Source organism: Streptococcus caledonicus, from assembly GCF_042656225.1.
GTDB classification, from domain to species: domain Bacteria; phylum Bacillota; class Bacilli; order Lactobacillales; family Streptococcaceae; genus Streptococcus; species Streptococcus caledonicus.
The window spans coordinates 724,129-766,275 of the sequence record NZ_JBHSOJ010000016.1 but is presented as its reverse complement, the minus strand read 5'-3'; the positions used below and the strand labels follow the sequence as shown (position 1 = coordinate 766,275).

48 protein-coding genes, 3 pseudogenes and 1 other annotated feature are annotated in these 42,147 nt (G+C 40.1%); of the genes and pseudogenes, 43 read left to right on the top strand and 8 right to left on the bottom strand.

Translation table 11 applies throughout. The features are described from left to right. Window positions 1-197, bottom strand: a 197-nt coding sequence (locus ACFPQ3_RS07675; RefSeq protein ID WP_380433833.1) for a helix-turn-helix domain-containing protein, incomplete at its 3' end; no start/stop codon positions are given. Between the two features lie 180 nt (window positions 198-377). Here ACFPQ3_RS07675 and ACFPQ3_RS07670 point away from each other — a divergent pair. From ACFPQ3_RS07670 to ACFPQ3_RS07610, 15 genes and pseudogenes are all read left to right on the top strand, one after another. Next, window positions 378-1,520 carry a cysteine desulfurase family protein gene (locus ACFPQ3_RS07670; protein ID WP_156806666.1) on the top strand — a complete coding sequence of 381 codons (1,143 nt, stop codon included), beginning with the start codon at window positions 378-380 and terminating at the stop codon, window positions 1,518-1,520. Between the two features lie 3 nt (window positions 1,521-1,523). Next, window positions 1,524-2,744 carry a tRNA uracil 4-sulfurtransferase ThiI gene (gene thiI, locus ACFPQ3_RS07665; RefSeq protein WP_156806665.1) on the top strand — a complete coding sequence of 407 codons (1,221 nt, stop codon included), beginning with the start codon at window positions 1,524-1,526 and terminating at the stop codon, window positions 2,742-2,744. 33 nt (window positions 2,745-2,777) lie between these two features. Then, a complete protein-coding gene (locus tag ACFPQ3_RS11840) occupies window positions 2,778-2,894 on the top strand; it encodes a DUF7679 family protein (RefSeq protein WP_465269571.1) in 117 nt (38 codons plus the stop codon). 12 nt (window positions 2,895-2,906) lie between these two features. Next, window positions 2,907-3,191: pseudogene (locus tag ACFPQ3_RS11835) on the top strand (DUF7679 family protein); the annotation flags it as partial. Window positions 3,192-3,373: 182 nt separating this feature from the next. Further along, window positions 3,374-3,445 (top strand) — a sequence feature (ribosomal protein L21 leader region). A 35-nt stretch (window positions 3,446-3,480) separates the two neighbouring features. Beyond that, window positions 3,481-3,795, top strand: coding sequence for a 50S ribosomal protein L21 (rplU, locus tag ACFPQ3_RS07660; RefSeq protein WP_027972894.1), 315 nt, complete (start codon window positions 3,481-3,483; stop codon window positions 3,793-3,795). 34 nt (window positions 3,796-3,829) lie between these two features. Beyond that, entirely contained in the window at window positions 3,830-4,120 is a 291-nt protein-coding gene (rpmA, locus tag ACFPQ3_RS07655) for a 50S ribosomal protein L27 (RefSeq protein WP_027972895.1), read from the top strand. A 281-nt stretch (window positions 4,121-4,401) separates the two neighbouring features. Further along, complete coding sequence (locus ACFPQ3_RS07650) at window positions 4,402-5,256, top strand: GNAT family N-acetyltransferase (protein WP_156806664.1); 855 nt, start codon at window positions 4,402-4,404, stop codon at window positions 5,254-5,256. Window positions 5,257-5,310: 54 nt separating this feature from the next. Next, window positions 5,311-6,225 (top strand): LysR family transcriptional regulator, encoded by a 915-nt coding sequence (locus tag ACFPQ3_RS07645; protein ID WP_156806663.1) that lies wholly within the window; start codon window positions 5,311-5,313, stop codon window positions 6,223-6,225. Then, window positions 6,222-6,680 (top strand): signal peptidase II, encoded by a 459-nt coding sequence (gene lspA, locus ACFPQ3_RS07640; protein ID WP_156806662.1) that lies wholly within the window; start codon window positions 6,222-6,224, stop codon window positions 6,678-6,680. The genes ACFPQ3_RS07645 and lspA overlap by 4 nt, the downstream gene beginning before the upstream one ends. After that, complete coding sequence (locus tag ACFPQ3_RS07635) at window positions 6,671-7,561, top strand: RluA family pseudouridine synthase (RefSeq protein WP_156806661.1); 891 nt, start codon at window positions 6,671-6,673, stop codon at window positions 7,559-7,561. Before lspA ends, ACFPQ3_RS07635 begins: the two co-directional genes overlap by 10 nt. 325 nt (window positions 7,562-7,886) lie before the next feature. Beyond that, window positions 7,887-8,408 carry a bifunctional pyr operon transcriptional regulator/uracil phosphoribosyltransferase PyrR gene (pyrR, locus tag ACFPQ3_RS07630; protein WP_156806660.1) on the top strand — a complete coding sequence of 174 codons (522 nt, stop codon included), beginning with the start codon at window positions 7,887-7,889 and terminating at the stop codon, window positions 8,406-8,408. A gap of 2 nt (window positions 8,409-8,410) precedes the next feature. Then, on the top strand, window positions 8,411-9,343 hold the full coding sequence (locus ACFPQ3_RS07625; protein WP_156806659.1) for an aspartate carbamoyltransferase catalytic subunit: 933 nt from the start codon (window positions 8,411-8,413) through the stop codon (window positions 9,341-9,343). Window positions 9,344-9,557: 214 nt separating this feature from the next. Beyond that, window positions 9,558-10,643 (top strand): carbamoyl phosphate synthase small subunit, encoded by a 1,086-nt coding sequence (locus ACFPQ3_RS07620; protein ID WP_156806658.1) that lies wholly within the window; start codon window positions 9,558-9,560, stop codon window positions 10,641-10,643. A gap of 366 nt (window positions 10,644-11,009) precedes the next feature. Next, complete coding sequence (gene carB / locus ACFPQ3_RS07615; protein ID WP_156806657.1) at window positions 11,010-14,186, top strand: carbamoyl-phosphate synthase large subunit; 3,177 nt, start codon at window positions 11,010-11,012, stop codon at window positions 14,184-14,186. A gap of 562 nt (window positions 14,187-14,748) precedes the next feature. After that, the gene (locus ACFPQ3_RS07610; RefSeq protein ID WP_156806656.1) at window positions 14,749-15,381 is read left to right on the top strand and encodes a deoxynucleoside kinase; all 633 of its coding nucleotides are present in this window, start codon (window positions 14,749-14,751) and stop codon (window positions 15,379-15,381) included. Window positions 15,382-15,487: 106 nt separating this feature from the next. Here the strand turns inward: ACFPQ3_RS07610 and ACFPQ3_RS07605 are convergent, their stop codons facing one another. The 4 genes from ACFPQ3_RS07605 to ACFPQ3_RS07590 form a co-directional block, all read right to left on the bottom strand. Further along, window positions 15,488-17,206, bottom strand: coding sequence for a phospho-sugar mutase (locus ACFPQ3_RS07605; RefSeq protein ID WP_156806655.1), 1,719 nt, complete (start codon window positions 17,204-17,206; stop codon window positions 15,488-15,490). An 80-nt stretch (window positions 17,207-17,286) separates the two neighbouring features. Continuing rightward, window positions 17,287-17,856, bottom strand: a complete 570-nt coding sequence (locus ACFPQ3_RS07600; RefSeq protein WP_156806654.1) for an ECF transporter S component — start codon at window positions 17,854-17,856, stop codon at window positions 17,287-17,289. A 19-nt stretch (window positions 17,857-17,875) separates the two neighbouring features. Continuing rightward, entirely contained in the window at window positions 17,876-18,415 is a 540-nt protein-coding gene (gene coaC / locus ACFPQ3_RS07595) for a phosphopantothenoylcysteine decarboxylase (protein WP_156806653.1), read from the bottom strand. Then, the gene (locus tag ACFPQ3_RS07590; RefSeq protein ID WP_156806652.1) at window positions 18,408-19,094 is read right to left on the bottom strand and encodes a phosphopantothenate--cysteine ligase; all 687 of its coding nucleotides are present in this window, start codon (window positions 19,092-19,094) and stop codon (window positions 18,408-18,410) included. Before ACFPQ3_RS07590 ends, coaC begins: the two co-directional genes overlap by 8 nt. Before the next feature lie 79 nt (window positions 19,095-19,173). Between ACFPQ3_RS07590 and ACFPQ3_RS07585 the strand changes: the two genes are divergently transcribed. The 10 genes from ACFPQ3_RS07585 to ACFPQ3_RS07540 all read left to right on the top strand — a co-directional run bounded on the left by ACFPQ3_RS07585 (window position 19,174) and on the right by ACFPQ3_RS07540 (window position 25,829). Beyond that, on the top strand, window positions 19,174-19,671 hold the full coding sequence (locus ACFPQ3_RS07585; RefSeq protein WP_156806651.1) for a YkgJ family cysteine cluster protein: 498 nt from the start codon (window positions 19,174-19,176) through the stop codon (window positions 19,669-19,671). 112 nt (window positions 19,672-19,783) lie between these two features. Then, on the top strand, window positions 19,784-20,107 hold the full coding sequence (locus ACFPQ3_RS07580) for a putative heavy metal-binding protein (protein ID WP_156806650.1): 324 nt from the start codon (window positions 19,784-19,786) through the stop codon (window positions 20,105-20,107). A 324-nt stretch (window positions 20,108-20,431) separates the two neighbouring features. Beyond that, window positions 20,432-21,343, top strand: coding sequence for a CPBP family intramembrane glutamic endopeptidase (locus tag ACFPQ3_RS07575; RefSeq protein WP_156806649.1), 912 nt, complete (start codon window positions 20,432-20,434; stop codon window positions 21,341-21,343). 87 nt (window positions 21,344-21,430) lie between these two features. After that, window positions 21,431-23,422 (top strand): excinuclease ABC subunit UvrB, encoded by a 1,992-nt coding sequence (uvrB, locus tag ACFPQ3_RS07570; RefSeq protein WP_156806648.1) that lies wholly within the window; start codon window positions 21,431-21,433, stop codon window positions 23,420-23,422. Between the two features lie 92 nt (window positions 23,423-23,514). After that, window positions 23,515-23,730, top strand: a complete 216-nt coding sequence (locus ACFPQ3_RS07565; protein WP_156806647.1) for a hypothetical protein — start codon at window positions 23,515-23,517, stop codon at window positions 23,728-23,730. Between the two features lie 132 nt (window positions 23,731-23,862). Then, a complete protein-coding gene (locus ACFPQ3_RS07560; protein WP_156806646.1) occupies window positions 23,863-24,021 on the top strand; it encodes a hypothetical protein in 159 nt (52 codons plus the stop codon). Between the two features lie 75 nt (window positions 24,022-24,096). Continuing rightward, complete coding sequence (locus tag ACFPQ3_RS07555) at window positions 24,097-24,243, top strand: hypothetical protein (protein WP_156806645.1); 147 nt, start codon at window positions 24,097-24,099, stop codon at window positions 24,241-24,243. 161 nt (window positions 24,244-24,404) lie between these two features. Beyond that, window positions 24,405-24,878 (top strand): NUDIX domain-containing protein, encoded by a 474-nt coding sequence (locus ACFPQ3_RS07550; protein ID WP_156806644.1) that lies wholly within the window; start codon window positions 24,405-24,407, stop codon window positions 24,876-24,878. A gap of 12 nt (window positions 24,879-24,890) precedes the next feature. Next, window positions 24,891-25,271: a hypothetical protein gene (locus ACFPQ3_RS07545; RefSeq protein ID WP_156806643.1), complete on the top strand. Its 381-nt coding sequence runs from the start codon at window positions 24,891-24,893 to the stop codon at window positions 25,269-25,271. A gap of 30 nt (window positions 25,272-25,301) precedes the next feature. Then, on the top strand, window positions 25,302-25,829 hold the full coding sequence (locus tag ACFPQ3_RS07540; protein WP_198039918.1) for a 2'-5' RNA ligase family protein: 528 nt from the start codon (window positions 25,302-25,304) through the stop codon (window positions 25,827-25,829). A gap of 182 nt (window positions 25,830-26,011) precedes the next feature. On the opposite strand, the gene ACFPQ3_RS07535 is transcribed toward ACFPQ3_RS07540, so the two are convergent. Beyond that, entirely contained in the window at window positions 26,012-26,098 is an 87-nt protein-coding gene (locus ACFPQ3_RS07535) for a putative holin-like toxin (RefSeq protein ID WP_269747753.1), read from the bottom strand. Window positions 26,099-26,217: 119 nt separating this feature from the next. On the opposite strand from ACFPQ3_RS07535, the gene ACFPQ3_RS07530 reads away from it, so the two are divergent. The 18 genes and pseudogenes from ACFPQ3_RS07530 to ACFPQ3_RS07445 all read left to right on the top strand — a co-directional run bounded on the left by ACFPQ3_RS07530 (window position 26,218) and on the right by ACFPQ3_RS07445 (window position 40,800). Next, window positions 26,218-26,760 carry a DUF1697 domain-containing protein gene (locus ACFPQ3_RS07530; protein WP_198039917.1) on the top strand — a complete coding sequence of 181 codons (543 nt, stop codon included), beginning with the start codon at window positions 26,218-26,220 and terminating at the stop codon, window positions 26,758-26,760. Next, window positions 26,757-27,074 carry an SH3 domain-containing protein gene (locus ACFPQ3_RS07525; RefSeq protein WP_156806640.1) on the top strand — a complete coding sequence of 106 codons (318 nt, stop codon included), beginning with the start codon at window positions 26,757-26,759 and terminating at the stop codon, window positions 27,072-27,074. The genes ACFPQ3_RS07530 and ACFPQ3_RS07525 overlap by 4 nt, the downstream gene beginning before the upstream one ends. A gap of 380 nt (window positions 27,075-27,454) precedes the next feature. Next, window positions 27,455-28,030 (top strand): thymidine kinase, encoded by a 576-nt coding sequence (locus ACFPQ3_RS07520; protein ID WP_156806639.1) that lies wholly within the window; start codon window positions 27,455-27,457, stop codon window positions 28,028-28,030. 17 nt (window positions 28,031-28,047) lie between these two features. Beyond that, window positions 28,048-28,521, top strand: coding sequence for a GNAT family N-acetyltransferase (locus ACFPQ3_RS07515; RefSeq protein ID WP_156806638.1), 474 nt, complete (start codon window positions 28,048-28,050; stop codon window positions 28,519-28,521). A 245-nt stretch (window positions 28,522-28,766) separates the two neighbouring features. Next, complete coding sequence (gene prfA / locus ACFPQ3_RS07510; protein WP_121834633.1) at window positions 28,767-29,846, top strand: peptide chain release factor 1; 1,080 nt, start codon at window positions 28,767-28,769, stop codon at window positions 29,844-29,846. Then, window positions 29,846-30,676 (top strand): peptide chain release factor N(5)-glutamine methyltransferase, encoded by an 831-nt coding sequence (gene prmC / locus ACFPQ3_RS07505; RefSeq protein ID WP_156806637.1) that lies wholly within the window; start codon window positions 29,846-29,848, stop codon window positions 30,674-30,676. Before prfA ends, prmC begins: the two co-directional genes overlap by 1 nt. Next, complete coding sequence (locus ACFPQ3_RS07500; protein ID WP_156806636.1) at window positions 30,666-31,274, top strand: L-threonylcarbamoyladenylate synthase; 609 nt, start codon at window positions 30,666-30,668, stop codon at window positions 31,272-31,274. Before prmC ends, ACFPQ3_RS07500 begins: the two co-directional genes overlap by 11 nt. Next, window positions 31,271-31,786, top strand: a complete 516-nt coding sequence (locus ACFPQ3_RS07495; RefSeq protein ID WP_156806635.1) for a GNAT family N-acetyltransferase — start codon at window positions 31,271-31,273, stop codon at window positions 31,784-31,786. The genes ACFPQ3_RS07500 and ACFPQ3_RS07495 overlap by 4 nt, the downstream gene beginning before the upstream one ends. Next, window positions 31,787-32,179 (top strand): NUDIX domain-containing protein, encoded by a 393-nt coding sequence (locus ACFPQ3_RS07490; protein ID WP_156806634.1) that lies wholly within the window; start codon window positions 31,787-31,789, stop codon window positions 32,177-32,179. A gap of 11 nt (window positions 32,180-32,190) precedes the next feature. Then, complete coding sequence (locus ACFPQ3_RS07485; protein ID WP_156806633.1) at window positions 32,191-32,424, top strand: hypothetical protein; 234 nt, start codon at window positions 32,191-32,193, stop codon at window positions 32,422-32,424. 110 nt (window positions 32,425-32,534) lie between these two features. Next, window positions 32,535-32,795, top strand: a pseudogene (locus ACFPQ3_RS07480) (GNAT family N-acetyltransferase); the annotation flags it as partial. A gap of 22 nt (window positions 32,796-32,817) precedes the next feature. Beyond that, a complete protein-coding gene (locus tag ACFPQ3_RS07475; RefSeq protein WP_156806668.1) occupies window positions 32,818-33,558 on the top strand; it encodes a PHP domain-containing protein in 741 nt (246 codons plus the stop codon). Window positions 33,559-33,587: 29 nt separating this feature from the next. After that, on the top strand, window positions 33,588-34,427 hold the full coding sequence (locus ACFPQ3_RS07470; RefSeq protein WP_156806631.1) for a metallophosphoesterase family protein: 840 nt from the start codon (window positions 33,588-33,590) through the stop codon (window positions 34,425-34,427). 85 nt (window positions 34,428-34,512) lie between these two features. Further along, window positions 34,513-35,763, top strand: coding sequence for a serine hydroxymethyltransferase (gene glyA, locus ACFPQ3_RS07465; RefSeq protein WP_156806630.1), 1,251 nt, complete (start codon window positions 34,513-34,515; stop codon window positions 35,761-35,763). An 8-nt stretch (window positions 35,764-35,771) separates the two neighbouring features. Next, window positions 35,772-36,746: a nucleoid-associated protein gene (locus ACFPQ3_RS07460; protein WP_156806629.1), complete on the top strand. Its 975-nt coding sequence runs from the start codon at window positions 35,772-35,774 to the stop codon at window positions 36,744-36,746. Further along, window positions 36,746-37,354, top strand: coding sequence for a lysozyme family protein (locus tag ACFPQ3_RS07455; protein WP_156806628.1), 609 nt, complete (start codon window positions 36,746-36,748; stop codon window positions 37,352-37,354). The genes ACFPQ3_RS07460 and ACFPQ3_RS07455 overlap by 1 nt, the downstream gene beginning before the upstream one ends. A gap of 13 nt (window positions 37,355-37,367) precedes the next feature. Beyond that, window positions 37,368-39,092, top strand: coding sequence for an ABC transporter ATP-binding protein (locus tag ACFPQ3_RS07450; RefSeq protein WP_156806627.1), 1,725 nt, complete (start codon window positions 37,368-37,370; stop codon window positions 39,090-39,092). Continuing rightward, window positions 39,085-40,800 (top strand): ABC transporter ATP-binding protein, encoded by a 1,716-nt coding sequence (locus ACFPQ3_RS07445; RefSeq protein WP_156806626.1) that lies wholly within the window; start codon window positions 39,085-39,087, stop codon window positions 40,798-40,800. The genes ACFPQ3_RS07450 and ACFPQ3_RS07445 overlap by 8 nt, the downstream gene beginning before the upstream one ends. 39 nt (window positions 40,801-40,839) lie before the next feature. Here the strand turns inward: ACFPQ3_RS07445 and ACFPQ3_RS07440 are convergent. Continuing rightward, window positions 40,840-41,701: pseudogene (locus tag ACFPQ3_RS07440) on the bottom strand (helix-turn-helix domain-containing protein). A 73-nt stretch (window positions 41,702-41,774) separates the two neighbouring features. Further along, window positions 41,775-42,147: IS30 family transposase (locus ACFPQ3_RS07435; protein WP_380433819.1), on the bottom strand; the 373-nt coding region annotated here is incomplete at its 5' end.

Below are 42,147 nucleotides of genomic sequence, written 5' to 3'. Positions count from 1 at the left end.
CGTTTGCCATTCTTATCCTGAACTTGCGTTACTGTGCCACGCTTAATCTCACGAGTAATGGTAGAACGGTGACGATTGAGTAAACGTGCAATCTCAGCGGACTTTTTCCCCATTTGCAAATAAGCACTAATTTCGCCTCGCTCAGAAGCTGATAAGTGAGAATAACGAGATTTTTTGGTAGAATGGTTAGTGGACATGTTCATCTGCTTTCTATACTGAGTTGGGGAATTCTAGTATATCAGAAGAACATGTCTTTTCTGTTGCACTTCATTTTACAACGCGGGTAAATATTTTCTCGATTATTTTGATATTTTAATAGCAAATAGATTGTAGGACATGTGGTATAATGGTAAGGATTGATTATATGGAGAAAAAAGATGATTTATTTTGATAATGCGGCAACAACGCAACCTTATGCAGAGGTGCTTCACACCTATCAGGAGGTGGCGACTAAAATTTTTGGAAATCCTTCTAGCCTACATAATCTTGGCAGCAAATCAACTCGAATTTTAGAAGCTTCTCGTAAACAAATTGCAGAACTTTTAGGAAAGACTGCGGATGAGATTTTTTTTACTTCAGGTGGTACAGAAAGTGATAACTGGGCCATAAAGGGAGTAGCCTTCGAAAAAGCTCGCTATGGTAAGCACATTATTGTGTCTGATATTGAGCATCCTGCGGTTAAGGAGTCGGCAAAATGGCTGAGCACCCAAGGATTTGAGGTGTCTTTTGCACCAGTTGACGAAAAAGGCTTTGTGGACCTTGAAAAATTAGCAGAGCTTCTCAGATCAGATACCACTTTAGTGTCTGTAATGGCTGTTAATAATGAGATTGGTTCTATTCAGCCAATTCAAAAAATTTCTGAGCTATTAGCAGATAAACCAACGATATCCTTTCATGTCGATGCTGTGCAGGCAATTGGTAAAATACCAGTCTCAGATTTTTTGACAGAACGAGTTGATTTAGCATCTTTTTCAGGACATAAGTTTCACGCAGTCCGTGGTGTCGGTTTTCTATATAAAAAGGCAGGTAAAAAATTAGCTCCGCTTTTAACCGGTGGTGGGCAAGAAAAGGATTTACGCTCAACCACTGAAAATGTAGCTGGTATTGCTTCTATGGCAAAAGCTCTGCGATTGACCCTAGACAAAGAAGAAGTCGCTAATATTAAAATTGCTAAGATGCGACAGATTATTCGAGAAGAGTTGCTAAAACATGGGGATATTACCGTTTTTTCAGGAAACGAGAACTTCGCTCCAAATATCTTGGCCTTTGGTATTAAAGGGGTGCGAGGAGAAGTAGTGGTTCATGCATTTGAGGAGCACGAGATTTATATTTCGACGACCTCTGCTTGCTCTTCTAAATCTGGAAAAGCAGCAGGGACTCTAATTTCAATGGGAGTCCCAACCCCATCTGCTCAAACAGCTGTTCGTATTAGTCTTGATGATGACAATGACATGAGTCAAGTTGAGCAATTTTTGACTGTTTTTAGACAAATTTATGAAAAGACAAAGAAAGTGAGATAAGAAATGACGTTAGTTTATTCAGAAATTATGGTTCGCTATGGCGAGCTATCGACTAAAGGAAAGAATCGCATGCGCTTTATTAATAAGCTCAAGCGTAATATTCAAGATGTGTTATCCATTTACCCAGCTGTTCAAGTGACTGCTGATCGTGATCGTTGCCATGTGATTTTAAATGGTCAAGATTATGCTCCTGTCGCAGAAAGTCTCAAACAAATTTTTGGGATTCAAGCCTTTAATCCTGTTTACCGTTTACCTAAGGATGTTACGGTTTTGGAAAATGCGGTGCAGGAAATTATGACTGGTTTGTATCGTGAGGGATTAACGTTTAAGGTGGCAGCAAAACGTGCTGATCATAGTTTTGAGTTAGATAGTCGTGAACTTAATCATACGTTGGGAGATGCTGTTTTCCGTGCTCTGCCATCCATCCAAGCACAAATGAAAAAACCAGACGTTACACTCAAGGTTGAAATACGTGATGAGGCAGCCTACATTTCTCATGAAGAAATCAAAGGTGTTGGTGGCCTACCAGTTGGAACTTCTGGTAAGGGAATGTTGATGCTATCTGGTGGAATTGATTCACCTGTTGCTGGTTATTTGGCTCTTAAGCGTGGTGTGGATATTGAGGCAGTGCACTTTGCGAGCCCACCCTACACAAGCCCAGGGGCCCTTAAAAAAGCCCACGATTTAACACGCAAATTAACCAAATTTGGTGGCAATATTCAATTTATCGAGGTGCCATTTACCGAAATTCAAGAAGAAATCAAAGAAAAGGCACCAGAAGCCTATTTAATGACCTTGACACGTCGCTTTATGATGCGCATTACAGACCGTATTCGTGAGGAAAGAGATGGGTTAGTAATTGTCAATGGTGAAAGTCTTGGACAAGTTGCTAGTCAAACACTTGAAAGCATGCAGGCTATTAATGCTGTGACAAACACCCCGATCATCCGTCCAGTTGTGACTATGGATAAATTGGAAATCATTGACATTGCAGAAAAAATTGATACCTTCAATATCTCCATCCAACCGTTTGAAGATTGCTGTACTATTTTTGCGCCCGACCGTCCTAAAACAAATCCTAAAATCAAAAATGCCGAACAATATGAACGCCGTATGGATGTTGAAGCTTTAGTTGAAAGAGCTGTAGCTGGTATTATGATTACAGAAATAACACCTCAGGCAGAAAATGATGACGTAGAAGAGATGATTGAGGATTTGTTGTAACTAAGATTCGTTGCATCAATAAAAGGAGCTAGAATGGTATCTAAGAATTACTATTTTGTTGAAATACAGTTTTTGAACGGTGATTCACAGACCTTTCAACTTCCGAAAGATTTACAGGGAGCCATGCGGGCTTACCGCTATGCGAATTAGCAACATTGGGAGAGTCTATTAACCGGTGCATTGATTAATTATCCAAGTGCAGATTATACTAGAAAAAATAACTATAGACCAACGATAAGACTAGGTAAGATCATTCGAGTATTTGCGCAGAAATCTCAACAGAAAAAGCGTAGTAGAGGACAATTTTTAACTTCAGAAAATTGGGAGCAAGAAGGGATTGCACATTTTTGGAGAAGTGTTAGATTTATTCAACATGATTATTCTTTCTGGAATAAGGTTATTTTGGCAATTGATTACTATCGTTGGAAGCGCTGGAAAGAGCGGTAAATGATAATTAATTGATGCCATTAATAAAATGAGAAAAAAGTTGTGGAAGGAGAGTTGTTAAGGTCACCATCAATAAAAATAAATTGAATTGGTCAAATTAAGAAAATAAATTTAATAAATCGCAACAAATTTCTTGAAAAAGCTAGACAAGAGTGTTAGAATAGTAATGTTGACTAAATGCACATCCTGTGCAACCGCGCGAGTCCCGTTTTAAGCGGTTTGTCCCACGGTACAAGGCGAGTCTTCACAGAGGGAAACCTCACATTAAAAATTTTATAGGAGGTGCATCATGAGCACATACGCAATCATCAAAACTGGTGGTAAACAAGTTAAAGTTGAAGTAGGTCAAGCTATCTACGTTGAAAAAATCGACGCTGAAGCTGGCGCAGAAGTAACTTTTAACGAAGTTGTTCTTGTAGGTGGAGAAACTACTAAAGTTGGTACTCCAGTCGTTGAAGGTGCAACAGTTGTTGGTACTATCGAAAAACAAGGTAAACAAAAGAAAGTTGTTACTTTCAAATACAAACCTAAAAAAGGTAGCCACCGTAAACAAGGTCACCGTCAACCTTACACAAAAGTTGTTATCAACGCTATCAACGCGTAATCTAGCAACTGATTTATAGGAAAGGACAAATATTATGTTGAAAAATCTTGAAAACTTGCAACTTTTCGCCCACAAAAAAGGTGGAGGTTCTACATCAAATGGTCGTGACTCACAAGCAAAACGTCTTGGTGCTAAAGCAGCTGATGGACAAACTGTAACTGGTGGTTCAATCCTTTATCGTCAACGCGGAACTCACATCTACCCAGGTGTGAACGTAGGACGTGGTGGAGATGATACACTTTTTGCAAAAGTTGAAGGTGTTGTACGCTTCGAACGTAAAGGTCGCGATAAAAAACAAGTTTCTGTTTACCCAATCGCAAAATAATTTAGTTTGACTAATAGAAAAAGTAGGATTTTCCAGATGGAGGTCCTATTTTTCTTGAAAAAAATTTGATATACTACGTACATCAAGTATTGACCAAATGCTCAATACTCATGCTGAAAGAAATAAACAAGAGCAGATAATGCGACTGTAGAGGTTAGAGGATTTTGTAAAAATATCGGTTTTGAACTTAGTGATCTCTTTATTGTTTGTGATTCTAGTATGATAGACTGACTAATCTCTTGTTTTATAGAGTATTAGAAAATTATTGGAGGAGAAATGATATGACAATTATTGCTACAAATCAATTATCAGAACAGCAGGAGCAAGAAGTGCGCCAATTAATTGCTGAAATTAGGGCTTATGATAACTTTACACGCGAGCCATATCTTTCAAATATGCTCAATTTTGATCAAGACATGCCAGCCTTCTTTTTAGCTTATGAGAAAAATGAGCTTCGTGGTTTTTTGACCGTGTATGCAGATGGTCCTAATGAAGTGGACTTATTTATTTGGGTAGCACCAGCCTATCGTCGTCAAGGAATTGCGCGCCAACTTTTTGAAAGGTACCAAAAAGAAACGGCCATCTATGGTTTGGGTAACCCATCTTTTAATATCGAACGTCATTTTTTGGAAAATAATCCCTGGTTACTTTCTGCTTGGCAGGTCATTGAATCTGATGAAAGTGAATTTTGGATGAGTCGTAGTCGTGATAAGGTAGATATTGAAGAGAGAAGAGATATCATCGTTTGTCAGGCGGAAATCCAGCATCTAGAGGCTATTGCTATCTTCCAATCTGAAACGTTTGAAGAAGACTTAGAGGTGTGCCGTCAGTATGCACGTGAGGCAATTGAGGATGAATCGAGTCTTCTTTACGTTGTTTTGCGAGCTGACGAGGTCATCGCCTCTTGTACGGTTGATTTATCATCAGGCGATCAACTTTTATATGGATTGGCTGTTAAAAATGCTGAGCAAGGCAAAGGCATTGGGACTTATATGACAAAATTTATCCTTAATGACCGTATTGAGAGTGATAATCGTCCTTTTCAAATTGCAGTAGAAGCTGATAATGCTGTTGCAAAACATTTGTATGAAAAACTTGGTTTTGTGACTAGTTCTGAAATTACTTATTTGAAATAGTTAAAACCTGCATCATGCAGGTTTTTTTTTGTAAAATTTGCTATAATAGTTCCCATGAATATTCAACAATTACGATATGTCGTGGCAATTGCAAGTACGGGAACTTTCCGTGAGGCAGCGACCACACTTTATGTCAGCCAACCTAGTCTTTCAGTTGCTGTGAAGGATTTGGAAGAGGAACTTGGTTTTAAAATTTTTAAGAGAACAACGTCTGGTGCTGTTTTGACAACACGAGGGACTATTTTTTTTGAAAAAGCGCAGCGCTTAGTGGCGAATTTTGATTCTTTTGAAAATCAATACACTCACAACAAATCTGGCCAAAAAGAGTTTTCTATTTCCAGTCAGCACTATGATTTTTTACCACCTTTAATCACTAAGTTTTCAGAAGCTTACCCAGAGTATGCCCGTTTCAGGATTTTTGAATCGACAACGGTTCAGATTTTAGATGAAGTGGTAGAAGGGCATAGCGAGCTTGGGATTATTTATCTTAGCGAGCAGAACCGCGATGGTATTTTACGTAAAATGGAAAAGCAGGGCTTAGAATATGTAGAGCTCAGCCATTTTCAAACTCATATTTATCTAAGAAAAGATCATCCTTTGGCGAGTAAAACTACCCTGACAATGGAAGATTTAGCGGGTTTTCCATCAGTTCTTTTTACGCAAGAAAAGGATGAGTATCTCTATTATTCTGAAAATTTGGTTGATCGAAGTGATTCAACCACTGTTTTTAAAGTGACTGACCGTGCTACGTTGAATGGTATTTTAGAACGTACAGATGCTTATGCAACGGGATCAGGTTTCTTAGACCGTGCTAGTGTGAATGGCATTATGGTCATTCCGCTTGAGAATGCCGTTAACAATCAGATGGTTTATGTTAAACGTGCAGAAATGGATTTGTCTCCTTGTGCAGAAAAATTTGTTGCTGTTATGAAGGGGTATTTTTCTGACTTAGAAGAGGAGAAGCAATGAGAAAAATTATGATTCCAATAGCTATTATTGGATTGATTATTCTTGATCAGTTGAGTAAATTTTGGATTATTGAACATATTGATTTAGGACAGGTTCAATCATTTTTGTCCCCTATTTTTAGCTTAACTTACGTTAGGAATTATGGCGCAGCTTTTTCCATGTTACAAAATCAGCAATGGTTCTTCGCTCTCGTCACAGTTGTTGTTATCGGAGCAGCTATTTATTATTTAATTAAAAATATCAAGGGAAGCTGGTTGTTGTTACTAGGTTTGATACTTGTTATTTCAGGAGGATTAGGCAATTTTATTGACCGTGTGCGCCTAGGTTACGTGGTTGATATGGTACATTTGGATTTTGTGGATTTCGCTATTTTCAATGTGGCAGACTCTTACCTCACCGTTGGAGTAGCTGTGTTGGCATTAGCATTGTGGAAAGATGAGGAAGCATGGAAATAGTTGTAAAAGAAAGTGGTCACCGTCTGGATAAGGCAGTGGCAGAGTTGACAGAATTGTCACGCGCTCAGGCGAATGAAGGGATTAAGGCTGGGGCTATTTTGGTCAATGGCAAGGCTGTCAAGGCAAAATATGCTGTTAAAGAGGGTGATGTCATCACTTATCAAGTGCCAGAAGAAGAGGTCTTAGAGTATGTAGCAGAGGATATTCCTTTGGATATCGTTTACGAAGATGAGGATGTTGCTATTGTGAACAAGCCTCAAGGTATGGTTGTTCACCCATCTGCTGGTCATACAAAAGGAACCTTAGTCAATGCGTTGATGTATCATGTCAAAGATTTGTCCTCTATCAATGGGGTAGTCCGTCCAGGCATTGTACACCGTATTGATAAAGATACCTCTGGTTTGTTGATGATTGCTAAAAATGATGTCGCTCATAATACTCTAGCAGAAGAATTAAAGGCCCAAAAGTCCTTGCGTAAATACCTTGCTATCGTGCATGGTAATCTACCAAATGACCGAGGAATTATTGAAGCCCCGATTGGACGTTCTGAAAAAGACCGTAAAAAACAAGCAGTTACAGCCAAAGGAAAACCTGCTGTTACACGCTTCCAAGTTTTAGAACGTTTTGGGGATTATACGCTTGTTGAACTCACATTGGAGACAGGACGTACTCACCAGATTCGTGTTCACATGGCCTATATTGGACATCCTGTTGCTGGTGATGAAGCCTACGGACCTCGTAAAACTTTAAAAGGAAATGGACAATTTTTACATGCACAAACCCTTGGATTTACCCATCCAAGAACAGGAGAATTGGTTCAATTCACAGCACCTGCACCTGCTATTTTCCAAGAAACGTTAGAGCAGTTAAGAAAAGGGTAGATAAGGCTTATCGGCAATGCCGATGAGTTTTTTTTATGGTTAAACTGATTGATTTATTTATCGCAAATGAGACTCAGAGTCAGTTATTGATTAAAATTGTCGTTCAAAATTCAGAATGAACTTACTTTTTTACTTGCTATTGTTCAGATTTTTGTCTATAATAATGATAATTAAATTCCTTTAATATCGTCCCGTGAGGTGATTAAGGAGAACTTAAAAAACAGGCAGTGACTAGTGGGTCAATTGTCCCTATTTTTCAGTATCTCCTTGGAAACAGGGGGATTTTTTGTATCATTAGTGCTTCATTTATCAGGAGGAATTGTATATGAAAAGTAAAGAAATCATTGATGATGTGACGATGAAACGTGCCATCACTCGTATTACTTACGAAATTATTGAGCGGAACAAAAAACTCGATAATATTGTATTAGCAGGGATTAAGACACGTGGCGTTTTTATTGCGAAACGCATTCAAGAGCGTCTATCTCAACTAGAAAATCTTGATGTCCCGCTTGGAGAATTGGATATCAAACCATTTCGTGATGACATCAAGGTTGAAGAGGACACAACAGTTATGCCGGTTGATATTACAGATAAGGATGTTATCTTGGTTGACGATGTGCTTTATACTGGGCGTACCATCCGCGCAGCGATTGATAATTTGGTGAGTCTCGGACGTCCTTCAAGAGTTAGCCTTGCTATTTTGGTTGACCGTGGTCACCGTGAGTTACCAATTCGTGCAGACTATGTCGGGAAAAATATTCCAACAAGTAGCAACGAGGAAGTGATTGTTGAGGTCGTGGAAGTTGACGGTAAAGATCGGGTCACATTAGTTGAGGAGGCATAAGTATGCCTGTTGTGGATGATAAGGTAGTGCTAAGACACTTAGTGTCGATGGAATACCTAAGCGAAGAAGAGGTTGTAGGCTTAATTTCTCGAGGGATTTCTTTAAAAAATGGCAGAGCTTCTCAGTCGTTAGATAAACAAACCTTTATCGCAAATCTCTTTTTTGAAAATTCAACGCGCACTCATAAATCATTTGAAGTCGCAGAGAAAAAACTAGGACTTGATGTGATTGATTTCCATGTTGAAACGAGTTCTGTTAACAAAGGTGAAACCCTCTACGATACAGTGTTGACATTAGATGCTCTAGGTGTTGAGATTTGTGTTATTAGGCACTCAGAAGTCGATTATTACAAACAACTTATTGAGAGTTCTACCATTTCGGCTTCCATTGTTAATGGTGGTGATGGTTCTGGTCAACATCCCAGTCAGAGTTTGCTTGATTTGATGACCATTTATGAAGAATTTGGCCGTTTTGAAGGAGTGAAAGTTTGCATTGCAGGTGATTTAACGCATTCGCGCGTGGCAAAATCTAACATGCAAATCTTAAAACGTTTGGGAGCGCAGCTTTATTTTTCAGGACCAGAGCAATGGTACTCAAAAGAATTTGATAGCTACGGTCAGCATGTAGCTATTGATGATGTTATTGAAGAGCTTGATGTGCTCATGTTACTGCGTGTGCAACATGAGCGTCATGATGGTAACGGAACGTTTTCAAAAGAAACGTATTACCGTCAATTTGGATTAACCAAGGAACGCTATGAATGTTTAAAAAGCTCTGCTATAATCATGCACCCAGCCCCAGTAAACCGCGATGTAGAGATTGCTGATAGTCTGGTGGAGGCGGATAAATCACGAATTGTGAAGCAAATGACTAATGGTGTTTTTGTGAGAATGGCAATCTTAGAAGCGATTATTGCGGGGCGTCAAGAAAGATAATTTATAATGACTTGGCTATGTCAGGCACTAGCTCGAAAACAACTGCAATCGTTCAGTTGTTTTCTCACGTCTGAGTGCCCCATTCACGCTATTGAGTCAGAAGTATTTATTTAATGCTGTTCAGAGAGACAGCAAATAGAAAGGAGAAGCTTGTTAGTGATGCTAACGGGCGGGGATTAAACTGAGTAACATTAGCGTCCCTTAAAGTAAAACAATGACAAAACGATTGTTGATTTTAGAAGACGGTACTGTTTTTGAAGGGAAAGCCTTCGGAGCAGATGTAGAAGTGACAGGAGAAATTGTTTTTAGCACAGGGATGACTGGCTATCAAGAATCCATCACAGACCAATCTTATAATGGACAGATACTGACTTTTACGTATCCATTAGTAGGAAATTATGGCATCAACCGTGATGATTATGAATCGATTACACCGACTTGTAAAGGTGTCGTGGTAGCTGAGGTAGCTCGTCGTGCAAGTAATTGGCGCAATCAGATGACTTTAAATGAATTTTTAAAAGCTAAAAATATCCCTGGTATTGCTGGTATTGATACAAGAGCATTAACTAAAATTATTCGCCAACATGGTACCATGAAAGCTACCCTAGCAAATGGTGGTGAGTTGAAACATTTACAAGAGCAGCTTAAAGCTACTGTTTTACCAACAAATAATATCGAACAAGTGTCGACTAAAACAGCTTATCCTGCACCGGGGATTGGAAAAAACATTGTACTAGTTGATTTTGGCTTGAAGCACTCAATTCTTCGTGAGTTTTCAAAACGAAATTGTAATGTGACGGTTGTTCCTCATACAACGACGGCAGAGGCCGTTTTACACCTCAATCCTGATGGAGTGATGTTGTCAAATGGCCCTGGAGACCCAACAGATGTCCCAGAAGCGTTAGAAATGATTCGTGGTGTGCAGGGGAAAATTCCACTTTTTGGAATCTGTATGGGCCACCAACTATTCAGTCTGGCTAATGGTGCAAGAACCTATAAGATGACTTTTGGTCACCGGGGGTTTAACCATGCGGTGCGTGAAATTGCTACTGGACGTGTGGACTTTACCAGTCAAAATCATGGCTTTGCGGTAGATAGAGAAACCTTACCGGAGTGTTTAATGGTGACTCATGAAGAAATCAATGACAAGACTGTCGAAGGGGTTCGTCATCGTGATTTTCCAGCCTTCTCTGTTCAGTTTCACCCAGATGCTGCACCTGGTCCACACGATGCCAGCTATCTCTTTGATGCATTTTTAGAAATGATTGATGCTTGGAAAGCTGATCAAGCGACCAAGTAATGACATCGGAATCGTTATTGCCTCTATCAATTGAGAGAGGGAGAAAGTGTCGTAGCTGTTTGAACTTTCTTCGAAAGTTCTAGTTATCCTGACGGGGTCGTCAATGAGATCGAAGATTTCTGACTTACCGCCATTATTTAATGTTATCCAGAGAGGTAACAAATGAGAGAAAGGAGAAAACAAGGGGATCGTGTTTGCGAAAATGAACACGAACTAAAATCCTAGTGAAAAAATAGATTTCCTAGTGTGTAAGCACACGTCGTCAGTGTCCTATTTTCGCTTTTGAGTTTTTTGGCTCAAACCTTTAACAGTCTACTGGACTATTAAAATCATACGGATTTTTAGATCCCCTTTGTATCATAAATTATGCCAAAACGTACTGATATTAAAAAAATTATGGTGATTGGTTCTGGTCCGATTATTATTGGTCAGGCTGCTGAATTTGACTATGCTGGAACACAGGCTTGTCTTGCTTTAAAAGAGGAAGGCTATAGCGTTATTTTGGTTAACTCCAACCCTGCAACCATTATGACGGATAAAGAAATTGCGGATAAGGTTTATATTGAACCCATTACCTTAGAATTTGTGACACGCATTCTCCGCAAGGAGCGACCTGATGCTCTCTTACCAACCCTTGGTGGTCAAACTGGTTTGAACATGGCAATGCAACTGTCTAAAGCAGGTATCCTTGATGAACTTGGTGTTGAGCTTCTGGGAACAAAATTGTCTGCTATTGACCAAGCTGAGGACCGTGATTTGTTCAAGCAATTGATGGAAGAATTGGACCAACCTATTCCTGAATCTGAGATTGTTGAGACTGTTGACGAAGCGGTTGCCTTTGCTAATAGCATTGGTTACCCTGTGATTGTCCGCCCTGCCTTTACTCTAGGTGGTACTGGTGGTGGAATGTGTGCCAATGAAGCAGAACTTCGTGACATCGCTAAAAATGGTTTGAAATTATCGCCAGTAACCCAATGTTTGATTGAACGCTCAATTGCTGGCTTTAAAGAAATTGAATACGAAGTCATGCGTGATGCATCCGATAATGCTCTAGTCGTATGTAACATGGAAAATTTTGACCCTGTTGGCATTCATACGGGTGACTCCATCGTGTTTGCACCGACACAAACGCTGTCTGATATCGAGAATCAAATGCTTCGCGATGCTAGTCTAAAAATCATCCGTGCTCTTAAAATAGAGGGTGGCTGTAACGTCCAGTTGGCACTTGACCCACATAGTTTCAAGTATTATGTTATTGAGGTGAACCCGCGCGTGTCTCGTTCGTCAGCCCTTGCCTCAAAAGCAACTGGCTATCCAATCGCGAAATTGGCTGCGAAAATTGCAGTTGGTTTGACTCTTGACGAGATGATTAACCCTGTCACAGGAACAACCTACGCCATGTTTGAACCTGCTCTTGACTATGTGGTTGCCAAAATTCCTCGCTTCCCATTTGACAAGTTCGAGCACGGTGAGCGCCGTCTTGGGACACAGATGAAAGCGACAGGAGAGGTTATGGCAATCGGTCGTAACATTGAAGAAAGTCTCTTAAAAGCCTGCCGTTCGCTTGAAATCGGTGTTTATCACAATGAGATGCCAGAACTAGCAGATGTGACAGACGATGCCTTAGTTGATAAAATTGTCAAAGCACAGGATGACCGTCTCTTCTACCTTTCAGAAGCCATCCGTCGTGGTTATCCGATTGAAGAATTGGCAGAGCTGGCGAAGATTGATATTTTCTTCCTAGATAAGCTCCTTCATATCTTTGAAATCGAACAAGAACTGGCAACACATGCTGGTGATGTAGCGTTGCTTAAAGAAGCCAAACGCAATGGTTTTGCAGATCGTAAAATTGCAGAGCTTTGGAATATGACGACAGCAGAGGTGCGTGCTCTTCGCCTAGAGAATAAGATTGTCCCTGTTTACAAGATGGTAGATACCTGCGCGGCTGAGTTTGAAAGCTCCACGCCATATTTCTACTCAACCTATGAGTGGGAAAATGAGTCTGTCAAATCAGATAAAGAGTCTGTTATCGTTCTTGGTTCAGGTCCAATCCGTATTGGACAAGGGGTTGAGTTTGACTATGCAACAGTGCATTCTGTCAAAGCCATTCAAGCAGCTGGCTACGAAGCCATTATTATGAACTCAAATCCTGAGACGGTATCAACTGACTTCTCAGTATCTGATAAACTCTATTTTGAACCGCTAACTTTTGAAGATGTAATGAATGTGATCGAGTTGGAACAGCCAAAAGGTGTCGTGGTGCAATTTGGTGGTCAGACAGCCATTAACTTGGCAGAAGCCTTGTCTAAGGCGGGGGTTACTATTCTTGGGACACAAGTTGAGGATTTGGACCGTGCTGAAGACCGCAAACTCTTTGAAAAAGCATTAAAAGAGTTGGGGATTCCGCAACCGCCTGGCCAAACCGCAACCAATGAAGAAGAAGCTGTGGAAGCAGCTCGTCATATTGGTTTCCCTGTATTGGTACGTCCATCGTACGTTCTCGGTGGACGTGCCATGGAAATCGTTGAAAATGAGACTGATCTTAGAAGCTATATGCGCACAGCCGTAAAAGCAAGCCCAGAACACCCTGTTCTTGTTGACTCATACCTCGTTGGTCGTGAGTGCGAAGTAGATGCAATCTCTGATGGGAAAGATGTCTTGATTCCCGGGATTATGGAACATATTGAACGTGCCGGTGTCCACTCAGGTGACTCAATGGCAGTTTACCCACCACAAGGGATTTCTAAAACCATTCAAGCGATTATCGCTGATTACACCAAACGTTTAGCACTTGGTCTAAACTGTATCGGAATGATGAACATTCAATTTGTCATAAAAGACGAAACGGTTTACGTAATCGAAGTAAATCCACGCGCTAGCCGTACCGTACCATTCCTCTCTAAAGTCACCGATATTCCAATGGCTCAAGTGGCAACCAACTTGATTCTTGGCAAATCATTGGCAGAGCAGGGATATGAAGATGGGCTCTACCAAGAAAGTCCTCTGGTTTACGTCAAAGCACCAGTCTTCTCCTTTACAAAATTAGCTAAGGTAGATAGCCTTCTTGGACCTGAGATGAAGTCAACAGGGGAAGTCATGGGGGCAGATGTGACCCTTGAAAAAGCCTTGTATAAAGCCTTTGAAGCCAGCTACTTCCATTTGTCTGAATTTGGCAATGTGGTCTTCACCATTGCTGATGATACTAAGGAAGAAGCTCTAGCCTTGGCAAAACGCTTTGATCGTATTGGTTATAACGTCCTTGCGACAGAAGGAACAGCTAAATACTTTGCAGAAAACGATTTAGAAGCACAACTTGTTGGTAAAATTTGCCAAGATGATACTGACATTCCAAACCTTGTTCGTCAAGGAAAGGTACAGGCGATTGTCAACACCGTAGGTAAGAAACGTACCGCAGATGAAGACGGACAAGTTATCCGTAGCTCTGCCATTGCCCAAGGCGTGCCACTTTTCACAGCTCTGGACACCGCAGAAGCCATGCTACAAGTCCTCGAAAGCCGCGGTTTTACAACACAGGCCATATAAGAAAACTAAGAGGTTGGGACAAACCATCACGATTGCGGAGCCCACACCCACAAAACAATGAAAACCAATAGGAAAAGCCCTCGCTAAGTGCTATACTCTTAGTGAGGGCTTTTTGAAGCTTTCGTATAAAAATATCTCAACCTTCTTTTTTGATAGTGACAACAGATTGACGCAGTGGTTGATTGGAGGTCTGTAGGTGGATACTTCCTTCATTTTCAAGTGTCTACCTAAAATAGTCCACCGGACTATTTTAGTACCACGCAATCGTTAGCGGTCATCCTATACGAATGTGATGAACGTCGTTCATCTTATTTCCAATCTCCAAAAGTCTCCCAGATTTTGGGAGCTGTGCGGATGTGGGAGTGAAACTGTCCACTGGACAATTTCAGCCTGAGCTTAGAAATAAACTAGCGAAGGGAAGTCAAGACTTCGAAATCATGCCTTCTGTCTCACTCTCTTTTTGTGTAAAAAATAACTTAACTTACCCCAATATCTTGTGGACTAAATGTTGACTTTTTACCATATCTTGTGTTAAGATAGTCTCTCGGAGGTGAGAACAATTGTGATTATATTAGCTGGCATGATTGGTGTGGGGAAGACAACTTATACTGCCCGTCTGTCTGAGGCCTTGGGAACAGAAGCGTTTTATGAGCCTGTAGAGAATAATCCTATTTTGGATAAATATTATGAGAATCCTGATAAGTATGGATTTGCTCTGCAAATTTATTTTTTGAATAAGCGATTTAAGTCTATTAAAGAGGCTTATCATAATAATGATAATGTTTTAGATCGTTCAATTTATGAAGATGCGCTTTTTACCTATATCAATTCTCTTGAGGGAAATATTAGCCAAGAAGAGTATGAAATTTATTTGGAACTTTTGGATAATATGATGGAAGAGCTCGAAGGTATGCCTAAGAAAGCACCAGATTTGTTGGTTTATCTTGATGGTAGTTTTGATCATATCATGGGAAATATTAAAAAACGTGGTCGTGATTTTGAGCAACCAACAGACGAAAATGGTCTATTAGATTACTATCGCCTCCTACATGGACATTATGGTGACTGGTATGATAATTATGATTACAGTCCAAAAATGAAGATTGATACAGATCATTTTGACGTGACTAATGATGCAGACTGGGAAACAGTCTTTGCACAGATTAAAGAAACGTTAAGTACTTTAGAGAGATAAATACAATAAAATACAAGGCCTCGTGCCCTGTATTTTATTTTTAGATATGGAAAACTAAAACCACCCGTTTTTTTTTAGCGGGTGGTTTTGGTGTCACAAATTGTGATTATTTCACAAAATCATTGATTTCTGTTTCGATGTTTGCGATTTTTTCCTCAGCTTCAGCAAGTGTTTCACCGACTGTTGCGATGTAGAATTTGATTTTTGGTTCTGTTCCTGATGGGCGAACGGCAAACCAGCTGTCATCAGTCAATGTGTACTTAAGGACGTCAGATGGTGGTGTTGTTAAGTCAGTTGTAGTACCATCAAGGGTGACTGCTTTTTGAAGGGCAAAGTCTTCAAAAAGGGCGATGTCTGTTTTGTTGAACTGTTCTGGTGCATTGTCACGGAATTTTGCCATAATAGCTTTGATTTGTTCAGCACCGTCTTTACCTGAAAGGGTAACAGAAATGGTTTTTTCAGCAAAATAGCCGTACTCTTTGAAGATTTCATCAATACCGTCTGCAAGTGTTAGGCCACGCGAGCGGTAGTAGGCTGCAATTTCAGCTACCATTAGAACAGCTTGGATAGCATCTTTGTCACGAACAAATGGTTTAATCAAATAGCCAAAACTTTCTTCAAAACCAAACATGTAAGTGTGGTTGTGTTTTTCTTCAAATTCTTGGATTTTTTCAGCGATGAATTTGAAACCGGTCAACACATTGAACATGGTTGCGCCATAGCTTTCTGCAATCTTAGTAACTAATTCAGTAGATACGATTGATTTAGCAAGAGCTGCATTTTCAGGTAGTGTCCCGGCTTGCTTGTGTGCTTCAAGGATGTATTTGGCGATAATCGCTCCGATTTGGTTTCCTGATAGGTTCCAATATGAACCGTCAGCTTGACGGACTTCAACACCGACACGGTCAGCATCTGGGTCCGTTGCTAAGAGTACATCAGCTCCGATTTCACGTCCAAGTTCTTCAGCGAGGGCAAAGGCCGCTTGGCTTTCAGGATTTGGTGATGCAACGGTAGAGAAATCAGGGTCAACGGTTGCTTGGCTTTCGACAACGGCAACAGATTCAAATCCTGCTTCAGCAAGGGCACGACGCGCCAGCATTTCCCCTGTACCATGAAGTGGTGTATAGACAATTTTCATGTCTTTGCCATGCTCGGTAATGAGTGCTTTATTGATGTTGATAGCCTTGAGCTCATCAAGGTAGAGGCGGTCAGTTTCTTCGCCAAGAACCGTGATGAGACCAGAGTTTTTACTTTCTTCAAGGTCAGCGAGTTCAACGGCAAATGGATTGTCAATACCACGGATAAAATCAGTCAAAGCTGAAGCATCTGCTGGTGGCATTTGCCCACCGTCTTCTCCGTAAACTTTATAACCATTGAATTCTTTCGGGTTGTGACTAGCTGTGACCATAATACCAGCGACAGTATTATAGTGACGCACTGCAAATGACAATTCTGGCGTTGGGCGTAGGCTTTCAAAAACATAAGATTTGATACCGTGTGCTGCCAAGACTTGAGCAGATTCAAAGGCGAACTTTGGTGAGAAATGACGTGTGTCGTAGGCAATAGCTACACCCCGTTTTTTAGCATCTTCTCCTTTGCTTTCTACTAATTTTGCAAGGCCTTCTGTTGCCTGACGCACGACATAAATATTGATACGGTTTGTACCTGCGCCGATATAGCCACGCATCCCTGCGGTTCCGAACTCAAGGTTGGTATAGAAGGCATCTTCCTTGTTTTTTTCATCCATAGCGAGTAGATCCTCACGGAGATAGTCAGGAAGTTCGGCGAAATCAAGCCATTTTTGAAAATTTTCTTGATAGGTCATTGCATTCTCCTTTAACTTTTATTAACCGCTTTCATTATATCATTTTCATGTAAAAAAATCACGAGTTTTCGTGATTTTCATTATTTTTTTAAATTTTGAAGTCGTGGAACAATAATAAGTGCTAAAAAAGAAGAAATCAACATTTCAGCAATGGCATTTGTCCCTATAACAGTGGCTAGCATGGCTTGAATATTACCATTATAAACATTTGAAAAGAGGAAGAAAATCCCACTGAGAACAAAAATGGTATTTGTCATTGATCCTATAGCACCTGCGATAAGAAGTCCACTACGGTTTTTGATTAATTTATAGACAAAGTAGGGTGTGATACCAATTAGTATTCGTGGGACCATTGCAATAATGAGCGAATAGATATTACCATTTTCGACAAAGGGTGAGAAAAGGTAGCTCGTTGGCAGTAGGATGACGGTGTTAGTAACGACACTGATGAGTCCCATTAAACCGCCAAGTGTTGCTCCTACACGTGGTCCATAGAGGATGGAAGCAATGATAACTGGAATATGCACCAAAGTTGGTTTAATTGGAAGCGGCAGAACATTAAAAATGATAGACGTCAGAAGATGGATGACAATCATTGTTGCAAAGAACATTGAAATAGTTGCAACAGTGGTAGAGTTTTCGTTTTTCATTTATTCTCCTATCTTGCTATTATATATTTTCGTTAATGATTTGTAGAATGGTATCTAGATCAGCTAGAGCGCCTCGCCCGACATCACCGCAGGCTAAGAGAGCTGATTTTGGTGTGATTTCTTTGTAACCCACCTCTTTTAAAATAGCAATATTGCGTTGGGTTAACGGGTTATCGTACATTTTTGTATTCATGGCTGGTGCGATGAGCTTTGGAAGGTCTGCTGGCAAAGCTAGTGCGGTTGCTGTGACCATATTATCTGCTCCGCCATGTGCCAAAGTAGCAATCGTATTAGCAGAAGCAGGTGCTAGGATAAAAAGATCGGCTTCTTTTCCAAGGTCGATATGGTTAATCCGCTCTGCTATTTTTTCTTCCATCACATCCAAGTGAACAGGATTTTTAGACAAGACCTGCAAGGTTAGTGGTGTGATGAACTTGGCAGCCGCTTCCGTCATAAGAACGTGCACGTCATAGCCACGCTTGGTAAGTTGGCTGGTCAAGTCGGCAGCTTTGTAGGCGGCAATAGAACCTGATATAGCTAGTAGAATGCGTTTAGTCATGAGCAGTCACCCTTTCATAAAGTTTTTCAGCAATTTCTAGTTTGGTATGAGCTTTAATTTCATTTGTCTCATCAACGAGATAGGCGATATGTTGGTCAGCAGTAATGTCGTTTAAATCATTAGCAACAATAAGCTCTGCCTGATTTTTGACAAGGCTAGCCCTCGCCACATCAAACAGCTCTGACTTGGTCACCCCCACCAAAAGCTTGAAGCCAATCAGTCGGATATTGGGATTCCATTCTTTAACCTGACTAATAATTTTTGGTGTTTTTTTCAGAAAAAGCACTTGGTAGTCAGATTTGGATGAGATTTTAGTTTCACCATTTTTTTTGGACAAAAGCTGAGCAGGAGAATCTGTTTGTTCAAGTTCTTTTAAGTCAGTCATGTAGACTGGCGTATAGTCTGATACCGCCATGCTGTGAATGAGGACATCGTGTGATTTAATGAGAGGCTCCAATGTAGTGAGCAGGCTTTCTACATTACTAATGAGTTGGATTGTCAAATTTGCTTGTTCAAGAGGCTTGACAGCTTGTTTTGTCGTCACTAAAGTGACTTGATGTCCTTTGGATAAAAAAGTCTCTGCTATTATTTTTCCAAGGTAGCCAGTGGAATGATTTGTTATCCCTCGAACACTGTCAATGTTCTCTGTGGTACCACCAGATGTAATCAAAATTTTCATAGGCTGATTTTACACTAAAATACTGATTTTGTAAATTATTTGAGTTATAATAAGAAGATAAAAAATAGAGGAGAAAATTGTGGCTAATCAAGGTATTGACATTGAAAAATATCATCAATTAGCGTTGCAAAAACAGGGAGAACACCGTAAGTTTTTGGCGAGTTTAAAGAAAAAAGTACCAAAAAATTTGGATAAGGTTGTCCAAGAGGTACACCGTGAGGTTTTTCTTGAGATTGATTGTACCAAGTGCGCTAATTGTTGTCGTAATCTGGGTCCTCTTTTCACCGAGGCAGATATCACTAGGATTGCAAGACATTTCCGCATGAAACTACCTGCGTTTGAAGAAGCATTTTTACGGACAGATGAAGATGGAGATAAGGTTTTCCAATCCATGCCGTGTCCGTTTTTAGGTGATGATAATCTTTGTAGTATTTATGATGTTCGTCCGAAAGCTTGTCGTGAATTTCCTCATACAGACCGCAAGAAGATTTATCAAATTAATAACTTGACGATTAAGAATACCCTCTTTTGTCCAGCAGCTTTTCTCTTTGTTGAGAAACTACAAAAGAGATTGTAATGGAGTGATAGTGCTTTAAACTACGCTTGTGGTGAGAGATAGAAACAACTGGAAAGTTTGAATGAATTTAGTTATAATATAGAAAACGATTATAAAAAATGGAGGTGTTTTTATGATTGTAACAACAACTAATAGTGTCGATGGCGCCCAAGTGAGCGGTTATAAAGGAATTGTTTTTGGTGAAGTCATTACTGGAATCAACATGTTTAAAGATATTGGTGCCGGTTTGCGCAATATCTTTGGAGGTCGTTCAGCAAGTTATGAAAATGAATTGACTGAGGCGCGTGAAACAGCCCTCAAAGAAATGGAGAGACGGGCAGCTGAGTTAGGGGCAGATGTTGTTATTGGTGTTAAAATGGATTATGAAGTCCTAGGAGCAGACAATGGCATGCTGATGGTGACTTGCAGCGGTACAGCGGTGACCCTAACCAAGTGAGAATAGAACAGTTGATTGGGATATTTTAAGTCTAAGCTCGGAAACTATGAAGCGAGGGGGCAGAGGGGATTTGAAAAGCTGTTCAATTATAAATGTTCAATCTGTCATCGCATCAAATTGTCATTATTGCAAAATTTAAGTGGTGAAAAGACTTTTCCTAGTCTCAGTAATCGTCTTAAGAAACAATATTTAGCTAATAAAAGCTGCGCTTGTCAAAAATGATAGGTGCAGTTTTGTATTTGTTTTACTAGTTGTCAATAACTATTGACAATAAGGTGTTAGCAGACTAAAATAGTACTAGATTAATAACACAAGGAGAATCTTATGAATAAGCGCATCTTGCAAGCTCCCACAGAACTCTATCAAAAAATGCCTACTTGGCTTGTGGCTATCTTGACACCTGTAATGGTTGAAGGATTCTTTATAATAGGTAGTGTCTTATTTGGAATTATTTTTGGTCTTTCGGCTGTCTTTTTCATCATAGTCAATGGTAATTTTGACGCTTTCACAGAAGGAGTGACCTTACCTCTCCATGTAGAACTATTGAGTTTTTCCTTCGTATCAGGCTTGCTTTTTATGTGGGTCAAATGGGTTGAAAAACGTCCGATTTCTAGTCTAGGATTTTTTAAAAAGAACTGGTTTAAGGAGTTAGCTTTAGGTTTTCTAGTTGGTTCTCTTCAATTCAGCTTAGCCCTAGGCCTAGTTTACCTCTTGGGAGGTGTAGAGGTCTCAGGGGTGGATGTTTCTAGTACGACATGGTTATATGTTCTATCAACCATTCCATTTTGGTTAATTCAGGGTGGTACAGAGGAACTTTTGACCCGTGGTTGGCTTTTGCCGATTTTAAATAAACGGACTAACCTTGCTATCGCGGTTGGGATAAGTAGTTCTCTCTTTGGTTTGATGCATCTAGCAAATGACCACGTTACTTTCTTATCAGTTTTAAGCATCATTTTATCTGGAGTTACGATGGCTCTCTATATGTTAAAGCGTGATAACCTATGGGGTGTTATTGGACTTCACGGAGCTTGGAATTTTGTTCAAGGAAATATTTATGGCGTAGCTGTTTCAGGGCAAGGTGCCGGAGCCTCAATTTTTCATTTTGTGGAAAAAGCTGGCGCGCCAGAATGGATTTCAGGTGGAGGATTTGGAACAGAAGGAAGTCTAATGGCATCACTGGTTGAACTTCTTTTCATTGCTTACCTCTACTATGGGGTTAAAAAAGAAAAAGCTTAAACAGTTTAGTCTCACTAGACTGTTTTTCTTATCCGAATAAATAGCAAATTTATGATAAAATAAGAAAAAACAGGAAAGAAGAAGTACATGATTGATAGAAGAGAAGATAATCAGTTTGAATTAGTCTCAAAATACGAACCATCTGGAGATCAGCCGCAAGCCATTGAGCAACTGGTGGACAATATTGAAGGTGGTGAAAAAGCGCAAATTCTAATGGGGGCAACAGGGACTGGTAAGACCTATACCATGAGTCAGGTCATTGCTAAGGTTAACAAACCAACCTTAGTCATCGCCCACAACAAAACCCTTGCTGGTCAGCTTTATGGGGAGTTCAAGGAATTTTTCCCTAACAATGCCGTAGAGTACTTTGTTTCCTACTATGATTATTATCAGCCTGAAGCTTATGTGCCCTCATCTGATACCTATATCGAAAAAGATAGCTCGGTCAACGATGAGATTGATAAGCTCCGCCATTCGGCAACATCGGCGCTGTTAGAGCGTAATGATGTGATTGTGGTGGCATCGGTATCTTGTATCTACGGTTTGGGGTCACCAAAAGAGTATGCAGATTCGGCAGTAAGTTTGCGTCCTGGTCAGGAGATTTCGCGTGACAAACTGTTAAACCAGCTGGTGGATATTCAATTTGAGCGCAATGATATTGATTTCCAGCGTGGGCGTTTTCGTGTGCGTGGTGATGTGGTGGAGATTTTCCCTGCTTCTCGTGACGAACATGCCTTCCGTGTGGAATTTTTCGGAGATGAGATTGACCGCATTCAAGAAATCGAAAGTTTGACAGGGCGTCCAATGGGTGAAGTGGAGCACTTGGTCCTCTTCCCAGCTACTCACTTCATGACCAATGAGGAACATATGGAGCACGCTATCAAAAATATTGTGGAGGAAATGGAAGCTCAGGTTAAGGAATTTGAGGCAGAAGGCAAATTGATTGAAGCGCAGCGCATTCGCCAAAGGACAGAATACGATGTGGAAATGCTTCGTGAAATGGGCTACACGAACGGTGTCGAAAACTATTCTCGCCACATGGATGGCCGTTCGGAAGGAGAGCCACCATACACCCTTCTTGATTTCTTCCCAGAGGATTTCCTCATCATGATCGACGAGAGTCACATGACCATGGGGCAGATTAAAGGCATGTACAATGGCGACCGCTCACGCAAGCAGATGTTGGTGGATTACGGGTTCCGCTTGCCGTCAGCGTTGGATAACAGACCGTTGCGCCGAGAAGAATTTGAGAGCCATGTCCATCAGATTGTCTATGTGTCAGCGACACCTGGGGATTATGAGATGGAGCAGACAGACACAGTGATTGAGCAGATTATCCGTCCGACAGGTCTTCTCGATCCAGAAGTGGAAGTGCGTCCGACTATGGGTCAAATGGACGACCTTTTGGGTGAAATCAATAGCAGAGCGGAAAAAGGGGAGCGTGTCTTTGTCACTACCTTGACTAAGAAAATGGCAGAGGATTTGACCGATTACCTCAAGGAAATGGGTGTCAAGGTCAAATATATGCACTCGGATATTAAAACGCTAGAGCGGACAGAAATTATTCGTGACCTCCGCCTCGGAGTTTTCGATGTCTTGATTGGAATTAACCTGCTCCGTGAGGGGATTGACGTACCAGAGGTAAGCTTGGTTGCCATTCTTGATGCGGATAAGGAAGGATTCCTCCGCAATGAGCGTGGACTGATTCAGACCATAGGGCGTGCGGCTCGTAACAGCGAAGGGCATGTGATTATGTATGCTGACAAGATCACTGAATCCATGCAACGAGCTATGGATGAAACCGCCCGCCGTCGTGAGATTCAGATGGCTTATAATGAAGAGTATGGCATTGTCCCACAAACCATCAAAAAAGATGTCCGCGACCTCATCGCCATCAGTAAAGCAACAGCAACCGATGTGGCAGAAGAAACAGTTGACTACTCAGCCATGAATAAGAAAGAACGCCAAGACACCATCAAGAAACTCCAAAAACAAATGCAGGAAGCTGCAGAGTTGCTTGACTTTGAACTGGCCGCTCAAATTCGCGACTTGGTGTTAGAATTGAAAGCGATGGATTAGGGGGAGGATATGAAGATTATGACAATATGTGGTAGTATGAGATTCCAAAATGAGATGAAAGAACTCTCTGGAAAGCTGGAATTAGAACATAATTGTATCGTAATCAATGTGCTTATTTTGATGATGAAAGCCAGTTATCTGATGAAGATATTATACGTTTGGGGAAAATACACTTAGAGAAAATAGCCATGGGTGATGTTATTTATGTTGTGAATATTGGAGGTTATATTGGAGACAGTACCAAACGTGAAATTGCCTATACACTTTCTCTTGGAAAAGAAATACTCTCATTAGAACCTTTAAGCTGAGAGGCTAAAATTTTGGTTAAGTTCAGGCTAGTGAAATTTTGTTGATTATATATGCGAAAGAAAGTTTGAAAACTTATCCTTTAAGTGGTGGTTCACTTAAAAATAATAAATATAATTAAAGGAAATTATAATATGTCACAATATGATACTATTATCGCCTATTTAGAAAAGTTTGGTTCAGCCCCTTATGGAGATTGGCATGTTTCTGATTCGGATAAGAAAATTCAGACTTTTCCGTTTATCAATTATAATCCCATAGTTAATTCCTTTATCAAAGATTTTTATCAGTGATGTCAAACACTCCCGCCTTTTCATAACTATATCGAATTTTTGGAGTCTAAAGGGTTCAGGCAGCTGAATCATGTTGTGATTGATGACTTCCAGATGGAAGAGGAGGTACTGGCTCTTTTGCAAGATTATCTGAGGGCAGAACGTTTTTCAGAGGGAGCGATAGATGTAGAAGGTCGTATTCAAGCACTTTTAATGCGTTTAAAACATTTGACTGTAATATAAGTTAAAAATTACATGGATGACTTCTAGACTCTTTCAGAAATTCATAGCCAGCCTCTACACTTTATTCGTAAAATTATGGAGAAACCTTTTAATCAGATGGGAACTCTACGTAACGCCAATACGACGAATCAGTTATTTGATATTTTAAGGGAGAAACAATTATGAAACAACGAAATATGACGAGTATTTACCTACGATATCAGAATAAGATATTGATGTTGTACCGTGAGGGGTCGCGTGTAGCGAATCATTTATGGATTTCATCTGCTGGTGGTCATATGGAAAATGAAGAATTGAACGATGCTCAGTCTTGTATTTTACGTGAGTTAGAAGAAGAGCTTCACCTAAAGGTTGAGGATTTAGTCAATTTTCAAATGAAATATGTCACTCTTCGTTATACAAATGATGAAATTCGTGTGATTTACTACTTTTTTGCTGAAGTAGCAGACTTGGTAGAGATTGTATCAAACGGGGGGAAACTACAGTGGTTTTCTTTGGAAGAAATTAATGATTTACCGATGCCAATCACAGCTAAAAAGATGTTGGAACATTATATAGCAGTTGGTCAATTTGACAGTCAGCTCTATGCGGGTATCATGAAAAATCAAGATATGACTGTTTCACCATTGTTGTAGAAGAGGGATTTTATGGATTATCTAATCTTAGAGTTACAGGTCAGTCAATTTTATTTATCTCAAGCAAAAGTTGAAGCGGTGAAAGCATGGTTTAATCCAGATGATTTATTATCTTTTGTACCAGTACCAATTAAGAAAATCGGAAATCGTGTGTTTTTGACAGATGGGCATAGTCGAGCTTGGGTTGCTTATCAGGCTGGTTTAAAAAGCATTCCTGTTATATGGGACGAGGATGATTTGGATTGGAATTTTTATCTTGCCTGTGTCACGGCTTGTGAAGAAAGACATATTTTGACAGTGGCAGATTTGACAGAACGGCAGCTGGGTAAAAAAGAGTATGAGGATAAGTGGCTTGGATTTTGCCGAAAATTGGCAGATGAGTTAGGTCAATAAGGAATTAATCATATGAGGAGGTTAATGTTTATGTATGCCATTATTGCGACCTTGGATGACCAGTCAAATGAAATGATTCGAGAGGCTTGGTATCAGTTGAAAGAGTTATCTCTGTCCGACTACGCTTATGAAGTGAGTGATAGGGAGCCTCACATTACCTTGGCGAGTTTTGAGGTAGATGATATTGACAGTGTTACGAACACATTGGACTCTCAGTTGGATGCGGTACTACCCATCGAAATTTCCTTTCAATCTCTTGGGAGTTTTCTAGGTAGTCGCATTGTATTTTTAAGCCCTACTAAAACACCTGATTTGATAAGTCTTCACAATCAGATACATGAGTTATTAAAGGGCATTATAGCGCCCGATTCACAGTATGCATCTGCAAACTGGATTCCGCATGTAACCATTGCCAATCGTATTGATGAAGAGAAGTTGGAAAAGGTATATAGCTATTGTTTGAATCATTTAAAAGTTACGAAGGCACATATCGCAGCGTTAAAACTCATAGCAATCAGTGATGACAAAGAGGTCAGTACTATTTGTGAGTACTCTTAGAAGTAGTAAATACAGGAATGTCTACATTTGACATCCCTCTCAACTTTCGATAAAATAAAATAGAAAAGGAGTTGAGCACGAACTCAACTCCTCCAGGACCGTTAAAAAGACGGGACGGATTAGATATTACAGTAAAAACCGCAATTCGTCACCTGTCAAAGTTTGAAGTGCGGTTTTACTGTTTATTTTTTCTTATGGATATAAGACAATAAAGTCAGTAGTAATATGCCAAAGTTTACCATAAGCTCGAGAGCTTCATAAACCGACATGACGGACGTCTTTCCTTTCTAAGGGAGCGTGCCATGGCATCACCTCCTTGATGTTAAGATTTCCGTCCCGCCTTCGGAACTTTCCTGTACTTAGTTATTCGAAAAGCAAAGGAAAAATAATGACATCATATCTCCTTCTTTTACGTGGCATCAATCTTGGTAAAAATAACAAGGTTAGCATGCTAGAACTTCGTGAACAGTTAGAGAAACTGGGATTGCAAACAGTTAGCTCTTATATCAATACGGGGAACCTCTTTTTTGACTCTGAGAAAACACTAACAGAGCTTGAGAATGTTATTGAGGCATTTTTTTTAAAAACGTATGATTTTTCCATTCCTTTTGTGATTGTCCCGTCAGAGATGGTGATAAAAGAAGTCTTGCCATCATGGTGGTCTGAGGATGCCTATCGCAAGGACGCTCTTTTTTATCTCAAGGGGACGACAAAAGAACTGGTAGCAGAAATCATTAAGGAATGGTCGTTAGCTGATGAGGATCTTTATCTCGGTGAAACAGCCCTTTTTTGGCTAACACGCACCAAGGAGTCTTACACGAAGACGGCTCACGCTAAGAAAATCACGGCCAAGCCCTTTAATCAAATGGTGACTCTACGAAATGCCAATACGTTCAATAAGCTAATATCTTTGGCAAAGGAGAAGCGATGAAGTTATATGTCTCTCAAAATCATAGAGGTGAAGGGGAGTTTCCTACATTTCCGAAAGGAACAAGAGTGGTCAATCTATCTCCCTGCTCCAATTATCCTAATTGGTTTTCTTGTGAAATAGAAGGTATGAAAACCTATGTATCTGCCGATTTTTTAGAGGGGAATGCACTGAATAGAGATTACAATCCTACTGAGTTAATGGTGCAAGTAGGAGATAGCGTTGAGCTATTGGAAGTACATTTTCAATGGGCTTTGGTTCGCTTCCAAGAAGAAATTGGGTGGTTACCCTTCTCTATCCTTCGCTCGTTATCATGATAACGAGCGAAGGATAGATAGTTGAAACATGTGGGCAGGACAAAATATGGCATATCTCATGGTATTATCACTGTTTAAAATGAACCAATAATGTCCTAAACTTAATTCAAATTACTGATATGTTTCATTTACACTAATAACAGGTTTTTTACAGTAAAATAGAGAAACACAATGGAGACTTGGAGGAGTTGAAGCATTGGAGTTTGATTGATGTAAAAACTAGGACGATAGGCGATTGTTAAAGTTATTGAAAACCGTTTTTTTTTACCACTATCAAGCAAGAGGCAGTTAATCGGTCTCTTTTTTTAATTCCACAAGTGCTATATTTTTCTCTTTATGGTAAAATAATAAGGATACTATGTGAAAGTGGGAAGTGTGTTTTGGCACAGTTATATTATCGTTACGGTGCAATGAATTCAGGAAAATCTATTGAGATTCTCAAGGTTGCCTACAACTATGAGGAGCAGGGGAAACCTGTTATCCTGATGACGTCAAGTCTAGATACTCGCGATGGTGTTGGTTACGTTTCTAGCCGAATTGGGATGAAGCGTGAGGCTTATCCCATCAGTGCAGATACGGATATTTTTGGTTTTGTGAAATCACAGAGCCCACAACCTTATTGTGTGTTGATTGATGAATGTCAATTCTTGACACGGGCAAATGTCTATGATTTGGCTCGTATTGTTGATGAATTGGATATTCCAGTGATGGCTTTTGGTCTTAAAAATGATTTTCGAAACGAGCTCTTTGAAGGTTCTAAGCACCTGCTTTTATTAGCGGATAAAATTGATGAGATTAAAACCATTTGCCACTATTGTAAGAAAAAAGCAACCATGGTTCTTCGAATGGAAGATGGTAAGCCAACCTATGATGGGGCACAAGTCCAAATCGGTGGTAACGAAAGCTATACATCAGTCTGTCGAAAACATTATTTTAATCCACCGATTGATGAGTGATTCCATGGGAAATTATGATGGTTGTTAAGTTAAAAGATGTCACTTTACAGAATTATTGGGATGTATTATCTCTAACGGTTTCAAAAGAACAGGAGGAGTTTGTAGCACCTAATGCTGTCAGCTTAGCGGAAGCTTATGTCTATGAGAAAAACGGTGATGCTATTTTCCCGCTTGCTATCTATGATGATAACAAGCTGATTGGTTTTACCATGCTTGCTTACGATGATAAAATTGGTATAAGTCAAGGGAATTATCTTCTCTTTCGTTTGATGTTTGACCAAAATTTTCAAGGACAGGGGTATTTTAAGTTAGCTATGGATGCTATTTTAAAATGGATAGCATCGGATACCTTGAGAACAGCTAACTATCTCTGGATTTCTTATGAACTAGAGAATACACATGCTCAGTTATGTTATCTTACTTATGGCTTTTTAGAAACAGGGGATAAGCTAGATAACGAGATTGTTGCTTTATATCGATTAACGAATTAATAATTTTTTGAAAGGAACCGAATATGCCTACAAGGCTTAGGAAAAAGATAATTCTTCCTAGAAGCAGGAGCTTCTTCGTCAGGATTCCTATTTTCCGTTGCCTTGTTTAACGGCATTAATATCTTAGAAAGGAATCGAATACGGGCTAAAAGCATCGGAAAAAAGATAGACGTTCCTTGTGTGCAAGCACACGGCGTCAGTCTCCTATTTTTCTCTTGCTTTTAACGCCCTTAATATCTTATATTATGAACATTTATGATCAATTACAGGCGGTGGAAGACCGTTATGAAGAACTTGGAGAGTTGTTGTCTGACCCTGATGTGGTGAGCGATACGAAGCGTTTTATGGAATTATCGCGTGAAGAAGCGAACACGCGTGAGACTGTGACAGCCTACCGTGAATACAAACAAGTTATTCAAAACATCGCTGACGCAGAAGAAATGATTAAGGATGCCGGAGGCGATCCTGAATTAGAGGAAATGGCCAAGGAAGAGTTAAAACAATCTAAGGCGGATAAAGAAGCCTACGAAGAAAAATTGAAAATCCTTCTCTTGCCAAAAGATCCGAATGATGATAAAAATATCATCTTGGAAATCCGCGGTGCAGCTGGTGGTGATGAAGCAGCCCTCTTTGCAGGTGACTTGTTGACCATGTATCAAAAATTTGCGGAGAGCCAAGGCTGGCGCTTTGAAGTCATGGAGGCTTCTTATAATGGTGTCGGCGGTATCAAAGAAGTGGTTGCCATGGTATCAGGTCAATCGGTTTATTCTAAACTCAAATATGAGTCAGGTGCCCACCGTGTGCAACGTGTTCCTGTGACAGAAAGTCAAGGTCGTGTTCACACATCAACGGCGACAGTTCTTATCATGCCTGAAATCGAAGAAGTTGAATATGATATTGACCCGAAAGACCTTCGTGTGGATATTTACCACGCTTCAGGTGCTGGTGGTCAGAACGTCAATAAGGTTGCGACAGCCGTTCGTATCGTTCACTTGCCAACCAATATCAAGGTTGAAATGCAGGAAGAACGGACACAACAGAAAAACCGTGAGAAAGCGATGAAAATCATCCGTGCGCGTGTTGCTGACCATTTTGCCCAAATTGCCCAAGATGAGCAAGATGCCGAGCGTAAATCAACCATTGGTACAGGTGACCGTTCTGAGCGTATCCGTACTTACAACTTCCCACAAAACCGTGTGACCGATCACCGCATCGGCCTGACCCTTCAAAAATTAGATACCATTTTATCTGGTAAAATGGATGAAGTCGTTGATGCGCTAGTGCTTTATGATCAAACGCAAAAATTGGAGAAATTAAATAACTAATGACTTACGCCAACCTTATCGCTCAACTAGAAGAGCGCCTTGAGCTGCTTGGTGAGGAGAGAGAAGGTCTGGTCTATGTCTTTCAAGCCTTAAAGGGATGGACAAAGACCGACCTTGTCTTGCATTTACGGCAAGCTGTTACAGATGCTGACGAGGCATTGTTTCACCGAATTTTTGAGCAACTAAGCCAGCAAATTCCACCTCAGTACATCACAGGTAAGGCTTACTTTGGGGAGCTTGAGTTAGCGGTTGATGACCGTGTACTGATTCCTCGCCCTGAGACAGAGGAGCTTATCGAGCTGATTTTAAGGGAAAATAGCGGAGCAGATTGTCACGTTTTAGACATTGGTACAGGAAGCGGAGCGATAGCCTTATCCCTAAAAAAAGCCCGACCAGAGTGGCAAGTGACAGCCAGTGATGTTTCACCAGAAGCCCTTAGCCTTGCTCGTGAAAATGCGCAAGCCAATCAACTTGAGGTGACTTTTATTCAATCAGATGTATTTTCAGCTATTGAGGGTTCCTTTGATATCATCGTGTCTAATCCGCCTTATATTTCCTATGATGATAAAGATGAAGTCGGGGGCAATGTCTTAGCATCGGAACCCCACCTTGCCTTGTTTGCGGATGAAGATGGCTATGCCATTTACCGTCAGATTATTGAGCAGTCCGTAGCTTACCTAACGCCTAAAGGGAAGTTGTACTTTGAGATTGGTTACAAGCAGGGAGCGGGCTTGACAACTTTATTAAATAAGGTTTTTCCAGAAACCCGTGTGCGCGTGCTAAAGGATATGTTTGGCAAGGATAGAATGGTGGTTTTAGATGGCAGATAATGATTTCGTCAAGATTTTAGAGGGAAGCGGAGCGCTGGTATTGCCTACCGAGACGGTCTATGGACTCTTTGCTAAGGCACTTGACGAATACGCTGTTGAACGTGTCTATGCCCTGAAACAGCGTCCTAAAGACAAGGCTATGAACCTAAATGTCGCTGATTTTGAAACTATTTTAGATTATTCTAAGAATCAGCCAACCTATCTCAGAAAACTCTATGACGCTTTTTTACCAGGACCTTTGACCATTATTTTACAGGCTAATGCTAAGGTTCCAACTTGGATTAATTCAGGTTTACCTACAGTCGGTTTTCGAGTGCCAAATCACCCTAAAACCTTGGAATTCATCCGTTCTCAGCAAGTCTTGATTGGACCTTCTGCCAATATTTCTGGTAAGAATAGTGGTACGGTTTTCAAAGAAATTTTAAAGGATTTTGATAATCAAGTAACAGGTTATGACGATGATTATGCTTTGACAGGTCAAGATTCCACCATTTTAGACTTATCTGGAGAAAAGGCTCGCATTCTAAGACAGGGTGCGATTACTAAGGAAGATATCATCTTGCAAGTTCCAGAGATTGTTTTTGAGGATAATGCATGAAAATCATTTTGGTTACCCCATTTAGTTCAATATCGAGAGACGTTAGAAAGCTATATTTTGCCTCTTTTCCCAAGGAAGAACGGTTGCCCTACTGGTTTTTACTCTTGAGAAAGGCAGAATTTCTTGCTTACCTTGACCAAGAAAAGCTAGTTGGTTTTTCCTACACTGTAAAAGGTCTGTCTTGTGATTTCTTACTGTTTCTGGCTGTTGCTGAAAGTCATCAGTCACAAGGTTACGGCACCGCTATTTTACAAAAGGTAAAAGAAAAAGTTGGTAAAAAGCCTCTGATTGTGACCATTGAACCTCCTTTTGATGTTTCGGAAAATGCAGAGCAGCGATTACGCCGACTAGCTTTTTATGAAAAAAACGGTTTTAAGTTAACAGACCATTTTTATCAAGAAAATACAGAAACCTATCAGATCATGACAACTAAACAGCCTTTTGATAAGAAAGGTTTTTCAAAAGATGTCAGCCAATTTTTCTTAGGAATTGTCAAAACAAAGGTGAACTAAATGAGAGCAAGTGTGATTTTATTGGATAAGTCAGGACAATTTATGATTCTGATTAAGCGAATAAAGCCAGATAAGACTTACTTAGTTTTTCCTGGCGGTGGTATTGAGGCTGGTGAGATTCCTAGACAAGCTGCCCTAAGGGAATTGTCGGAGGAATTGGCTATCCAAGTTCCTGCGGAAGCGATTAAGGCTGAAAAGCAACAGGAAGATGGTTGGATTTTTCTCATTCAGTCGCAAGAAAGTGTTGGTCCTTTGGCTATTCATGGTGAAGAAGCGGAGCGCTCAACGCCAGAAAATCGGTACTTACCAAAGTGGTTTTCTTTGGAGGAAATCGCAGAGCTGACGATTTTTCCTGAGATTGACAGAGAATGGCTCGCTAGACAACTGAATTAAAGGAGCAAGTAATGACAGTGCAAGTAACCCTCAGACGATTAACCCTATCAGACGCCCCACAACTTCAAGTGATTAGTGAAACAGCGCTTGGTTATCCTTTTTCCTTGGAAGAGACTGAGAAGCAGCTTGAAAGATGTTTAGCGAATGACAGCCATTTCTTGATTGGTGCAGTAGATGAGAGTGGGACAGAAGTCATGATTTCGAAGAAATTGACTTCGTCGTCTCACCTCCGCACAGTTGATTAGGATGGCCGCTAACGATTGCGTAGCAAGGGTTTAGGACTTCCAATCAACCACTGCGTCAAACTATATCTACACTAAAATTTAAGAGTCTGAGACATTTTTGTCCCAACCTCTATGTTCAGGCACAAATTTATGAAGCCATCTATTCGGAAAGAGGACTGAATGTCTTAGGTTTAGCTGTATCGTTAGCCCATCAAGGACAAGGGATTGGGCGCTTACTAATGGAAGAACTAGAAAGACAAGCTCTTGAAGCTGATTTAGCCTTTATTCGCTTAAACTCAGGATCCCATCGCTTAGAAGCGCATGCATTTTACCGAAAAATCGGCTACAATGGTGATAAAACCCAAGTGAGATTTATCAAGAAGTTAAAATAGGTCAAAGGAGACTCTCGTTATGATACAAGATAATCATTTGCATACTAATTTTTCTTATGATTGTGAGGAGACTTTCGATAACTATTTGCCAGTTATGACAGAGGGATTCGTGACTACAGAGCATTTTGATTTGTCGAATCCTTATTCTGGAAATGATGATATTCCTGATTATGAAGCCTACTGTGAAAAAATCTCAATTTTAGAAGAGCAGTTGGGAATTAGGATCAAAAAAGGCATTGAAATTGGTTATTATCAGCCACGAGAGAATGATATTTTAGATTATTTATCCGATAAGCAGTTTGATTTAAAACTGCTATCTGTTCATCATAATGGCCAGTTTGACTATCTACAGAGAGAATTTGTTTTTCCACTAGGTAAAGACAATATTATCCCTAGGTATTTTGAAGCGCTAGAATATGCTATTGGACGTGTTGAGGCGGATGTACTAGCACATTTTGATTATGGCTTTAGGCCATTTGAAATAACTGTTGAGGAATTAAAAGAATATGAACCACAGTTGATTCGTATTTTTGAGAAAATGATGCGGTTTGGTTTAGCTTTTGAAATTAATAGTAAAAGCATGTACCTTTATGAGCATGAACAGCTTTATCGCTATGCTTTAGATGTGTTGAAAAAACTGGGATGTACCTTGTACTCTATTGGTTCAGATGGTCATAAATTAGAGCATTATGCTTTGTATTTTGATAGGGTGTCAGATTTATTAGTCGAATACGGCATTACTTCTGAAATGTTAATTCATTAACCTTATAGAAAATTATCAAGGAGTTTTACATGCTAAAAATAGCTGTTTTAGGGGACATTCATGGAAACACCACGGCATTAGAAGCTGTACTGGCTGATGCTAGGGCGCAAGCTGTTAATGAGTATTGGATTCTTGGAGATTTATTGCTGCCAGGGCATGGACGAATGGAGCTCTTCAATTTACTTAATGAGGTTAATCCAACTATCAAGGTTCGAGGGAACTGGGATGATTGTCTCTTGGAAGTTTTGAATGGTGATGTTGGTATTGAGGATTGTGAGGAAATCTACCTCAATCGTCTGGTGCAATATGCCATGGAAGAGTTAACGACAGAATCTGTAACGAGTATTCGAGAAACTCCCATGCATGTTATGAGTGACAGAGAAGGGATTTCTTTTAGTATCTCCCACCAATTACCTGAAAAAAATTATGGATGGGAGCTTGGTCCGACAGCAAGTCAAGAAACGATTGATGCTTTTTTTGGAAATTATCCCTGTGATGTAGCGATTTATGGGCACACCCATATTCCTGTTCTAAGATACAGTAGTAAAGGGCAACTATTGTTCAATCCTGGTTCGGTTGGTAACCCTTTTTTCCCTTGGGAAAAGTTGCGACATGACCTACGTGCCCAGTATGCGATTTTGACGGTAGATGAGCATGGCGTTTCTATTGACTTCCGTAAGGTTACTTATGATGTTTCTTTGGAAGTTAAATGTGCCAAAGAGAAAAAACTCCCTTTTGTTGATTTGTACCAATCACAGGTTGAAACAGGCGTTAATCGCGTACACGACAGAGAATGGATTACAACAGTGATTGAAGAAAATCATTATTTAGACGATGTGAAAGGTTTTAAAGATAACTTATTAACCTAAATGATTTTCAATGATAGTATTGGCAAAATTTGGCATAAAAGAGTAGTATTACCGTATACCTCTGTTAGATAAAAGGAGAACAAAAATGATTTTTGACAAAGTAGATTACAAGGCGTTTGATCCAGAATTATGGCAAGCTATTGAAGCTGAGGAAGACCGTCAGCAGCACAATATTGAATTGATTGCTTCTGAGAATGTGGTCTCTAAGGCAGTTATGGCTGCACAAGGTTCTGTTTTAACCAATAAATATGCCGAGGGCTATCCAGGCAAACGCTATTATGGTGGGACAGACTGTGTTGATGTGGTGGAAAATTTAGCTATTGACCGTGCTAAAGAACTCTTTGGAGCTCAGTTTGCTAATGTGCAGGCGCATTCAGGTAGTCAGGCCAATGCAGCAGCCTACATGGTTTTGATTAAACCAGGTGATACCGTGCTTGGTATGGACTTAGCAGCGGGTGGTCACTTGACACACGGTTCTCCAGTGAATTTCTCTGGAAAAACTTACAACTTTGTGGGTTACTCTGTTAATCCTGAGACAGAGCAATTGGACTATAATGCCATTTTGGAACAGGCTAAATCTGTGCAACCAAAACTGATTGTTGCAGGTGCGTCAGCTTATTCACGCACCATTGATTTTGCCAGATTCCGTGAGATTGCTGATAATGTAGGTGCAAAACTTATGGTAGACATGGCGCACATTGCTGGTCTTGTCGCAGCTGGTCTGCATCCAAATCCTGTGCCTTACGCTGATGTGGTAACCTCAACGACCCACAAGACCCTTCGCGGGCCTCGTGGTGGCCTCATTCTGACCAATGATGAAGCTTTAGCTAAGAAAATCAATTCAGCAGTGTTTCCAGGTTTGCAAGGTGGCCCACTAGAGCATGTGATTGCGGCTAAGGCAGTTGCCTTCAAAGAGAATCTAGATCCTGCTTGGAAAGACTATGCTCAGCAAGTCATTGCCAACTGTCAGGCTATGGCGGACGTTTTCAATCAACATGACAAGTTCCGAGTCATTTCAGGTGGTACAGATAACCATGTCTTTCTGGTTGATGTGACAAAGGTGATTGAGAACGGTAAGCAAGCACAAGACCTTCTGGATGAGGTCAATATTACCCTCAACAAAAATAGCATTCCTTTTGAAACGCTATCGCCATTTAAAACCTCTGGTATTCGTATCGGAACAGCGGCTGTGACCAGCCGTGGGTTTGGCGAGGCAGAGTGCCAAAAAGTTGCCGAACTCATTATCAAAGCTCTTGAACATCATGATCAGGAAACAGTCCTAGCAGAAGTGCGTCAAGAGGTCCGTGCTTTAACAGACGATTTCCCATTGTACTAAGGTGAGTTATGCTAGATTTATACATCAAAAAAATAATCATCCATCAATTTACGCCAGATGATACGGAATTAGTTTTAGCGGACAATCCTTTGGTTTTGACCCCTCGGATTGATGACTATTTTAGAAAGAAATTATCTAAAGTTTTTTCAGATGAGGCTAAGCGTGGCCAATTTGAGGCTGACAATGTCTTCTTGTCTTACTTGACCGACGATTTCATGGCGACTTCAGTGAAAATAGCAGAGCTCTGGAAGGAAGAATTTGTGATTTCCGAGGATCAAAAAACCAACGACTTGGTCTTTATCCAGTTTGATCGAGATGGCGAGGAGTATTTTGCCTTTCTTCGAGTCGGACTCAAAGAGAACTTCACGCATATTTCAGGCGACAGCGACAGTCCCATCAAGGTCACGCAAAATAATCTCCCATCAGCTGCCCAGACACCAGACGAAGCCCTGCTGATTAACCGAAAAACACATCAGTATTATTTAATCGAGAAGCGGATTAAGCATAACGGGTCTTTTGCTAATTATTTCTCTGAAAATCTCTTGCAGGTCAAGCCTGAGCAGTCTGTCAAGAAATCCATTAAGCAAGTGGAGCAGGTGGCACAGAAGGTGGCTGACAGCTTTAATAAGGATGATTTCGCCTTCCAATCAAAGGTTAAGACAGCCATCTTTAACAATTTGGAAGAGCAAGAATTGTCTCCAGAAAAATTGGCTAATCAGCTCTTTGACGATAATTTGACGGCTCGTTTGACCTTTATTGATGAGCTAAAAGAAACCATTCCAGAGCCAATTAAGATGTCGGATATTGATAGTTCACGTCAAATTAAGAAACTAGAAAGTCAGAAACTCTCTTTGTCAAATGGCATTGAGCTGATTGTTCCAAATAATGTCTATCAGGATGCGGAAAGTGTGGAATTCATCCAAAATAATGATGGTACCTACTCCATTTTAATCAAGAACATACAGGATATTCAAAATAAATAATGTTAAAAAAAATAAGACGCTTGATAGTCCTGTTACTAATGCTAATGATTGGCTGGCGCGGGTATCAAATCTATGGCCATGTGAAAACCGTTTTGACATATCGTGATATGGTAAGAGAAGTCTTAGCTGAGAATGATACTATTGCTAATGAAGATTTGATTCTAGCCATGATTTACACGGAAACTAAGGGACAGCAGCAAGATGTGATGCAGTCCAGTGAAAGTTGGTCTGGACAGATGAATGTCATTACAGACAGTCGCGAAAGTGTCCGTCAAGGCGTATCAGTCCTGTCGGAAAATCTACTATTAGCAGAGTCGTATCAGGTTGATGAATGGACAGCAGTTCAGGCTTACAATTTTGGTGCCCCCTACATTCGTTATGTGGCAGAACACGGTGGACAAAACAGCGTCGCTCTTGCAAAAAATTATTCAAGAGAGGTGTTGGCACCTAGTTTAGGTAATACGAGTGCTGAAACCTACACCTATAATAATCTTATCGCTTTGCTCAATGGTGAACGGAAACTCTATAAAAACGGTGGTAATTACTACTACTCGAGACAGGTTCACTTTAACCTCTTTCTGATTAAGGTATTCAGTCTGATGGCATAGGAGGAGCAGGAAAATGAAACGATTAGGAATCTATTTTAAAGGGTATTTAAAAGAAACGCTTTTAGGCCCACTATTTAAACTTTTGGAAGCATCATTTGAACTACTGGTTCCTTTGGTGCTTGCCAAAATTATGGACGAAACCATTCCAAATAATGACCAAAATCATCTATTTTTGATGATTTTTCTCTTAGGAATGCTAGCTGTTATCGGCTGTGTGGTAGCTATTACAGCTCAATATTTTTCAGCCAAAGCAGCGGTTGGTTTTACGCAGAAATTAAATCAAGATTTATTTGAAAAAATCATGTCTCTTCCACAGGAAGAACGAGATAAAATTGGAACGTCAAGCTTGGTAGCTCGTTTGACAAGTGATAGCTTGCAGGTTCAGTTAGGCATCAACATGTTTTTACGGCTCTTTTTACGTTCTCCGTTCATCGTTTTTGGTGCTATTTTCATGGCTTTGACCATTGATCGTGGCATTACCCTTTGGTTTTTGCTAATGGTGATCGTACTTTTCCTCATTGTAGGCATAATGAGTCGTTTGTTAAGTCCAATGTATCTAAAACTTCGCCAACAATTGGATAAGATTGTTTCTTTAACTAGAGAACAAATGCAGGGCATAAGAGTGATACGTGCCTTTAATCAGACGGAGCGAGAGATCGTTGATTTTAGTCAGGATAACGCAGATTATACTCATCAGCAACTAGAAACAGGGAATCTTTCTATTCTAGTTACCCCTTTAACCTATCTTGTGGTAAATATGACCTTAGTCATTGTGATTTGGCATAGTGGCGTTAAAATCGGAACAGGTTTACTGTCTCAAGGAATGCTAGTTGCCCTTGTTAATTACCTGTTACAAATTTTAGTTGAATTGATTAAATTGACCATGTTAGTGACAACGCTTAACCAATCCTTTATCTCAGCTCAACGTATCTCCTCTGTTTTTGACTTAACATCAGAGGAAATACAGGCTGAATTAAAACAGGAAACCTCCTCACACGCCTTAGTTGTGGAGGATGTCACCTTTACATATCCAAATGCTTCTGGACCTTCTCTTAATCAGATTCATTTAAGTATAGAGAAGGGTCAATTTTTGGGAATTATTGGGGGGACTGGTTCTGGGAAGTCAACTTTTGTCAAAATGATTAATGGTCTCTACCGACCAACTCTAGGTAGCTTTGCTATTTTTCAAAATGGACAAAGTCCAAGGTCACTAGGCGAGTGGCGTGACTGGGTTGCCCTTGTTCCGCAAAAAGCAGAGCTGTTTAAAGGAACGATTCGTTCAAATCTCACCTTAGGCTTACATAAGCCTGTTAGTGAAGATGAGCTTTGGCAGGCACTAGAACTGGCGCAGGCTAGTGATTTTGTCCGTGAGAAAGATGGACAGTTAGATGCTGAGGTAGAGGCCTTCGGACGAAACTTTTCTGGAGGTCAAAGGCAGAGGCTGACAATTGCAAGAGCTATTTTGAAGAAAGCACCATTCCTAGTTTTGGATGATGCGACTTCGGCTCTTGATTACCTCACAGAAAGTCGTCTTTTATCTGCTCTTCGTGAAAAATTATCTGATACCACTTTAATCTTAATTTCGCAAAGGCCAGGAAGTCTGTCTCAGGCAGACAAGATTTTAGTTCTTGATAAGGGACAACAATCTGGACTTGGAACTCACCAAGAATTATTGTTAGAAAATGAAATTTATCAAGCGATTTGCAAATCACAGGAAAGGGAGGGGGAGCATGTTTAAACGATTGATGAAAGATTTACTGGCTAATCCTTGGTTAGTATTTGCCATTCTCCTATTGACCATTACTCAGGTGGGATTGACCATTTATTTACCGATTTTGATTGGTGAAGCTGTTGACAGCGTGGTTAAGCCAGAGGCTTTGTCTCTTTTATCTAGCTTAATCTTGCAAATGCTACTTGTTATTTTGGCCAATACTGTGGTGCAATGGATTGCACCAATATTGTATAATCGGCTTATCTTCACTTATATCCAAAGGCTTCGTCAAGCTGTTATCACAAAGGTTCATCAGTTACCGATTGCTTACTTAGACAAGCGTGGTGTGGGAGATATGGTGAGTCGATTAACAACCGATACGGAGCAATTGAGCAATGGTCTCTTGATGATTTTTAATCAGTTTTTAATTGGTGCTTTAACGATTGTAGTCTCTATCGTAACCATGGCAACATTAGACCTTGTGATGTTAGGCTTGGTTTTAGTGTTGACCCCATTGTCGCTCTTTTTAGCGCGCTTTATTGCTAAAAAATCATATCGCCTATATCAGAATCAAACGCAGTCACGTGGCCTACAAACGCAGCTCATAGAAGAAATGATTGGGCAAGAAAGTCTTATTCAGTCTTTCAATGGTCAAGCGCAAGCCATTTCCCAATTCCAAGACATCAATGATCGGTATGCTGAGCACTCACTAGGAGCTATTTTCTATTCCTCAACGGTTAACCCTTCGACGCGATTTGTGAATGCTCTTATCTATGCTCTGTTGACTGGTGTAGGTGCCTATCGCATTATGTCTGGAACTTTCACGGTTGGTCAACTGACAACATTCCTTAATTATGTCAATCAATATACCAAGCCATTTAACGATATTTCTTCGGTTTTGGCAGAATTGCAGAGCGCTTTAGCCTGTGCGGAGAGGTTGTATGCTATTTTAGATGAGCAAAGTTTAGTAGATGAGGGACAAGCAGAGCTAGGTCAGAACTTACTGCAAGGTCATGTTAGTTTTGACAAGATTTCGTTTGGTTATCCTGATAGCCAACGCACCTTGATCAATAACCTTTCCATTGACATTCCAGCAGCAAGCAAAGTAGCAGTAGTAGGTCCAACTGGAGCTGGAAAATCAACCCTAATCAATCTATTGATGCGGTTTTATGATGTGACAGGTGGTCAGATTTTATTAGATGGACAGCCATTGACAGACTATAAGCGTGCCGATTTCCGTAGTCAGATTGGTATGGTCTTACAAGAAACCTGGTTAAAAAATGGCACTATACATGATAATATCGCCTATGCCAAACCAGATGCGACAAGAGAAGAAGTGATTGCAGCAGCACAGTCTGCCAATGCTGATTTCTTTATTCGCCAATTACCAAAAGGATATGATACCGTACTAACTGATGGTGGTGACTCCTTATCGCAAGGTCAGCGTCAGCTATTAACCATTGCCAGAATCTTTGTCAAATTACCACAAATGTTAATCTTGGATGAAGCGACGTCATCTATTGATACGCGAACAGAGATTTTGGTCCAAGAAGCTTTTGAAAAGTTGATGGAAGGCAGAACCAGCTTTATCATTGCGCACCGATTATCAACCATTCAATCAGCTGATATTATCCTTGTCATGGTGGATGGCAATATCGTTGAGCATGGCAATCATGCCACACTCATGAGCCAAAAAGGGGTCTATTATCACATGCAGATGGCTCAAGCAAGTTAAAAATCTAACAGAAAAAGTGACCTCTTGAACATTCGGGGGTCACTTTTCAAGTTCTTGAAGGTAATCTTCAATTTTAAGGAGCATGATGTGATTACCATAAATGCTAAACAAATCCCTTGCTTGTAGATAGTAGCCTTTAACCTTTTTCAAGGTCCATGAAATGCCTACCAGCATTTCCAACAATAATCAGTAAGAGAGCAAGTTGATGGCTGGTCTCTTTTTCTTTACAGATAGCAATCGTTTCTAAAGCAAGCTCAGCAGCTTCCCTGTATTGAGCTTTTAATTGTAAATGATGAGCATAGTTGTAACGTGCCTTAAGATAGCCAAAAAGATATTCTTGATTAGTTAGATCTTTTTCTTGATAGAGCTTCATTAGCCTATGATAAATCTCTTCATAATCTTCACATCGTTCAACCTCATCATAAAAATTTGCCAAAGTATTTAGGATTTTCAAGTAAATATCTGTTTGATGATTAATCTGCTTCGATAAGATTTCTAGGGTATCTATAGCTTCATCTTTCTTATAATTGGAGTAAAAATCAATCATTGCTTCGACCCATGTTAAATAGGCTTTGTCCTCTACAGATAAGAAATGCTTATTGTTTTTTTCTAATTGGAGTAAATAGGCTAAATCGTTGTAATTGCGATCGTTAAGCAATTTTTCAGTCAATCTTTTAAATTCTAAGAGATTAGACTTGACCTTGATGTCATCATTAAAGAAGTAGTCCATTGATACTTGAAGACGTTTGCCTAATTGATAGAGGAAGTCTGCCGATGGCATGTAGTTACCACGCTCAATTTTACTAATCTGGCTTTGTTCGCAAATGCCATCTGCTAAAGCTTTTTGTGATAACTTCAGCTCTTTTCGTTTAGATTTAAATTTGTCGGCTATCTGTACCATAACTATTTCCTCACTGTCTTCATTGCAATAAGTATTATATGACTAAAATGGCTTTTTTTAACTACCTCATTTGTCAAATTAAGTTAGACATTTTCAAGTTAGTCAGAAAAACTTGATATGGTGTTTGATAGTTCAATGATTTCCTAGGAATTCTATTTCTTTTATCAGCTATAGCTGATAGACATTTTTGAGAAATACCCTTGAAGTCCATCTGCTTAGGAAGTCCGTGCTGTCTTAATAGACCATTAGAATGTTCATTAAGACCTCGTTGACCCGGACAGCCTGGATCCGCAAAGAAAATGTCAATGTCATGTTTATTGGAAATGGATTTCCAATTGGAGAACTCTTTCCCGCAATCAAAGGTAATGGACTTGAAGAGATGTCTTGGAAACTGTGACATCCACTTGCTGACTGATTCCTCAATGTCACTCGCTTTTCTTCCATTT

What these genes read in the sequence shown, in the direction of transcription:
- ACFPQ3_RS07670 (WP_156806666.1), top strand. Translation starts at nt 378, where the DNA reads ATGATTTATTTTGATAATGCGGCAACAACGCAACCTTATGCAGAGGTG.
- thiI (WP_156806665.1), top strand. Translation starts at nt 1,524, where the DNA reads ATGACGTTAGTTTATTCAGAAATTATGGTTCGCTATGGCGAGCTATCG.
- ACFPQ3_RS11840 (WP_465269571.1), top strand. Translation starts at nt 2,778, where the DNA reads ATGGTATCTAAGAATTACTATTTTGTTGAAATACAGTTTTTGAACGGT.
- rplU (WP_027972894.1), top strand. Translation starts at nt 3,481, where the DNA reads ATGAGCACATACGCAATCATCAAAACTGGTGGTAAACAAGTTAAAGTT.
- rpmA (WP_027972895.1), top strand. Translation starts at nt 3,830, where the DNA reads ATGTTGAAAAATCTTGAAAACTTGCAACTTTTCGCCCACAAAAAAGGT.
- ACFPQ3_RS07650 (WP_156806664.1), top strand. Translation starts at nt 4,402, where the DNA reads ATGACAATTATTGCTACAAATCAATTATCAGAACAGCAGGAGCAAGAA.
- ACFPQ3_RS07645 (WP_156806663.1), top strand. Translation starts at nt 5,311, where the DNA reads ATGAATATTCAACAATTACGATATGTCGTGGCAATTGCAAGTACGGGA.
- lspA (WP_156806662.1), top strand. Translation starts at nt 6,222, where the DNA reads ATGAGAAAAATTATGATTCCAATAGCTATTATTGGATTGATTATTCTT.
- ACFPQ3_RS07635 (WP_156806661.1), top strand. Translation starts at nt 6,671, where the DNA reads ATGGAAATAGTTGTAAAAGAAAGTGGTCACCGTCTGGATAAGGCAGTG.
- pyrR (WP_156806660.1), top strand. Translation starts at nt 7,887, where the DNA reads ATGAAAAGTAAAGAAATCATTGATGATGTGACGATGAAACGTGCCATC.
- ACFPQ3_RS07625 (WP_156806659.1), top strand. Translation starts at nt 8,411, where the DNA reads ATGCCTGTTGTGGATGATAAGGTAGTGCTAAGACACTTAGTGTCGATG.
- ACFPQ3_RS07620 (WP_156806658.1), top strand. Translation starts at nt 9,558, where the DNA reads ATGACAAAACGATTGTTGATTTTAGAAGACGGTACTGTTTTTGAAGGG.
- carB (WP_156806657.1), top strand. Translation starts at nt 11,010, where the DNA reads ATGCCAAAACGTACTGATATTAAAAAAATTATGGTGATTGGTTCTGGT.
- ACFPQ3_RS07605 (WP_156806655.1), bottom strand. Translation starts at nt 17,206, where the DNA reads ATGACCTATCAAGAAAATTTTCAAAAATGGCTTGATTTCGCCGAACTT.
- ACFPQ3_RS07600 (WP_156806654.1), bottom strand. Translation starts at nt 17,856, where the DNA reads ATGAAAAACGAAAACTCTACCACTGTTGCAACTATTTCAATGTTCTTT.
- coaC (WP_156806653.1), bottom strand. Translation starts at nt 18,415, where the DNA reads ATGACTAAACGCATTCTACTAGCTATATCAGGTTCTATTGCCGCCTAC.
- ACFPQ3_RS07590 (WP_156806652.1), bottom strand. Translation starts at nt 19,094, where the DNA reads ATGAAAATTTTGATTACATCTGGTGGTACCACAGAGAACATTGACAGT.
- ACFPQ3_RS07580 (WP_156806650.1), top strand. Translation starts at nt 19,784, where the DNA reads ATGATTGTAACAACAACTAATAGTGTCGATGGCGCCCAAGTGAGCGGT.
- ACFPQ3_RS07575 (WP_156806649.1), top strand. Translation starts at nt 20,432, where the DNA reads ATGAATAAGCGCATCTTGCAAGCTCCCACAGAACTCTATCAAAAAATG.
- uvrB (WP_156806648.1), top strand. Translation starts at nt 21,431, where the DNA reads ATGATTGATAGAAGAGAAGATAATCAGTTTGAATTAGTCTCAAAATAC.
- ACFPQ3_RS07560 (WP_156806646.1), top strand. Translation starts at nt 23,863, where the DNA reads ATGTCACAATATGATACTATTATCGCCTATTTAGAAAAGTTTGGTTCA.
- ACFPQ3_RS07550 (WP_156806644.1), top strand. Translation starts at nt 24,405, where the DNA reads ATGAAACAACGAAATATGACGAGTATTTACCTACGATATCAGAATAAG.
- ACFPQ3_RS07545 (WP_156806643.1), top strand. Translation starts at nt 24,891, where the DNA reads ATGGATTATCTAATCTTAGAGTTACAGGTCAGTCAATTTTATTTATCT.
- ACFPQ3_RS07540 (WP_198039918.1), top strand. Translation starts at nt 25,302, where the DNA reads ATGTATGCCATTATTGCGACCTTGGATGACCAGTCAAATGAAATGATT.
- ACFPQ3_RS07535 (WP_269747753.1), bottom strand. Translation starts at nt 26,098, where the DNA reads ATGTCGGTTTATGAAGCTCTCGAGCTTATGGTAAACTTTGGCATATTA.
- ACFPQ3_RS07530 (WP_198039917.1), top strand. Translation starts at nt 26,218, where the DNA reads ATGACATCATATCTCCTTCTTTTACGTGGCATCAATCTTGGTAAAAAT.
- ACFPQ3_RS07525 (WP_156806640.1), top strand. Translation starts at nt 26,757, where the DNA reads ATGAAGTTATATGTCTCTCAAAATCATAGAGGTGAAGGGGAGTTTCCT.
- ACFPQ3_RS07515 (WP_156806638.1), top strand. Translation starts at nt 28,048, where the DNA reads ATGGTTGTTAAGTTAAAAGATGTCACTTTACAGAATTATTGGGATGTA.
- prfA (WP_121834633.1), top strand. Translation starts at nt 28,767, where the DNA reads ATGAACATTTATGATCAATTACAGGCGGTGGAAGACCGTTATGAAGAA.
- prmC (WP_156806637.1), top strand. Translation starts at nt 29,846, where the DNA reads ATGACTTACGCCAACCTTATCGCTCAACTAGAAGAGCGCCTTGAGCTG.
- ACFPQ3_RS07500 (WP_156806636.1), top strand. Translation starts at nt 30,666, where the DNA reads ATGGCAGATAATGATTTCGTCAAGATTTTAGAGGGAAGCGGAGCGCTG.
- ACFPQ3_RS07495 (WP_156806635.1), top strand. Translation starts at nt 31,271, where the DNA reads ATGAAAATCATTTTGGTTACCCCATTTAGTTCAATATCGAGAGACGTT.
- ACFPQ3_RS07490 (WP_156806634.1), top strand. Translation starts at nt 31,787, where the DNA reads ATGAGAGCAAGTGTGATTTTATTGGATAAGTCAGGACAATTTATGATT.
- ACFPQ3_RS07485 (WP_156806633.1), top strand. Translation starts at nt 32,191, where the DNA reads ATGACAGTGCAAGTAACCCTCAGACGATTAACCCTATCAGACGCCCCA.
- ACFPQ3_RS07470 (WP_156806631.1), top strand. Translation starts at nt 33,588, where the DNA reads ATGCTAAAAATAGCTGTTTTAGGGGACATTCATGGAAACACCACGGCA.
- glyA (WP_156806630.1), top strand. Translation starts at nt 34,513, where the DNA reads ATGATTTTTGACAAAGTAGATTACAAGGCGTTTGATCCAGAATTATGG.
- ACFPQ3_RS07460 (WP_156806629.1), top strand. Translation starts at nt 35,772, where the DNA reads ATGCTAGATTTATACATCAAAAAAATAATCATCCATCAATTTACGCCA.
- ACFPQ3_RS07455 (WP_156806628.1), top strand. Translation starts at nt 36,746, where the DNA reads ATGTTAAAAAAAATAAGACGCTTGATAGTCCTGTTACTAATGCTAATG.
- ACFPQ3_RS07450 (WP_156806627.1), top strand. Translation starts at nt 37,368, where the DNA reads ATGAAACGATTAGGAATCTATTTTAAAGGGTATTTAAAAGAAACGCTT.
- ACFPQ3_RS07445 (WP_156806626.1), top strand. Translation starts at nt 39,085, where the DNA reads ATGTTTAAACGATTGATGAAAGATTTACTGGCTAATCCTTGGTTAGTA.